Source organism: Hominiventricola aquisgranensis (assembly GCF_040096225.1).
Classification (GTDB): Bacteria; Bacillota; Clostridia; order Lachnospirales; family Lachnospiraceae; genus Hominiventricola; species Hominiventricola aquisgranensis.
Genome location: NZ_JBBMFC010000004.1, coordinates 57,672 through 115,342 on the forward strand (window position 1 = coordinate 57,672; position 57,671 = coordinate 115,342).

Consider the following 57,671-nt stretch of genomic DNA (forward strand, 5'->3'; position numbering starts at 1 on the left):
TGCTCTGAATACCGCATTGACCTGTTTGTGATTGATCAGACTCCGCCGGAACTTAAAATCTGTGGGGTGAGAGATGGTTCAGCCAATGCCGGTGTGCTGAAACCGGAGATCATTAGTCAGGATCTGAATTACCAGTCAGGTTCTCTGGAAGTTCGGCTGACTGGAAGCCTTCGGGGAATACGTACATTTTCCGGGAAATTTGCAATGATGTCAGATGGAGAACAGTATATTTATGAAAATTTTCCAAACGAACCATCGACGGATGATATTTATGTGCTGGAAGCAGTAGCGAGAGATCTGGCAGGAAATGAGAGCCGTCAGACTTGCAGCTTTTCGGTGAACCGGTTTGGATCGGTATATACCTTTGATCAACTGACGGAGCAGTTGCTGGATGGTAATCGGTATCTGAAACAGGGGGCACAGATGACGATCACGGAGACTAATGTGGATGGTCTGCATTTGCAGAATATTTTGTACAGTCATAATGGAAAAAGCCGGACACTTAAGAAGGATCAGGATTACATCATTTCTGAAAAGAAGACATTGGGTGACTGGAAGCAGTATATTTATCAGATCCGGAAAGAAGTATTTTCGCAGAATGGTGTCTATGAGATTGCAGTCTGCTCGGAGGATCTGGCATCCAATTATTCCAATACCATTCTGAAAGACAGAACGATTCGTTTTATGGTAGATCATACACCGCCGCGGATCCGTGTATCAGGAATCCGCAATCAGGGCATCTATCGGGAACAGGAGCGGGTCGTCAACCTGTATCTGGAAGATAATCTTTGTCTGGAGCAGGCAGAGGTGACATTCGGTGGAGATACCACCAGCTATGATGCCGAGACTTTGCGCATCTCAGACAATGGAATTGTGTTACATTTTGGAAAGGAAGAACAGTGGCAGAATCTTCGGGTAAGGGCGATAGATGCAGCTGGAAATGAGACGGAAGAGAATCTGAATTTTCTGATCTGGCCGGAGAATGATGCGGGTAGAAACTGGCTGTGGTCGTTGAGTATTTTAGTGGCTTTAGTTATTATCGTTGCTTGTAAAATAGGTAAAAAACCGCTATACTGTATGTATAGAAAGGCGGTGGATAAGGATGGAAGAGATGACAGATAAAGAATTACTGCAGAAGAATGTGGAGGAATTTTCAAGACTGCAAAGTTATATGAAGCTGTGCGAAAAAGATTCGGAAGTATATCAGGCAATGCGGATCAGATACGTGGAATTGAAAGTCATTCTGACAGCATCCGGCGTGAACTTAAATGAACTGGACGTGATTAAGGAATAGCTTTTCACACCATTTTCACAGCTCACCCATATTTTTGCCACAAATTTTCCGTATACTCCTTACTGTAAAGGAAATAAAGCAAATGTAGACTGCAATCAAAAAAGATAATACAGGAGAGTGATGAACACAACAGAGAACAGGTACTGTAATAAAAAATTTTGTTTTAACATAAAATAATAAAATAATTTTAATCAAAAGAGGAGAAACTGCAAAATATACAGCAGCTCCTCTTTTTTTAGTGAATTATTCTCTTTCTGACAAAATTATCTGTAAACTATTGAAAAATGTATACAGTGATACAATAATACAAAAAAATTTAAAGGGGGGTCAGTGTATGGAGCAAATTATTTCGATGATCAACAATCTGGATGCATATGTATGGGGGTGGCCGATGATCGTGCTGCTTCTTGGAACACATCTGATCATGACAGGAGCGACCGGAGGTATCCAGAGGAAAATCGGGACAGCAATTAAACTGTCTGTGACAAAGGATACAGAGGCAGAAGGTGAAGTCAGCCAGTTTGGAGCACTGGCAACTGCACTTGCATCTACTATTGGAACCGGTAACATTATTGGTGTGGGAACTGCCATTTATCTGGGAGGCCCAGGTGCAGTTCTCTGGTGCTGGCTGACTGGTGTATTTGGAATCGCAACGAAATATGCAGAGTCATTGATCGCAGTGAAATACAGAGTAAAGACTCCCGATGGACGGATGCAGGGTGGTGCCATGTATGCGTTGGAGAGAGGACTCAACATGAGATGGCTGGGACTGATCTTCGCTTTCTTTGCATCATTTGCATCTTTTGGAATCGGCTGCGCTACACAGGTCAATGCAATCGCAACGGTATGCAGTGAGAATCTCGGCATTCCGTCATGGATCGTGGGAGGAGCCGTTGCATTCTTTACCGCACTGGTTATCTTTGGTGGAATTAAATCTATTTCCAGTGTCTGTGAGAAGCTGGTTCCGTTCATGGCCTTGTTCTACGTGATCGGATGTATTGTGATTCTGGGAATCAATATTGATTTTCTGCTTCCGGCACTGAAAACGATTGTAACGCTGGCATTCCAGCCGGGCGCAGCAGCAGGTGGGCTTACGGGCGGCGGCATTATGCTGGCATTGCATTATGGAGTTGCAAGAGGTCTGTTCTCCAATGAATCCGGAATGGGTTCTGCTCCGATCGCAGCAGCAGCTGCACAGACAAGGAATCCGGTGCGTCAGGCACTGGTATCTGCAACCGGCACCTTCTGGGATACCGTCGTTGTATGTGCCATGACAGGTCTGGTTCTGGTAACCAGCATTATGACGAATCCATCTATAGATATTGGAAATGTGTCCAACGGCGGCGTGCTGACCACATTGGCATTTGATCAGATCCCGTACATTGGACCGATGATCCTGGTATTTGGTATCATCCTGTTTGCTTATTCTACTGTGCTTGGATGGGCATATTATGGAGAACGCTGCGTAGAATATTGTTTTGGTAAAAATGCACTGATTCCTTATCGTGTACTTTATGTTCTTGTGGCAGCAATCGCACCGGTCGTTGCACTTGACCTGGTATGGACGATTGCAGATATTCTGAACGCATTGATGGCAATCCCGAATCTCATCGCCATATTGCTTCTGACGTCGGTAATCGTCAAGGAAACAAAGAAGTACATAAACAACCTGGATGCTCACAGTGACGAACAAGTACCTGTGGTGGACAGAAAAGAAAACTGAAAATAAAATAATCGAATAGTTGTGGAAGAAAATACCCGCAGTCGGATAAGACAACCGGCTGCGGGTATTGCTTTTTAGTTTTGGTTCGTATTATAATGGAATGAAAATGAAAAATAAAGGAGAAGACATCATCTATGATGAATATACTGTTTGTATCCCTGGGCTGTGACAAGAACCTGGTGGATTCAGAAGTGATGCTGGGACTTCTGGCAGAAAAGGGATATGGTTTTACAGATGACGAGATGGAAGCAGATGTGATCGTTGTGAACACCTGCTGTTTTATTGGTGATGCTAAGGAAGAGAGTGTTAACACGATCCTGGAGATGGCAGAGCACAAAAAAGATGCAAAATGTAAGGCTCTGATCGTGACCGGATGTATGGCACAGCGTTATAAGCAGGAAATCATTGACGAGATTCCGGAAGTGGATGCAGTGCTGGGAACCACTACCTACGACAGCATTATCGAGGCGGTGGAAGAAGCACTTGGCGGCGAGCATATGCTGAAATGTGAGGATATTGACCGGCTGGTACTGACCAATGCCAAGCGTATGCTGACTACTGGCGGACATTATGCACATCTGAAGATCGCGGAGGGCTGCGATAAGCACTGTACCTATTGTATCATTCCGAAGCTTCGCGGCAATTACCGCAGTTTCCCCATGGAGAAACTGGTAAAAGAGGCAGAAGAGCTGGCAGCACAGGGCGTGAAGGAGCTGATCCTGGTAGCACAGGAGACCACTCTTTACGGAACGGATATCTATGGAAAGAAGAGCCTTCATCTGTTGCTGAAGGAACTTTGCAAGATCAAAGGTATCCGCTGGATCCGTGTGCAGTACTGCTACCCGGAGGAGATCTACGATGAACTGATCCAGACCATGAAGGAAGAGCCGAAGGTCTGTAATTATCTGGATCTTCCGATCCAGCATGCATCTGACCGGATCTTAAAGAGAATGGGACGCCGTACCAGCCAGGCTGATCTGCGTGCAATCATTGGAAAGCTCCGTCAGGAGATTCCGGATATTTGTCTGCGTACCACATTGATCAGTGGATTCCCGGGAGAGACGGAAGAAGATCACGAAGAGCTGATGAATTTTGTGGACGAGATGGAGTTTGACCGCCTTGGAGTATTCACCTATTCAGCAGAGGAAGATACACCGGCAGCAACCATGCCGGATCAGATTCCGGAGGAACTGAAAGAAGAGCGCAGGGACGAGATCATGGAACTTCAGCAGGAGATTTCCTTTGAAAAAGCAGAAGAGATGGTGGGCAAGAGCCTGTGGTGCATGGTAGAGGGAAAAGTCGCTGATGAGTACGCATATGTGGCAAGAACCTACAAGGATGCTCCCGGCGTGGATGGCTATCTGTTCATTCAGACCATCGAAGAACTCATGTCCGGTGATTTTGTAAAAGTGCGCGTGACCGGAGCGGACGAATATGATTTGATAGGAGAGATCGACGATGAATTTACCGAATAAATTAACTGTGTTCAGAGTGATTCTGATTGTACCATTCGTAGTGTTACTCTTAGGCGGATTTCAACAGTGGGGCTGGTTTACGACTCTGTTCAGTGGAATCCTTCCTTATACAGATTACATTGCAGTAGGAATCTTCATTGTAGCCAGCCTGACAGACCTTCTGGATGGAAAGATTGCCAGAAAATACAATCTGGTCACTGACTTTGGAAAATTCATGGATCCGCTGGCAGATAAGCTGTTGGTATGTTCTGCCATGATCTGTCTCATTGAGATGGGACGGCTGTCAGCATGGATCGTGATTGTGATCATCAGCCGTGAATTTATCATCAGTGGATTCCGTCTGGTGGCATCTGATAACGGTGTGGTTATCGCGGCCAGCTATTGGGGAAAATTCAAGACCACTTTCCAGATGCTTATGATCATCGTACTGCTGCTGAACTTTGGTGGTGTATTTGTACTGATCGGACAGATCCTGACCTGGATTGCCCTGATCCTGACTGTGGTATCCCTGGTGGATTATATTGTGAAGAATAAAGATGTGATCCTCAAGGGAGATATTTAAGGAAAGAAGCGAACAGATATGAGATATCATAATATTACCAAAGATGATATGTTAAATGGAGATGGGCTGCGTGTTGTATTATGGCTGGCAGGATGTGAACACCATTGCAAGAACTGTCAGAATCCGGTGACCTGGGATCCGGATGGAGGTCTGCCTTTTGATGAAGCTGCCAAAGCAGAGATCTATGAGGAACTGGATAAGGAATATGTATCGGGCATTACTTTCAGCGGCGGCGATCCATTGCTTTTAAGAAACAGGGAAGAACTGACAGAATTTTTAAAAGAGATCAAGAAGAACTATCCAGAGAAGACAATCTGGCTTTACACCGGATATCTCTGGGATGATGTTCAGGATCTGGAACTGATCCAGTATCTGGATGTATTGGTGGACGGCCGGTTTGTGGAAGAACTAAAAGATAACAGCCTTCCGTGGAAGGGCAGTGCCAATCAGAGAGTCATTGACGTACAGAAAACAAGAGAGCTGGGACAGATCGTCCTCTATGCTTAAACAGGAGAACAAGATGGAAAAGATCAGAATCAAGTATTTTTCAGATAAGATTGAAAAACTGACCTATATCGGAGGAAAATCTGACTGGATCGACCTTCGGGCATCAGCAGATGTAACATTGAAGGCGGGAGAATTCAAGCTGATCCCGCTGGGAATCGCCATGGAGCTTCCCAAAGGCTATGAAGCTCACGTGATCCCCAGAAGCAGTACTTACAAGAATTTTGGCATTCTGCAGGCTAACAGTATGGGATTGATTGATGAAAGCTATTGCGGCGACAACGATCAGTGGTATTTTCCGGCACTGGCCATGAGAGACACGGAGATTCATGTCAACGACAGAATCTGTCAGTTCCGTATTATGGAGCATCAGCCGGAACTGGTATTTGAAGAGACAGAAGTACTGACGGGTAAAGACAGAGGCGGATTTGGGACAACTGGACGACAGTAGTAGATAGTAAGATAAGGGTGCGGACGGAAAGGAGCTATCTATGACATATAGGATATTTGGAGCAATTGATGTCGGAAGTTATGAAGTAAATCTGAAGATCTATGAGCTTTCGATGAAGAATGGAATTCGTCTGCTGAACCATGTGCGACATCGGCTGGATCTTGGAAGTGACACCTATGCAACAGGAAAGATCGGGACAGAGCTGGTGGACGAGCTTTGTCAGGTGCTGCTGGATTTTAAGCGGATCATGAAGGACTATGGAGTACAGGAGTATCGTGCCTGTGCGACCTCTGCGATTCGTGAAACCCATAATACATTGATCCTTCTGGACCGTATTTATCTGAAGACCGGTATTCATATTGAAGTACTTGCCAATTCAGAACAGCGGTATCTGGGTTACAAATCCATTGCTTCCAATGAAAATGCGTTTCAGAACATCATTGAAAAAGGTACAGCTATTGTGGATGTTGGCGGCGGAAGCGTACAGATTTCCTTGTTTGATAAGGACAATCTTGTGACGACTCAGAACATTCGCATGGGAAGTCTGCGTCTGCGGGAGCGCCTGGCAGATGTGGCAGAACGTACGGTCCGCTATGCTGCAGTAGTGGAGGAGCTTCTGGACAATGAACTTCGCACCTATAAAAAACTGTATCTGAAAGATCGGAATATTCAATATGTATTGCTGGTAGGAAGTTATGTGCATGATCTTGAGCAGTACATGCAGAAAAATGGGATCGGAAGAGAGATCGACCGTGAGACCTTTCTGAAGTTTTATGAAAATCATGTCCGTAAAGGGGAACGCGAATTAGCCCAGGAGCTGGGAGTCAGTAATGAAAACGGAGCACTTTTAATCCCGGCTATGGTGATCTATAAGCGGTTTCTGGAGGAGACCGGAGCAGAGAAAGTCATTATCCTTGGCACTGATTTGAGTGATGGCATGGCTTATGACCATGGAGTGAAGAAGGGCATCTTAAAGCCAGAACATAATTTTGAAAATGATATTATTGAGGCTGCAAGAAATATTGCCAAGCGGTATCATACCAACCGGAATCATACCATCGTTATGGAGCAGCTTGCCCTGACAATTTTTGATAAGCTGAAAAATGTTCATGGTCTTGGCAGACGGGAGCGGCTGCTTCTGCAGATTGCAGTGCTTCTTCATGACTGTGGAAAATATATCAATATGTCCCGGTCATCGGAGTGTTCCTATAACATCATTATGGCGACGGAGATGATCGGTCTTTCTCATCTGGAGAGAGAACTTGTGGCGAATGTAGTGCGGTTCAACAGTGGGGAGATTCTGTCTTACGAAGAACTGGCGGCCAGCTCGCTGCTTGGAAAAGAAGAGTACATGAAGATCGCCAAGCTGACAGCGATCCTCCGTGTGGCAAATGCACTGGATCGAAGCCACCGGCAGAAGATCCGTGAGATCAAAGTAACATTAAAAGATAATCATACGATGCAGATCCTGGTGGACACCACAGAAGACCTGACACTGGAACAGGCACTGTTTGGAGAAAAAGCAGAATTTTTTGAAGAAGTGTATAGTATTCGTCCGGTTCTGAAGGCGAAGAGAATGTAGTCAGGGAGGAAAAAGCCATGGAAAAAGATTATAAAAAAGCAGAGTATTATGAGAACCGGGAGCTGAGCTGGCTGGGATTTGATGAGCGGATCTTAGGAGAAGCCAGAGACAAGACCACTCCTTTGTTTGAACGGTTGAAATTCTTAAGCATTACGGCTTCCAACCTGGATGAGTTCTTTATGGTCCGGGTAGCATCATTGAAAGATATGGTCAACGCAGGTTATACCAAGAAGGATTTGTCTGGTATGACACCGGAACAGCAGCTGGATGCGATCCATGACCGGGTGCACAGTCTGGTGAACATGCAGTATTCCACCTGGCAGCGTTCGCTGCTTCCAGGTCTTCGGCAGGCTGGACTTTGTGTGATCTCTGACAGCAAGGAACTGTCTGAAGAGCAGAAGACTTACGTGGATCACTATTTTATGGAAAATGTGTATCCGGTGCTGACACCGATGGCAGTGGATTCTTCCCGCCCCTTCCCGTTGATCGTCAATAAGACATTGAATCTGGGAGCTCTTCTGAAGAAAAAGGGAGAGAAGGACGCAGAGCTTGAGTTTGCCACTGTACAGGTTCCTTCAGTGCTTCCGCGGATCATCTCCATTCCGGCAGGAAAAGATGGCGGAAAGGCAGTGATCCTTCTGGAAGATGTGATCGCCGGAAACATGGACAAGCTGTTCTTGAGTTATGATATACTCTGTGTACATCCGTATCGGATCATGCGAAATGCGGATCTGACCATTGACGAAGATGAGGCATCTGATCTGCTGGAGGAGATCCAGAAGCAGCTGAAGAAGCGTCAGTGGGGCGAAGTTATCCGTCTGGAGGTAGATGAAAAGGTCGACAAGCGTCTGTTGAAGATCCTGAAAAAAGAGTTTGCAATCAAAGAGGATGGCATATACCGGATTGGCGGACCGCTGGATCTGACTTTCCTGATGAAGATGTACGGACTGGATGGATTTGATGCTTATAAGACACCGAAATATACTCCGCAGCCAGTGCCGGAACTTAATGGGTGTGCAGATATTTTCGAGGCGATCCGTAAAGGGGATATCCTGATGCATCATCCATACCAGACCTTTGATCCGGTGGTGGATTTTGTGCGCCAGGCAGCAAAAGATAAGGATGTGCTGGCTATTAAGCAGACCCTCTATCGTGTCAGCGGTAATTCTCCGATCATCGCGGCTCTGGCTCAGGCAGCAGAAAATGGAAAACAGGTATCGGTTCTGGTAGAATTGAAGGCCCGTTTTGATGAGGAAAATAATATTGCCTGGGCAAAAATGCTGGAGCGGGCAGGCTGTCATGTAATCTATGGTCTGGTGGGATTGAAGACCCACAGCAAGATCACGCTGGTGGTACGAAGAGAAGAGGATGGCATCCGCAGATATGTGCATCTGGGAACCGGTAACTATAACGATTCCACTGCAAAATTATATACGGATATGGGACTTCTGACTTGTTCAGAGGCGATTGGAGAGGATGCAACGGCTGTATTCAACATGTTGTCCGGTTATTCCGAACCGGCAGTGTGGAATAAACTGTCTCTGGCACCGCTGTGGCTTCGTGACCGTTTTCTGTTCATGATCCGCCGGGAGACAAAACATGCGAAAAACGGAGAACCGGCACATATTATGGCGAAGATGAATTCTCTGTGTGATCAGGAACTGATCGCCGCTCTTTATGAGGCCAGTGCAGCGGGAGTAAAGATTGAACTGGTGGTACGGGGAATCTGCTGTCTGAAGGTAGGGATTCCAGGGATCAGTGAGAATATTGAAGTCCGCTCTCTGGTTGGTAATTTTCTGGAGCACAGCCGGATCTATTATTTCCTGAACGGTGGTCAGGAGGAGGTCTATCTGTCCAGTGCGGACTGGATGCCGCGGAATCTGGACCGGCGTGTGGAGATTCTGTTTCCGGTGGAAAATGGACATCTGAAACAAGAGGTGATCCATGTGCTGGAGATCCAGCTGCGGGACACCTTGAAAGCGCAGATCAAGCAGTCTGACGGAACCTACAGTAAAGTAGACCGCAGAGGAAAAGAAGCGCTGTGTGCACAGGATTATTTTATGGAATATGCAAAAAAGCTGGCAAAACCAGAAGAAGAGACTGCAAATAACAGAGTCTTCATTCCGGCGGAACCATTGCAGGACTGAGGAGCAAGAATGGAAAAGAAGGCATTATTTTTAGATATGGATGGAACCACCCTGAACGATCAGGTGGAGATTCCGAAAGAAAATCTGGAGGCAATGAAAGCAGCTCTGAAAGCCGGACATGAGATCGTAGTTACCACGGGACGGCCTACGGCAAGCACACGAAAGCTGCTGGAACAGTGGGGACTGGATAAGATCGGCTGCCGTTATGTGATCTCATTTAATGGTGGAATGGTGCTGGATGCTATTTCCGGCGACATTATTTATGAGAAAACTATTCCGGTAGAGTGGATGAAACTGGTTGCCCATGAAGCAAAGCAGCGTGGTGTCTATGTACACACCTATGAAGGAAACCATGTGCTGTCCGGTCAGGACTGTGAGGAATATCGTTCTTATGTAAAAAGGCTTCGGATGGAAGGCAGACTGGTGTCGGATCTGGAAGAAAGTATTGAGAAAGAAGCATGTAAACTGCTGGCTGTTGATCTGAAGGATCATGAGAAGCTGGAAGATTTCCGGAAAGCTATGCAGGATAAGTTTGAAGGAAAGCTGGATCTGTTTTTCAGTAACCGTCAATATCTGGAGATCGTGCCGTGTGGGGTATCCAAAGGTTCTGCTCTGGAAGCATTCTGTGCAAAAATAGGAATTCCCATTGCCAATTCTCTTTCTGCAGGGGATGAGAACAACGATATTTCTATGATCAAAAGTGCTGGCATTGGCTGCGCGGTGGCGAACGCCAGACCGGAAGTGAAGGCGGCAGCAGATTATGTGACAGAACGTGATAACAATCAGGCAGCCATCGCTGAGATCATTAAAAAGTTTATGATGGTTGACATGTGAAAACCTGTGGTTGTAGAATAGGTATATGGAGAATGTGATATGCCTAAGAAATTTCCTTTGTTTATTGATCTGACAGAAAAAAAAGTAGTGGTGTATGGAGCCGGCGTGATTGCCTCCCGACGAGTGGAGACATTGCTGGCTTTTACGTCGTCTTTGACTGTTTTTGCACCGGAGGCATCGGAACGGGTGCAAAGAGCGGCGGAAGAAGGATATCTTGTCTGGAAACGCGAAGCTTACCAGGAGGGAACGATTCCTGCAGATGCCTTTATGGTGCTGGCGGCTACCAATGATGCGTGGGTAAATACACAGATCTGGAAAGAATGCAAAGAGAAGCACATTCTGGTCAATGTGTGCAGTGACCGGGACCTATGTGATTTTCAGTTTCCGGGAATTGCAAGCAGAGGGGATCTGGTGATCGGTATCAATGCCGGAGGGCAGGATCACAGACTTGCAAAGACATGGACCGATAAGATAAAGAAAGAGGTAACAGAAGATGGATTTAACAATCAGACCAAGACGTCTTCGGACATCAGCAAAGCTTAGAAAAATGGTAAGAGAGACGAGAATGGACAAAAGCTCTCTTGTATATCCCATGTTTGTAATGGATGGGGAGAATAAAAAGGAAGAGATCCCGACCATGCCGGGACAGTTCCGTTATACGCTGGATCGGATGCCGGAGATTCTGCAGGAGATGGCAGATGCAGGTGTTGGCAGTGTTATGCTGTTCGGTATTCCGGATCACAAAGATGAAGTGGGAAGCGGAGCCTATGCCTGTGATGGTATTATTCAGAGAGCACTGGAGAAGGCAAAGAAAGAAGTGCCGGATCTTTACTACATCGGTGATGTCTGTATGTGTGAGTACACCAGTCATGGCCACTGCGGAATCCTGAAAGGAGACTATGTGGACAATGACCTGACTCTGGACAAACTGGCTCAGATCGCAGTTTCCCAGGTACAGGCAGGTGCAGATATGGTGGCTCCATCTGATATGATGGACGGACATATTGCAGCGATCCGGGAAGGTCTTGACAAGAATGGATTTGTAACCACACCGATCATGTCCTATGCAGTCAAATATGCATCCGCATTTTATGGCCCGTTCCGTGATGCTGCAGGAAGTGCACCGGCATTTGGCGACAGAAAGAGCTACCAGATGGATTACCATAACAGAAGAGAAGGTATCAAGGAAGCTATGCTGGATATTGAGGAAGGCGCAGATATCATCATGGTAAAACCAGCCATGTCTTACCTTGATATGGTACGTGAGATCAAAGATCTGACAGATGTACCAATGGCAGCTTACAGTGTCAGCGGCGAATATGCCATGGTAAAAGCAGCAGCAAAGCTTGGTTATGTGGATGAGGCAGCGATCCTCTGTGAGATGGCAGCCAGCGCATATCGTGCAGGAGTGGATATTTACATGTCTTATTATGCAAAAGAGATCGCGCATTTTATGGATGAAGGGAGAATCGGATAGTCATGGAAACTACCAGATCAGAGCAGTTATTTAAGAAAGCAGTGGACCTGATACCGGGAGGTGTGAACTCTCCGGTCAGAGCCTTTGGAAATGTGGGAATGACGCCCCGGTTTATTGCATCTGCAAGTGGAGTATATCTTACGGATGCAGATGGCAACAAATATCTGGATTATGTAGGATCCTGGGGACCTATGATCCTGGGCCACACCAGAGAAGATGTGTTGGAAAAAGTATTTGAGGCATGCAAAAAAGGTTTAAGCTTTGGCGCAGCTACTGAGGCAGAAGTGGAGATGGCAGAACTGATCTGCTCCATGGTGCCGTCCATTGAGATGGTCCGTATGGTCAACTCCGGTACAGAGGCTGTTATGAGTGCGATCCGTGCAGCCAGAGGTTATACAGGAAGAAACAAAATTATCAAGTTTGAAGGCTGTTATCATGGACATAGTGATGCGCTGCTGGTGAAAGCAGGATCCGGTGTGATGACGGCAGGCGTTCCGGACAGCTCCGGTGTCCCGGCGGGAGCAACCGAAGATACTTTGCTGGCTCCTTATAATGATCTGGAAGCAGTAGAAAGATTATTTGATACATGGGGAAGCGGGATCGCAGCGGTGATCGTCGAGCCGGTAGGTGCGAATATGGGTGTGGTTCCGCCGAAGAAAGATTTCCTGGAGGGACTGCGCAGACTCTGTACAGAGAATGGTTCACTGTTGATCTTCGATGAAGTGATCACAGGCTTCCGGCTGGCAAGAGGAGGAGCACAGGAATATTTTGGTATCCAGGCAGATCTGACAACCTATGGTAAGATCATTGGCGGAGGTATGCCAGTGGGCGCTTATGGCGGACGCAGAGACATTATGGAAGTGGTATCCCCGGTTGGTCAGGTGTATCAGGCAGGAACCTTAAGCGGTAATCCGGTGGCTATGGCAGCCGGTCTTACACAGCTTCGGTATCTCAATGCCCATCCGGAAGTTTACACACACCTGGAAGCACTGGGAGAGCGTCTGTACGGGGGCATGGAGAAGCTGTGTCAGGAATTGAAGCTTCCGTATCAGATCAACCATGTGGGATCTCTGGGATGTATGTTCTTTACTGAACAGCCTGTAGTGGATTACACCAGTGCCAAAAGCTCTGATACAAAGGCATTTGCCGCATATTTCCGCTATATGCTGGACCATGGCATTTATCTTGCTTCTTCCCAGTTTGAAGCGATGTTCCTGTCCGATGCACATACAGATGAACAGGTGGATGAGACACTGTCGATCATGAGAAATTATTTTGAAAAAACAGTGCAAAATGCTTAACAAACATCGAAAACTATGTTAAAATTTTTATAATTGCGAACAGGAAAAAGCCAATGGAGGAAAGTCTCGGTGAAAGAGAAGAAATATGTGGCATATGTGGGCACCTATACCCATGGCAATAGCAAAGGAATTTACATTTACGACCTGGATGTGGAGAATGGACGCGCGATAGAGCGTAAGGTTGTTCCTATCAACAACCCTTCCTACATCAAAAAATCTCATAATGGAAAGTACCTGTATTCTATCTCAGATGAAGGTGTACGGTCTTTTAAGATCCTGCCAGATGGCGATCTGGAACCTATGAACAGTGCTTCTATCTGTGGAATGAGAGGATGTTATCTGTCCACGGACAAGCTGGACCGCTATTTGTTTGTGGGCGGCTGGCATGATGGAAAAGTGACAGTCATGCGTCTGAACGAAGATGGAACCATCGGAGAGATGACGGATGAGGTCTTCCACAAGGGAATCGGAAGTGTGGCAGAGCGTAATTTCCGTCCGCATGTAAACTGTGTCAATATCACACCGGATCAGAAGTATCTGTGTGCGGTAGATCTTGGTGTTGATCAGGTAAAAATTTACAAGTTTAATGATGAAACAGGTAAGATCACACTGGTGGATATGCTTCGCTGTGAGCTGGAGAGCGCGCCGCGGATCATCAAATTCAGTCCGGATGGACGGTTCGCATACCTGATCTGTGAGTTGAAGAACTACATCAGTGTATATACTTATAAAGATGGTCCGAGGGGACCGGTTTTTGAACTGGTACAGACGATTTCAACTTTGAATGAATACCATTCCAAGGGAAGTGCAGCCTGCGTACTGAGATTTTCCAGAGACTGGAATTATGTGCTCTGCTCCAATGCAGGGGACAACAGCGTTGGTATCTTTAAGATTGACCGGGAGACCGGTATGCTGGAGAAGATCTGTATCCTGCCGGTCAGCGGAGATTATCCGAAAGCGGCAGATTTCTTCCCGGATAACCGTCATATCATGGCATTGAACCATGAATCCAATACCATGACGATCTTCCGCATCAATTATGAGAAGAAATATTTCAGCCTGTGGGGTAAGCCTCTGAAGGTGGAGACCCCTAACTGCATCCTTGTATCGGAGATCGAGGAAGCACCAAAACAGTGAGTAAAGCTGCCAGAGACAGCGTTACAAATTATATACCATATAAGAAAAGGAGAATAATAAATCATGAAATTTATTGTTGAAACATCCGCACGTCACGTACATGTAACTCAGGAGGATCTGGAGGTTCTCTTCGGAAAAGGCTATGAGCTGACCAAGAAAAAAGATCTTTCCCAGCCGGGACAGTTTGCAAGTAACGAGAAAGTAACCATCGTTGGACCGAAGAAAGAGATGACCGCATCTATCCTTGGACCGGTACGTTCTGCAAGCCAGGTTGAGATCTCTCTGACAGATGCACGTACTCTTGGAATCGCAGCTCCGGTTCGTGAGTCTGGTGATATCGCTGGAAGCGGTGCCTGTAAACTGGTTGGACCTTGTGGTGAGGTTGAGCTGAAAGAGGGCGTGATCGCTGCAAAACGTCACATCCATGCAACTCCGGAAGATGCTGAGAAGCTTGGTGTTCAGGACAAAGATGTTGTATCCGTGAAGATCGATACTGACGGAAGAAGTCTTGTATTTGGTGATGTAGTTGTTCGTGTAAGCCCGAAATTTGCTTTGGCAATGCACATTGACACTGACGAGTCCAACGCAGCTGGATGCGGCAGAGAAGTATACGGCGAGATCGTTAAATAAGAATCCGCCCCAATTGTCGTAAATAATTAGAGTATAGGAGAATACATACCCATGAAAATTTTAGTTATCAACTGCGGAAGCTCTTCCCTGAAATATCAGCTGATCGATATGACTGATGAGAGCGTACTGGCAAAAGGACTTTGCGAAAGAATCGGAATCGATGGTTCCAAACTGACTCATCAGGTACCGGGAAAAGACAAATACATTGTTGAGAAAGCTATGCCGGATCACAAAGTAGCAATCGGTCTGGTTCTGGAAGCACTGCAGGATGCAGAGCATGGTGTTGTTAAGAGCACCGATGAGATCGCAGCTGTTGGTCACCGTGTACTGCATGCAGGAACCAAATACTGCGAGTCTATCGTAGTAAACGATGACGTTAAGAAAGTAATCCGCGAGTGCTTCGACCTTGGACCGCTGCACAACCCGGCAAACCTGATGGGAATCGAAGCTTGTGAGGCAGTTATGCCAGGTAAAGCAAACGTAGCTGTATGGGATACCGCTTTTGGTATGGCTATGCCGGAGAAAGCATATCTGTATGCAATCCCGCATGAGTATTATGAGAAATACAGCATCCGTCGTTATGGCTTCCACGGAACCAGCCATATGTTCGTATCCGGTGAGGCTATCAAATTCGGCAACCTGGATCCGGAGAATGCAAAAGTCATCGTATGCCATCTGGGCAACGGAGCAAGTATTTCCGCTTCCATCGGTGGAAAATGTGTAGATACCAGTATGGGACTGACTCCTCTGGAAGGTCTGATCATGGGAACCAGAAGTGGTGATATTGATCCGGCTGTTTGCCAGTTCATCTGCAACAAAGAGGGTATCGACATCAATGAGATGCTGAACATCCTGAACAAGAAATCCGGTATTCTCGGTATGAGCGGTGGAATCTCCAGCGACTTCCGTGATATTGAGAAAGCAAAAGAAGAAGGCAATCATCTGGCAGATGTAGCTCTTCAGGCATTTGTATATCGTGTAGCTAAATACATCGGTGCTTACACTGCAGCTATGAATGGTGTTGATGCAATCGCATTTACCGCTGGTGTTGGTGAGAACGATAAGGCTACCAGAAAGGCAGTTTGCGAGTATCTTGGATACCTTGGCGTTAAGATCGACGATGAGGCAAATGATATCCGTGGTGAGAGAAGAGTGATCTCCGCAGCAGATTCCAAAGTGAAAGTAATGCTGATTCCGACCAACGAGGAGCTGGCAATCGCAAGAGAGACTCTGAGACTGACCAAATAAGTTTTCAAAATATAGCTTGACATTTAGTACAATGACGTGTATACTCAATAAAGTGTGAGTGAGACGGACCTCCTGTGCAGGTTCGACGAACGATGAACTGAATCGAGAAAGCATAGAGGAGGTGTAACCTGTGTCTATTTGTCCGAAGAATAAATCTTCCAAAGGAAGAAGAGATAAGAGAAGAGCAAACTGGAAAATGAGTGCTCCGAACTTGGTAAAATGCAGCAAATGTGGTGCTCTTATGATGCCGCACAGAGTATGCAAAGCTTGTGGATCTTATAACAAAAAAGAGATCGTTTCTGTAGATTAATCAGAAGCATTAAAAATCAAGGGTATTATATATGCCCTTGATTTTTTTAACTCATGAACGATATAAAATGAGCACGGTATGACTGAATGACTGGTCATACCGTGCTCATTTGTACTTTTCTGTGAAATTATTGCGGATTCTTAGATGCCCGATATTCAGAAGGTGTCAGACCTGAATACCGCTTAAACAGGCGGCTGAAATAGAGCTGATCTTCGAATCCGACAGCCACAGCCACTTCTTTGATATAGCTGTTCTTGTCGGAGAGGAGCTCTCCTGCTTTGTTCATACGCAGGTTATTGATGTAGGTGTTGATGCTTCCGCCGGTCTCATCCTTGAAGATCCGGCACAGATAACCGGAACTTAAACCCACATGTTCTGCCACAGATGCAAGACTGATCTTGCGCATATAATTTTCTTTAATATAGGCAATGGACTGTTCCACCTCCAGGCTGTATTGATCTGTAGTTGCCTGAGTGCTGGATTCCGGGGAAAACATGACCTGGAGAGCATGGAACAGATGCTGTTCCAGTTCTTCCTGGCTGATGGCATTTCGCATAAAATCTGCACATTCCACAAGCTGGTCGTGGGCGGAAGCTGGAATCTCAGAAAGCTGATATTCCAGTTCTACCAACAGGTGGACAGAATACTGAATGACTTTGTCCGGAACTACATGCTGTTGTCTGCAAGTGTTCAACAGTTCTTTGATATGTTCTTCGGAACGGGAGAGACGTTCTGCGGTCGGCAGTGCCAGGATTCTGGTGGCCAGCTCTCGATAAGTCAGTTCCGGGATGGAAGTGGTAACGGAGACATTATGGGCATTCATGGTTCCTAGTTCGCCGTAGAAACTTAATTCCAGCAATTCCTGGAAACGGTGATATACTTTACGGGCCTGCAGAAGATCCGTTACATGATCCTGATAAATGATCGTTGGAGACAAGGGCATATAATACCGGAACAACTGCTCTATACGGGCGGCCAGTCCCTCAATGGTATTATTCTGTTTTTTTAATTCTTCTTCCTGTATCAGCAGGAGTGTGCTGCTGGAACTGAAGAAAATGATGCGTCTCCGGTCAAAATGCTCCAGCGCATTTTTCAAGGTGCTGCGGATCAGATCCGGGGCTGGAAGAGTCTCCAGTTGTTGGGCATACCAGTCGAAAGAAATCTCACACAGGGCGAGAGAACCCAGATGTTCGGTATCGATATCGGTAATCGAGACCAGATCTTCCAGGGCATAGCTTTTGTGAGTGAAATATTCCCGCCAGGCAGCATGCTGTTCCTGATGGTGAAAAGATTGTTCTGCACTGTTTTCTTCGTGCTGATGATGAGTTTGTTTCTGATCCAGCTTTTCTTTGATCTTCTGGAGCTGGGTGGTCAGTTCTTCGGGACTGATGCTGACCTTCAAAATATAGTCAGAGGCTCCAAGAACCAGAGCAGTTCGTACATAATTAAAATCTTCATAGTTGCTGATAACCAGAAATTCACAGTTCATACTGCTGTCTTTGGCTGTGCGGATCAGATCAATCCCGTCCATGACAGGCATCTTCAGATCACAGATGATGAGATCCGGATGCATGCGCTCAGCCATTTCTAAGGCCTCCTGTCCATTGGAGGCCGTTCCGCAGATATGGAAACCAAGCGAACCCCAGTCCAGCATGGAGCGAAGTGCAATTTTTACAATAGGTTCGTCATCGACGATCAGTACCTGGTACATAAGTTTCTCCCTCTTTTGTGTTGACAATTTTTGTATTGATAGATGGAATGCGGATCCGGCACAGCGTTCCTTTTCCGGGAGCACTGGATACGGTCATTCCATAGTCGTCTGAAAAGTAAAGATGGATGCGGTCATTAACATTTCGACTGCCGATACCACCCAGTCCTTTTGGAACAGAACTTTTATCATTCATATCAAATCCTTTTCCGTGATCTTCCACTTCCAATATAATATCCGCTGATTCCTGGTAGCAGCGCACATAAATCTCCATGACAGTTCCATCATTATAAGAACCGTGCAGAACACTGTTTTCTGCCAGGGGCTGCAGGATCAGCTTGGGAAGCATAAAGTCTGTCAGATCTTCTGGAATCTCATAATTCACATGGAAGCTTCCGGCGTATCGAATGGTCTGAATGGAAAAATAGTGTTTCAGATTGGCAATCTCCTCGCCGATAGTAATAAATTCATGGTCATTGATCAGCGTGTTTTTCAGCAGTTCACTTAAAGAGCGGATACCATCGGCAACAACTTTGTCCTGATTCATCTGTGCAACCAGCATCAGTGTGTTCAGTGTGTTGAACAGAAAATGTGGATTGATCTGGTACTGAAGCATCTTTAATTCCAGTTCCCTCTTGCGGGCATCACTTTCCTGCCGCTGTTCCAGAAGAAGCTGAATCTCTGTCACCATGCTGTCAATGTTATCGGACAGATATGCCAGTTCATCATTTCCTTTATCCTGAATCCTTACATCCAGATTTCCGTCAGAGATATTCTGACAGGTCTCGATCATATGCTGAATCGGACTGGAAATACTGAGGTAAGTGTAGGTGGTCATGGTCAGTGCAATACCTGCGATCAGGATCGACAGGACCAGCAGTTGACCGGTGACAACGGAGCTTCCATATAAATAGTAGGAATACAGATATACGAACAGAAGTGGGAAGATCGTGGATATTATATAGGAAATGATCAACCGGTTCTGGATATTCAGATTCCGCAGGCCGACAAGCGCAAAATGGCGAAGTGTCTGAAAAGCTTCATCCTCGTAATTGTCATCATAGTTCATAAAGAAATCCTTTCATAGTTTGTAATTTACTCCTATTTTACCATAGAATATAGATGATTTTCACCTGTTTTGTTTATTTCTACCGAAAAAGAGAAAATGTTCCATATCAAGAATAAGAAAATCCATATTACAAAAAATTTAGGGTTTTTAGAAAAATTTTATAGTTTAAGAATCATTCAAATTGTCCATAGGATGGATAAAATCGTAACTATACAGATGCAAAAAAAATGATTACAATAAGACCATAAAAACTTGATTGAAAAATCAAATAAAGGAGGAAATGTAGATATGATGAAATATTTACAGAAACTTGGTAAGTCACTGATGCTTCCTGTAGCGTGTCTTCCGGTATGTGGTATCCTGATGGGTATTGGATATGCACTTTGCCCGAGTACCATGCAGGGTGGTGACATCAGCGGAGCAGCTCAGATCATTGGATTTTTCCTTGTAAAAGCTGGTGGCGCTCTGATCGACAACATGTCCTGGCTGTTCGCTATTGGTGTAGCAGTTGGTATGGCAGATGACAATGATGGTACTGCAGGTCTTGCAGGTCTGGTATCTTGGTTAATGATCACCAACCTTCTTGCAACCGGTACTGTAGCAACCCTGACTGGTGTTGGAGCAGATGTTGTTAACCCGGCATTCGCAAAAATCGGCAACCAGTTCATCGGTATCCTTGCAGGTCTGATTGGATCTACCTGCTACAACAAATTCAAAGGAACCAAACTTCCGGATGCACTTTCATTCTTCTCCGGAAAACGTTGCGTAGCAATCGTAACTGCAGTTGTTTCTATCGTAGTATCCGCAATCCTGTTCTTCGTATGGCCGATCGTTTATACCGCACTGGTAACAGTTGGTGAGAGCATCGTAGGACTTGGCGCAGTTGGTGTAGGTATCTATGCATTCCTGAACCGTCTTCTGATCCCGTTTGGTCTGCATCACGCACTGAACTCTGTATTCTGGTTTGACGCAGCAGGTATCAATGACCTTGGTTCCTACTGGGCAGGCGAGCTTCTCAATGGAGCAGGCGGAACCGCTGGTATGTACATGGCTGGATTCTTCCCGAGTATGATGTTCGGTCTTCCGGCAGCAGCAATGGCAATTATTCACTGTGCAAAACCGGAGAAAAAGAAAGCAGCAGCTTCCCTGATGGGCGCAGCAGCTATCTGTGCATTCATCTGTGGTGTTACTGAGCCGTTTGAGTTTGCATTCATGTTCCTTGCTCCGGCACTGTATCTTGTATATGCAATCCTTTACGGAGTATTCGCAGCAGTTACTGTAGCACTTGGCTTCAGAGCAGGTTTCTCTTTCTCTGCAGGACTTACCGACCTTGTATTCAGTGCTTCCCTGCCGGCACATGCTAAGACATGGATGATCCTTCCGCTTGGTATTGCAGCAGCAATCGTATTCTACCTTGTATTCCGTTTCGCGATCACCAAGTTTGATCTGAAGACTCCGGGACGTGAGGATGACGATATCGATGAAACCAAGATCGAGCTTGCAAACAATGATTTCACTGCTATGGCAGCAATCATTCTGGAAGGTCTTGGCGGAAAAGAGAACGTAACAAGTGTTGACAACTGTATCACCAGACTTCGTCTGGAAATCAAAGATTACACCGCAGTAGATGAGAAGAAGATCAAATCTGCAGGTATCAGCGGTGTGATCCGTCCGAGCAAGACTTCCATCCAGGTAATCATCGGACCGAAGGTACAGTTCGTAGCTGATGAGTTCAAGAAACTCTTGTAATCAAACCAATCCACTATCCTAACATATATCAGAGAAAAGCTCCGGTTTTCCGGAGCTTTTTCTCTGTCTTCTGAGTGTACCAGAGGGTGTTTTCAAAGGTGCATTCGTTGACACCAGAGTGCAAATTTGGTATGATAAATAGATAAATTCCGGATGAAAAAGATAAGGGAGAATACGGAAGAATGAAATATGCATATCGTTTGGGAAAGGCAGTGATGCTGCCGGTTGCGTGCCTTCCTGTAGCCGGACTTCTGATGGGAGTCGGATTCTGGTTGGATCCGGTGGGACAGGGAGAGAATCTTCTGCTGGCACATGTGATGATCCTTGCCGGAAGTGTTCTGATCGACAATATGAGTCTTCTGTTTACATTGGGGGTAGCAGTAGGCCTGGCGGATGAACAGGATGGAACGGCAGCTCTGGCAGGTGTGATCAGCTGGCTGATGATCCAGAAGATTCTTTCACCGGATAATGTGGTGATATTGACTGGTAACCGGGTAGATGCATCTTCGTTTTCCTATATTAATAATCAGTTTGTAGGAATCTTAAGTGGATGGATCGGTGCATACTGTTGTAATAAGTATCGCTTTAAAGTGTTCCACGGACCGCTTCAGATCTATGGCGGTCGTGTTTATGCACTGATGATGGCAACGGTTTATGCAGCACTGGCATCAGTTGCGCTTTTGTTTGCTTGGCCATATTTTCATTCTGCCTGCCTGTATGTGGGAGAGTCACTGATCGGAACTGGCGCGTTGGGAGCAGGAGTTTATGGATTCTTGAACCGGTTATTGATCCCTACCGGATTTCATCATGTGCTGAATTCTGTATTCTGGTTTGATCTCGCAGGAATTGCGGATCTGAACAGCTTCTGGAATGGAACAGGTGTCTATGGACAGACAGGAATGTATATGACAGGATATTTTCCGGTCATGATCTTTGGACTTCCGGGAGCGGCACTGGCCATGTACCATACGGCATATCCGGCGCAAAAGAAGATGGCAGCAGGACTTCTTCTGACTGCATCTTTGTGCTCTGTTCTGACCGGAGTGACGGAGCCGCTGGAATTTGCGTTTATGTTTCTGGCGCCAGGTCTGTTTTTGCTCCATGCGATCCTTATGGGCATCTCTATGTATATCTGCGCAGCGTTGCCTTTTCGGATCGGATTTAACTTCAGTGCCGGACTGATGGATTATTTTATGTGCCTGAATGCACCTATGACACAGAATCCGGGACTGCTCTTGCCGGTGGGGCTTTTGTTTGGTCTGCTTTATTATATTGTATTCCGATTCTGTATTTTACGTTTCCATCTGAAGACACCTGGAAGAGAAGCATCTGAGAAAGAAAACGAAAAGAAGTAACGATTTTCCATATAGAAAGGAAAATTGTGAATAGACGAAGCGAGGCTGACCTGTTATTCTATAGAAAGAGTCAGCGGAGGTCAGGAGGATTATTATGTTTGGACTTTTTAAAAAGAAAAAAGTAACGTATGAAATGAAAGCAGTGGTAGATGGAGCAGTTGTACCGATGACGGAAGCAACCGATCCAGTATTTTCTTCCTGCGCACTGGGAAATGGAGTCGTGATCCGTCCCACGTCTGATGTGATCGTGGCACCGGCAGATGGAACAGTAACTGTGACCATGGACGGGAGCAACCATGCGATCGGTCTGGAACTGACTGGCGGACTGGAAGTGCTGATCCATATTGGTGTGGATACAGTGAACCTGAAGGGGGAAGGGTTCGAAGCACTTGCAAAGACCGGAGATAAGGTAAAAGCAGGAGATGAGCTGATTCGATTTGAACGGGAGGCACTGGAAGCAAAAGGCTATTGCATGGAGATCATGCAGATCGTGATGGAAGGCGAGCATTCCGGTGATGTTCAGTATACCACAGGGGTAACTGCAAAAGCGGGAGAGACGATCGTGGGAATCTGGCAGTAAAAGCCAGAGCAAAAGGAGACAGGAGAAAAGTGCCTGTCTCTTTTTTGATGGAAAGTATTGACTTAAAGAATCTGTTTTCGTATTATGATATAGATAGCGTGAACCTGTGTGTATCATATGGTGAGCGCCGGCAAGGAGGAGTAAGATGCAGGAACTGATAAGAGTGGCAGTAGATGCCATGGGAGGAGACAATGCGCCGGCAGAGATCGTCAAAGGCGCCGTGGAGGCACTAAAAGCCAGCACTGATCTGAAGGTGATTCTGGTAGGGCAGAAAGAAGCTGTGCAGCAGGAACTTTCAAAATATCAGTATGATGCTTCCAGAATGGAAGTTGTCAATGCAACCGAGATCATCGAGATGGCTGAACCGCCGGTTCAGGCAATCCGTTCGAAGAAGGATTCTTCAATCGTTGTTGCCATGAAGCTGGTAAAAAATGGAGAAGCAGATGCATTTGTGGGAGCAGGCAGTACAGGAGCAGTACTGGTTGGAGGACAGCTCATTGTTGGAAGACTTAAAGGAGTGGAGCGTCCACCGCTTGCGCCTCTTCTGCCGACAGAAAAAGGAGCTTCACTGCTGATCGACTGCGGTGCCAATGTGGATGCCAGACCGTCTCATCTGGTACAGTTTGCAAAGATGGGTTCCATTTATATGGAAAATGTTATGGGTGTGAAGAACCCAAGAGTGGCCATCGTCAATATTGGTGCAGAGGAAGAGAAGGGAAATGCACTGGTCAAAGAGACTTTCCCGCTTCTGAAAGCATGTCAGGATATTAATTTTATTGGAAGCATTGAAGCGCGCGACATCCCGTCAGGTTATGCGGATGTGATCGTCTGTGAGGCCTTTGCAGGAAATATCATTCTGAAACTGTATGAAGGAGTTGGAGCCACCCTGATTTCCATGGTGAAAAAAGGGATGATGTCTACGCTGAGAAGCAAGATTGGAGCACTTCTGGTCAAACCAGCACTGAAGACAACACTGAAAAAGTTTGATACCAGCCAGTATGGCGGAGCACCGCTGTTAGGACTGAAAGGTCTGGTAGTGAAGACCCATGGAAGCTCCAAAGCTGTTGAGATCAAGAATTCCATCCTTCAGTGTGTTACATTTGTGGAACAGGGAATGAATGATAAGATTAAGGCCGGAATTCAGGCAGAAGAAATGAAGTAAGAAAAACAGGAAGGAATGAATTATCATGGAATTTGAAAAATTGCAGGAAATCATCGCAGAAGTACTGAATGTTGACCCGGAGGAGATCACAATGGATACCACCTTTGTGGATGATCTCGGAGCAGATTCCCTGGATGTATTCCAGATTATTATGGGCATCGAAGAAGAGTTTGATATTGAGATCTCAAACGAAGATGCGGAGAAGATTGTAACCGTCGGCGATGCTGTTGAGCAGATTAAGAATGCAGTAAACTAAAACGTGGAGGTGTTGCAGAATCCGCCCTGTAAGACTGGGTTTTGCAACACCTTTTCTTAAATATGGAGAAAGATAATGGAAAACGAATTACTGACGGAGCTGGAGCAGAAGATTGGTTATCAGTTCAAGGATAAAGGACTTCTGAAACATGCCATGAGCCACAGCTCTTATGCGAATGAACGGCACATGGGAAAATTAAAAAGCAATGAACGGCTGGAGTTTCTGGGAGATGCGGTACTGGAGCTGGTGACCAGCGAGTATCTGTTCCATACATATCCAACCATGCCCGAAGGTGATGCTACAAAAATGCGTGCCAGCATTGTATGCGAGCAGACTCTGGCATTCTGTGCAAAAGCGATCCCGTTGGGGGACTATATTCTGCTGGGCAGAGGCGAAGAGATCAGCGGAGGACGTACCAGAGCATCTATTACGTCTGATGCCTGTGAGGCATTGATCGGAGCAATCTACTTGGATGGTGGTTTTACTAGCGCAAAAGAATTTATCTGCAAGTTCATTCTCAATGATCTGGAGCACAAGAAACTCTTTTTTGATAGTAAGACCATTTTACAGGAGCGCGTGCAGGCGCATCATGACAAAGTCCTGCATTATGAACTGGTGGGAGAGGAAGGCCCGGATCATCAGAAGCTGTTCGTGGTAGAGGCCAGACTGGGAGAGAAGGTGATCGGCCGCGGAAAAGGCCGGACAAAGAAAGCCGCTGAACAGGAAGCAGCCTACCATGCGCTGACAGGGCGGGAAAACTAGAACAGGAAAAGAATGCATGTATTTAAAAAGTATTGAAGTACAGGGATTTAAGTCCTTTGCAAATAAGATCGTATTTGAATTTCACAATGGAATCACCGGTATTGTAGGACCGAACGGCTCTGGAAAAAGTAATGTGGCAGATGCAGTCCGCTGGGTACTGGGTGAACAGCGGGTCAAGCAGCTTCGTGGAGGAACCATGCAGGATGTCATTTTCTCCGGTACAGAGAACCGGAAGCCTTTGAGCTTTGCGTCGGTAGCTATCACCATGGATAATGCAGATCACAAATTGCCGGTTGCCTATGAGGAAGTAACGGTCACGAGACGGTTATATCGGTCCGGGGAGAGTGAATATCTATTAAATGGAACTACCTGCAGGCTGAAGGATATTCAGGAGATGTTCTATGACACCGGTATTGGTAAAGAGGGATATTCTATCATCGGACAGGGGCAGATCGACCGGATCTTAAGTACCAGACCGGAGGAGGCCCGTGAGCTTTTTGATGAAGCTACCGGAATTGTAAAATTCAAGAAGCGTAAGAAGACGGCGGAGAAGAAGCTGGATGACGAGAAGCAGAATCTGCTTCGTGTCAATGATATTCTGACAGAGCTGGAGAAGCAGGTAGGACCTCTGGAACGCCAGGCAGAGAAGGCAAAAGAATATCTAAAGAAAAAAGAGACCTTAAAAGAGTTCGAGATCCATATTTTCCTGATGGAGATGGAAAATATTAAGAAGCAGTTGAAGGAACTGGAAGAAACCAGAAAGATCACTCAGGATCAGCTGGATGAGACAAAGGCCTCTTTTGAAAATACAAAGCTGGAATATGAACGGATCGAGAAAGAGCTGGAGGAGATCGAGCAGAAGATCGATGCAGCCAAAGAAGAAGCCACCTCTGCCAGAGTAGAGAAGCAGCAGATGAAGGGGCAGGCGGCAGTTCTCAAAGAACAGGTACGTTCTGCACAGGCAAATGCAAAGCATTATGCCGAACGTCTGCAGAATATAGAGCGGGATCTGACAGAGAGGCAACAGGAAAAAGAGACTGTTCTGGAAGAAAAGCAGGAGCAGGATCTTGCACTGGCGCAGGCAGAAAAAGTGCAGACGGATGCAGAGCAGAAAGTATCCGATATTCAGCAGCGGATCGCCGACAGCCAGACAAATATGGAAAACAGCAAGAATGAGATCATTTCTCTTCTGAACCAGCGGTCTTCCATTAAAGGAAAGCTGCAGCGCTATGATGCCATGACAGAACAGATCAATATCCGTATGTCAGAACTTAATCAGAAGCTGATCCAGATCCGCAGCGATGAGATGGGACAGGAAGAGCTGCTGGAACAGCGTAAGAAGGAGCTTCAGGAAGTAAGTGAGGAACTGAAGGCAAAGCTTTCTGAACGGGCAGAGATCGAGCAGAAGATCCAGGAGCTGCAGCAGCAGATCACATTGGGACGAAAGCGTCTGGAAGCGGGACAGAGCGCATATCACAGAGAAGCATCCAGACTGGAATCACTGCAGAACCTGGCAGAGCGCTATGACGGTTATGGCAACAGCATCCGTCGTGTTATGGAGCGAAAAGGACAGGAAGCAGGAATCTGCGGTGTGGTTGCAGATCTGATCCAGACGGATAAGAGATATGAGACAGCCATAGAGACAGCTCTTGGCGGAAGTATCCAGAATGTAGTCACAGAGGATGAGGAGACTGCAAAACGCCTGATCCAGTATCTGAAGCAGAACCGGTATGGTCGTGTGACATTTCTGCCATTGACGGCAGTGAGAAATCTGCAGGAATTTCGTCAGCCCCAGGTATTAAAAGAGCCTGGAGTTTTGGGTCTGGCACACACGCTGGTACAGGCAGATGCCCGTTATGCGGATATCTGTGCGCAGCTACTGGGAAGGACTGTTGTGGTGGATCATATCGACCATGCAGTGGCATTACAACGAAAATATAAATATACACTCCGTATCGTCACACTGGAAGGAGAGTCCCTGAATCCGGGAGGTTCCCTGACAGGAGGTGCTTTCAAGAACAGCAGCAGTCTCTTGAGCAGAAAACGAGAGATCGATGAATTACGAGAGCGGGTAGACAGACTTAAAAAAGAGCTGGAAGCTACACAGACTACGTTGGTGGAGCTTCAGAATGAGAGGAGTCGCTGTTATTCCATTCTGGATGAAGGAGCAGCAGTCCTTCAGGAGATCAAAGTCCGGGAAAATACAGCCCGCATGAACGTGGAGCAGTTGAAAGTGCAACGTAAAGCAGCCGGTACCGGAAGAGAAGCACTGGAAAAGGAAAGTGCAGAGCTGAAAAAACAGACGGCCGAGATCGAAGAGTTCCGAAAGGCCAATCAGACGGAGCTGAAAGATTCTGAGGCAATGGAAAAGGCACATACCTTTGCAGTGGAGACTTATCAGCAGCGCCTGGAGGAAGATAAGGCACTGGAGGCTGATGCAGCCAGAGAACTGGAGGATATCCATCTGGATACGGCATCCATCCGCCAGAAAGCAGAATTCTCATCTGCAAACCTCAGGCGAATCGAGGGAGAGATCCACAAGCTTTCCGAGGAAAAGGAGCAGATTCTGCAGGAACAGGTTCAGGCAGAGTCCGATACCCACAGCAGGCAGGAAGGCATTGAGACCCTGAATGCGCAGATGGAAGCGGCAGCCAGACGGATGGAAGAGCTGGAGCAGAAGACCCAGGAGTTGCAGAACCAGAAGGAAGCGCAATCCTCTTCCCACAAAGCATTCTTCGGACGAAGGGAAGAGCTGTCCGGCAGAATGAATGAGCTGGATAAGGAGCTGTTCCGCCTGGACAGCCAGAAGGAGAAGCTGGATGAGAATTCAGAGTCACTCATGAACCATATGTGGTCAGAATATGAGCTGACTTACAATGCGGCGATCCCGCTTCGCAAGGAAGAATATACCAGTCTTCCGGCATTGAAAAAAGACTGCGGCACGGTAAAAGAAGAGATCCGTGCTCTGGGCAATGTCAATGTGAATGCCATTGAAGATTATAAAGAGATATCGGAACGTTACACGTTCATGAATGGACAGCGCAATGACCTTCAGGAGGCAGAAGAAGCCTTGAAGCAGGTTATAAAGGAACTGGATACTGGTATGAAGAAACAGTTCATGGAACAGTTTGTGCTGATCCAGAGGGAGTTTGATAAAGCATTCAAGGAACTGTTTGGCGGCGGTAAAGGAACGCTGGAGTTGATTGATGAGGAGGATATTCTGGAGACAGGTATCCGGATCATCTCGCAGCCGCCGGGAAAGAAGCTGCAGAATATGATGCAGCTTTCCGGTGGTGAGAAGGCTCTGACAGCCATCTCTCTTCTGTTTGCCATTCAGAACTTAAAGCCGTCCCCCTTCTGTCTTCTGGATGAGATCGAGGCGGCACTGGACGACTCCAACGTGGTACGTTTTGCAAAATACCTTCACAAGCTGACCAGCGATACACAGTTTATCGTGATCACGCACCGAAGAGGTACCATGAATGCAGCTGACCGTCTGTATGGTATTACTATGCAGGAGAAGGGTGTATCTACTCTGGTGTCAGTGAATCTGATCGAAAATGATCTGGATAAATAGGAGGTGGCCTTATGGCTGAGGAGAAAAAAGGATTTTTCAGACGTCTGGCAGATGGCCTGGCAAAGACGAGAAACAATATTGTATCCGGAATGGATGCTATTTTCAACGGTTTCTCGGACATTGACGATGATTTCTATGATGAGATCGAAGAGACACTGGTAATGGGAGATATTGGTATCAATGCGACCACTGCCATTATTGATAATCTGAAACAGAAAGTAAAAGAACAGCATATTAAAGATCCCCATGAGTGCAAGGAGCTGCTGATTAACAGTATCAAGGAGCAGATGCAGGTAGGGGAGACCGCATATGAGTTTGAACACAGAACCTCTGTGGTACTGGTGATCGGTGTCAACGGAGTCGGTAAGACTACATCTGTAGGTAAACTGGCAGGAAAGCTCAAGGAACAGGGAAGAAAAGTGATCCTGGCAGCAGCAGATACGTTCCGTGCAGCAGCAGGAGAGCAGCTGACAGAATGGGCCAACCGTGCCGGAGTGGAGATCATCGGAGGATCGGAAGGCGCAGATCCGGCATCTGTTGTCTTCGACGCAGTAAGTGCTGCCAAGGCAAGAAAAGCAGACGTTCTGCTCATTGATACGGCAGGAAGACTTCACAACAAGAAGAATCTGATGGAAGAGCTGAAGAAGATCAACCGGATCATCGAAAGAGAATATCCGGATGCATATCGGGAAACTCTGGTGGTTCTGGATGGAACGACTGGACAGAATGCACTGGAGCAGGCAAGACAGTTTGGTGAGGTAGCAGATCTGACAGGTATCATCCTGACAAAACTGGATGGAACCGCAAAGGGCGGAATTGCAGTGGCAATTCAGTCTGAACTTAACGTTCCGGTTAAGTATATCGGAGTGGGAGAACATATTGATGATTTACAGAAATTTGACGCAGACACATTTGTAAATGCTTTGTTCTTACCAAGTTCCGAGAACTAACATATATCGCAAAACACAACATACAACAAAGGAGACACAAAAACCATGATGACAGCAATGACTTTGGAAAAATTTGAAGAAGCATGTGAGATTGTCGGCCGTGTGACCAACAAGACCGGCCTGGTATACAGCCAGTGCTTCAGCGACCAGTGCGGCAACAAAGTATATCTCAAACCAGAGAATATGCAGAAGACCGGCGCATTCAAGATCAGAGGTGCTTACTATAAGATCAGCACTCTGTCTGATGAGGACAGAAAGAAGGGACTGATCACTGCATCTGCAGGAAATCATGCTCAGGGTGTGGCATATGCGGCAAAAGAATATGGCTGTAAGGCAGTGATCGTTATGCCGACAGCAACTCCGCTGATCAAAGTCAACCATACCAAGGAGTACGGCGCAGAAGTCGTTCTCTATGGAAATGATTATGACGAGGCATGTGCGCATGCCATTGAGCTTGCAAAAGAAAAAGGATATACTTTCATCCATCCGTTTGATGATCTGGATGTGGCAACCGGTCAGGGAACGATCTCCATGGAGATCATCAAGGAGCTTCCGCTGGTTGATTACATTCTGGTACCTATCGGAGGAGGCGGACTGGCATCTGGTGTAGCCACTCTGGCTAAAATGCTGAATCCAAAGATCAAAGTCATCGGTGTGGAGCCGGAGGGAGCCAACTGTATGGAGCAGTCCCTGAAGAAGGGCGAGGTGATCTGTCTGGATCACAGTGCGACCATCGCAGACGGTACTGCAGTCCGTCAGCCTGGAAAGCTGATCTTTCCGTACATTCAGAAAAATATTGATCGCGTGATCTCTGTTCCGGATGACGAGCTGATCGTCGCATTTCTGGATATGGTAGAGAATCATAAGATGATCGTGGAGAACTCAGGACTCTTAAGTGTGGCAGCACTGAAGCATCTGAATGTAAAAGACAAGAAGATTGTCTGTATTTTAAGCGGCGGTAACATGGATATCATCACCATGTCTTCCGTGGTACAGCATGGACTGATCCAGAGAGACCGTATCTTCTCACTGTCTGTACTGCTGCCGGATAAGCCGGGTGAACTGGTACATGTAGCTTCTGTCATTGCAAAAGAGAATGGAAATGTCATCCGACTGGATCACAATCAGTTTGTCAGCACCAACAGAAGTGCAGCAGTAGAACTGAAGATCACGCTGGAAGCATTTGGAACAGAACATAAACAAAAGATCATCAAAGCACTGGAGAAGGCTGGTTATACACCGAAGCTTATCAGTGTCAACATTTAAGGAGAATATGTACGTATGGAGAGCCGTGTAAAAGAAACGATCGTAAGGCATGATAAAGGATACAACTGTGCGCAGGCAGTGGCGTGTACTTATTGTGACCTGTTTGGCTATAAGGAGGAAGATGTTTTCCGCATGACAGAAGGATTCGGGCTTGGCATGGGTTGTATGGCAGGTACCTGTGGCGCACTGTCAGGAGCAGTGCTTCTCGCAGGTCTTAAAAACAGTGATGGACAGATCAATGCTCCGAAGACCAAAGGAAAAACATATAAGCTGTCCAGACAGCTGCTGGAGCGTTTTCAGGAGCGCTGCGGTTCTACCATCTGTGCAGAGCTGAAGGGCGTGACCACCGGAACACCGGTGCATTCCTGTGCAGACTGCATCAAAGATGCGGCTGCTATTGTAGAGGAAGTGTTACTTGGAGGAGAAAATGAGTAAATATAACGAGATCAAAGCGGCACTGTTAGGTGCCGGAACAGTTGGCGGCGGTGTCTACAAGCTGATCGAAAAACGGAAAAGTGAGATGCCAAGCAAGGTACAGGCAGAGCTTACGATCACCAAAGTTCTGGTAAAAAATCTGAATAAAAAAAGAGAAGGAATTCCGGATGAGGTTCTGACCGATGACTGGCAGGAAATCCTGGATGACCCAAAGATCAGTATTGTGATCGAACTGATGGGAGGCATTGAACCGGCAAGAACTTATATTCTGGAAGCTTTGAAAGCTGGCAAGAATGTAGTTACAGCCAACAAGGATCTGTTGGCTGAACATGGAAAAGAGCTGATGGATGCAGCAGAAGAGTATCACAAAGATCTGTACTTTGAGGCTGCAGTAGGCGGCGGTATTCCCATCATCCGCCCATTAAAGGAGTGTCTGGCAGGAAACAATATTACAGAAGTTATGGGTATTGTCAATGGTACAACCAACTATATTCTGACTAAGATGACACAGGAAGGCATGGATTTTGGAGAAGCACTGAAGCAGGCTCAGGAGCTTGGATTTGCAGAGGCAGATCCTACTGCCGATGTGGAAGGACTGGACGCAGGTCGCAAGATGGCGATCCTGGCATCCATTGCATTCCATTCCAGAGTAACCTTTGATGATGTGGAGATCAAAGGAATCTCCGATATCACAGCCAGAGATATCAAATATGCAGGGGAGTTCGGCTACGTGCTGAAGCTTCTTGGTGTGGCAAGAAATGTCAATGACAAGATTGAAGTCAGTGTATCTCCGGTGATGATCCCGGAGCAGCACCCACTGGCGAAAGTCAATGATTCCTTCAATGCGGTATTCGTACATGGTGATGCAGTGGACGATGCCATGTTCCAGGGACGTGGAGCAGGTGAGTTCCCGACCGCAAGTGCTGTTGTTGGCGATGTGATCGCTACTGCCAGAAATATGCAGTATGACTGCTGCGGACGGATCGGATGCAGCTGTTATAAAAATCTGCCCATGCAGCCGGTGGGAGATTCCAGACATCGCTATTTCCTGCGCTTCTTAGTAGAAGACAGAACTGGCATTCTGGCAGGCGTGGCAGGCGTTCTTGGCAACAATGGTGTGAGCATCAGTCAGGTGATCCAGAAGCCGGCTGTAGATGGCGTGGCAGAGCTGGTAGTCATCACAGATAAAGTAGAGACCAGACATCTGCAGGATGCGCTTGTGATCTTTGGCGAGATGTCCATGATCCGTGAAGTGGCTTCCGTGATCCGCGTATACTCTCAAAAATAAAATTTCCGCAAATCGGGAACACTATAGACTGTGCAATTCAGAAAGGAGTGTGTCGATTGGAAATCAAAGAGATTACCGGGGACAATTTTCAGACTGAAGTAACAAAAGCTGCACAGCCAGTCCTGCTGGAATTCTATGCAGACGGGTGCAGCTTCTGCAAAGCACAGCTTTCCGTTCTTGAAGAAGCGGCAGAAGAAGCCTGTGATGTGAAGTTTGTCCGCGTCAATGGGGACAAGGAGCGTACACTGGCTGGTCAGTTCGGAGTGACTGTACTGCCGACCATGCTGATCATGAATGGAGAACAGATATTCCGGAGGATCACAGGATATCAGTCTTTGGAAGCGATCCTGTCTTATCTGGAAATGTAAAATGCGAAAAGGCCGGAGAAAGATGCGTTCTGTCCGGTCTTTCGTTATGTATAAAAACAGTCAGGAGAAAATCTATGAAAGTTCAAAAGCTGTTAAGCCTGATCCGTCAGTCCTGTGAACGGTACGAGATGATCGAAGAAGGGGACAAGATTGCTGTCGGCGTCTCCGGCGGCAAGGACAGTCTGACGCTGCTCTATGGATTAAAAGAACTGTCACGTTTCTATTCGAAGCATTTTACGGTGACGGCCATCTGTGTGGATCTGGGCTATGCCAATACAGATTTTACAGGAATTGAAGCTTATTGTGAAAAGCTTGGTGTGGAACTTACGATCATTCATACCCAGATCGGAAAGATCGTCATGGAAGAGCGAAAGGAACACAATCCCTGTTCCCTGTGTGCAAAGCTTCGGAAAGGGGCGCTGGTAGATGAAGCGGTCCGTCAGGGCTGCAATGTGATCGCTTATGCCCATCATAAAGATGATTTTGTGGAGACTATGCTTATGTCCATGATCTATCAGGGACAGTTCTATGCATTTCCACCGGTTACCTGGTTTGAAGATAAAGGAATCCGTGTGATCCGTCCGCTGATGTATGTGGAAGAAGGGCAGGTCAGAGGATTTATCAGAAGGCAGGAGATCAGAATCTTAAAAAGCCCATGCCCGGTGGACGGAACCACCAGGAGGGCTTATGTAAAAGACCTGCTTATGAAGCTTGATCGGGAGACGCCGGGAGCAAAAGAGCGTATGTTTCATGCCATTGTCACCGGCAATATTTACGACTGGGTGGATCCTAAGATCACAGATACCCGGAAAAACTGATCGGTCTTACCTATGTACGGCATGTGCTGAGTGAGGATGGATACCGGACCTATATCAGGGCAGGAGTGAACAGTCTATGAATGGAATTACAGATCTATTTCACAGTGAAAATGAATATTATGACAATCAGAGGGTGACTGGGTTCGTACAGGGAACTGTGGTGGAAAATAACAATGCGGATTTCAAAGGAATGGTCAAGGTGGAATTCACGGTCTGGGAACGCGGGAAGAACCTGTGTGAATGGGTGCGGCTGTTGTCTCCTTACGGAGGTGCAGACTATGGTCTGTATTGTGTGCCGGAGATCAATGAGACGGTGCTGGTGGGATTTATCGGAGGCAGTCTGAAGCGGCCATTCCTGCTTGGAAGTCTGTATCCGGGTGGAGCATCCATGGTATCCGAGAATTTTGATGATAAGAATCTGAAAAAACATCTGAAGACCAAGGGAGGCATGGACCTTCTGATCCTTGAGGAGAATGGAAAACAGAGCGTTACACTGACTACACCAAAAGGAAATGTGCTGACAGTCAGCGATGAGACAGAAAGCTGTAAGATTTCTGATAAAGATGGAAAAAATCAGATCAGCATGGATTATAAAAATGGAAAAGTAACCGTTCAGGCGGAGAAGACGATAGAACTGAAGGCAGGAAGTGTGGAGCTTACCATGGATGGAAATGGCGGAGCTATCAGTCTGAAAGCAAAGAAGATCGGAGTGACAGCGGATAATGAGATCGCACTGAAAGCCAACTCCGCACTGAAAGCAGAAGGCGCGCAGGTGGATGTAAAGGCGCAGGCCAAGATGAATCTGCAGGCATCTGGTCCACTGGCAGCCAAGGGAGCAGTGGTACAGATCAACTAGAAGGAAAGAGGAGACGGGCATGGAAGATTCAAGAGCATTTTTAGGAAGAGGCTTCGCATTTCCGCCGGAAGTCGATCCGGTGACAGGAAAATTCCGCATGGCAGAGGGGGAAGAAGATATCCGGCAGGCCATCTATATTATTCTGATGACCAGACTCAAGGAGAGGGCCATGCTGCCGGACTTTGGATGTAATCTTCAGGAATATATATATGATCTTCCAGATGCAGCATTTGAGTCCCGTCTGATCCGGGAAGCGGAGGATGCGCTGACCCGGTATGAGCCGCGGATCCGGCAGGTCAGTATATCGGTAGATCGTAATGATCATCTGCGGGGAGTCATATATCTGAACATTGACTATTATGTGAGGGCGACAAATAATCCGAACAATCTGGTATTCCCGTATTATCTGGAAGAAGGAATCGGAGAACTGTAATGATCCGGGAAGGAGATAAGAGCATGGAAAAACTGAAAAAGCTGATGAACTCTTACGTACCGGAATTTGCCTATGAACCGGGAGCGTCAGATCCAGGTTCAGTGCTGACAGATCTTTGCGCAGAGATGATCGGAACCTGTGAGGAGCGTTATAGCCGGGTGCTGTCCAAGCATAGGATCCAGTATCTGAACCTGTTTGATCCATTGATCCAGGAACCGGTCAGTGCATCCAGAGGTTATGTACAGTTTCAGCCGGTGAAAGGATATGAAGGAATGGTTCCGATTCCGGCAGGAACCAGTGTGATCGCATCTCATCCGGACGCAGGAGAGCTCCTCTTTGAGACGGAGCATGGAATTACTGCGGTGGATACGGTACCGGAGCTTATGGTTGTCACCGACCGGAGTCAGGACCGGATCGTGAGAAAGCAGTATGAGCCGGGAGAACCCTTGAGCTTTACTGCATTTGGCGTGGAAGGAGAGAACCTTACAGAGCATAAACTGTATCTGTGCTTTGATAATCTTCTGGAAGAACTGACAGGGCTTGATCTGTATGTGTATCCGCAGGCATCTGCAGAACAGCAGCAGGAGGAATTGCTTCATAGTCTTGCCGGAAGTGATATGTGCTGGTCTGTCTTAGAAGCAGATGGAAAAGAGACGGTAGTTCCTTCTGTAGCAGAGGAACAGGGAGCCATTCATCTGAGCCTGCCTGATTATGTGCCTCAGAAAGCTGTGGTGAGACAGAAGGAAGGCTATTACCTGATCCTCACCTGTCTGGGAGAACTTCCGGAATGGTACGTAAAAGAGGTGTCGGTAAGCATGAAGCGCACGCACCTGATCCCGTCAGAACTATATCTGAACGGAACAAGTGAAAGTGCCGGTATGGTCTATCCATTTGGAAAACCCATGGGACTTTACAATGAAATGACGCTGGATGACAGAGAAGTGCTGAGCCGCCGGGGTGCGAAGATCAGTCTGTCGTTCCATCTGGGTTATCAGATCCGGGAAGAGCGGGCTGAAGTTCCGGAAATGGATCTGGAATATAAGGCGATCATGAAAAAGCCAAGAAAGCCGTTAAGTATCCGTGCTGTGGAAGTGTGTGCAGATGATGTATGCTGGGAGTATCTGAGTTGGACAGGCTGGAAGCGCCTGTTTCAGGAAGAACATCTGCGGTCCATGTTCAATGGTTCCACAGAAGGAGATGTGACCTTACAGTTTATCTGTCCGCAGGATATGGCGGATTATGAAGAAAATGCCGGAGGCAGGATCCGGGTACGTCTTCTTCAGGCGGAAAATATTTATCAGATGCCGGCCATCTATCGTTGTCCGGTGCTGACAGGAATCAATTTTTCATATTCTTATGAAGAACAGAAACAGATGCCATCCTTTATCATGGCGAAAAATAATTTTGATGAGAAGGAAATGACCGGTATCTGGAAGCCGTTTTATCAGACAGAAAACAGCCGCAGGACTATGTATCTGGGGTTTGCCGGTTCCATGGCAGGTATGCCCTTAAGTCTCTATTTTGATATTGAAAATTACAGTGACAGACCTGCGGATTATCAGGTGGAGTATCTGTCACCCAGAGGTTTTCAGCCGGTGAGGATCACGGATCAGACCGGTGGTTTCTGTGGATCAGGAACGATCCTCTTTATGGTTCCTCAGGACGCAGTGCAGAAGAATCTCTATGGATATGAGGGATATTTCCTGCGATTTGTCAATTATAACCGGGAGAACCCAGAATATGTTCTGCCCCAGGTCAAAGGGATCTATCCCAATATGGCTCGGGTGGTCAATGTCAATACAGTGACCGAAGAATTTTATCTGGATGATATGGATAATGCCCTTCAGATCCAGCTGTCCCAGCAGAACCTTCTGAAAGTAAGGGTAGAAGTACAGGAAGAGACGCATCAGGGGCTTCAGTGGATAGAGTGGAAACAGGGCAGACACAGCTACGAAGGCGGGAGAACCTATCAGATCGATATGGAGGCAGGACTTCTGTCCTTCCGGAAACATGCATTTGCAGAATATCATCTGCCGGAGGATGGTCCGCAGATCAGGGTATCGCACAGCAATTACAATGGAAGTGCGGCAAATGTACCGGCGGACAGTATTACGACTCCGGGAACAGCAATCCGCTATCTGTCAGCCGTGACCAATCCATTTCCGACTTATGGAGGATATGACGGATATACAGAGCAGACCACCGGCCAGCTGGTGGCAGGACTTTTAAGAACCAGAGGGCGCGCAGTGACAGAGTCGGATCTGATGGATCTGATCTCCCAGGAGTCTTATGGAATTCGGAAAGTGCGGTATTGCAATCATACGGATGCCTATGGAAATACAGATGTAGATCAGGTGACCATTGCTGTTCTGGTGGAGGAATATGAAAAAGGTGCCCATGTATTTTCACAGGTTAAGAAAAAGATCAAGGATCGTCTGCTGAGCGATGGAATCTTCCAGCCTGCCGGCAGAACGCTCAATCTGATCCAACCTCATTTTGTACGGTTGAATGTGCGGGTTTGGCTGGAGAAAGATTCCATGGAGCAAGCCTATGATATGCAGCAGCAGGCACTGGAACTGATCCGGAGATTTATTGATCCGATGGAAGGCGGCATGTCGGGACAGGGATGGCAGATCGGAGAACTGCCGTCACCGCTGCAGCTTACCGCATTTTTAAGAACCGGTATGGATGGTGTGAGTATTTCCAGAATGCTGGTCACCGCGTGGGAAAACGGACAGGAACGTCCGGTGGACAGTGAGTTTTATGAGAAGCATAAGAATCCGTTCCGTATGGCGGTAAATGGGGAACACATGGTATATATCGAGGTGAGAGAATGTTAAAGGTACCACAGCTTAATGACATGACATATGAGCAGATCATACAGAGGGCCGTGAGCCGTATCCCGTCTCTGACAGATCAATGGACAGACTTTAACAGTCATGATCCGGGAATCACGGTTCTCCAGACCTATGCGTGGCTTGTGGATATGCTGAATTATTATATGGATGCCACAGGGGATGTGCATGTGAAGAAATACCTGAAACTTCTGGGCATTCAGCAGCAAAAGCGCCGGGCAGCAGCTGGTTATGTAGTGATCCACGGGGACGTACAGCAGGAGATCCCAAAAGGAACCAGACTCTTCGCAGGTGATATCTCTTTTGAGACAGCGGAAGAATGGAAAGGTTCAGAAAACAGATTCTGTTCCTTCCTGCGGCAGATAGAAGATCAGTACCTGGATCTGACTGCATTTGCAGGTACCGACGGAGAATATGCCGATATTTTTCAGCCGGAAGAACAGGCAGCACAGGCTGTGTGTCTTGGATTTTCAAAGCCGCTGCAGGCGGAAGACAGGATCTATATCTGTGTGGAATATCAGGAGAGGAGAAATCCTTTTGATCAGACCTTCCGTCTGGGAACACTGGAATGGCAGGTGTTTACTGAAGAAGGCTGGAAGACAGTGGAAGTGGAAGACGAGACTTGCGGATTTTTAAGAAGCGGATTTGTGACGCTTAAAGATATGGCGCCTATGGCAGTATGGAGTCCTATGTTCGGCAATGGACGGGCATACTATCTGAAAGCCAATCTGCAGGAAAATACATATGACAGTTGTCCGCGGATAGGCATGGTGTATGTGAATCCTCTGAAGGTCATCCAGCAGCACACAGTCTGTAAAGAGGGAGAACTGCTGCCAGAGCTTCTGATCGGAACCACTGATGGATGTGCAGGGCAGAGCCTTCTGTTTGATTATCCCTATGCATATAAGTTTTCCCTGGCGGTTGTGGGAGAGGATGGAGAGGTAGAAACCTATCATTATGCAGAAGATCTGGAGGAAGCAGGCTACAAGGATCGGGTATTCACATATGAGGAAGAGACTCAGAGCATCCGCTTTGGTGATGGGATTCATGGAGTGATCCCGAGACAGAATAAAGATATTTATGTGACAGGGTTGATCTGTTCTCTGTGCGGCAATGGAAATGTGCAGGCAGGAGAACTGAACCGGTTTGAAGATCCGACCATCAGAGCAGCTGTCAGCAATCCACTGCCAGTGGATGGAGGACAGGATGCAGAGACCATCCGTGATATGAAAAAGCGGATGCAGAAGGAATTGTTCATTCAGAACCGGATGGCCTCACAGACAGATTATGAGACCATCGTAAAGCAGACACCGGGCCTTATGATCGATCTGGTGCAGGTGATCCCTGGAAAAGAATATGGCGTCATGCATCGCCAGAACCGGAGTGAAAATGAAGTGGTTGTAGTGGTCAAGCCGTGGAGCGATGAAAAAAAACCAGTTTTGAAAGAACAGTACCGAAAAGCCATTGAGGACTATATCGAACCATATCGGCTGATCAATACCAAGGTGACGGTGGAATCTGCCAGATATGCAGGTATCTGCGTACATGGAAAGATCGCATTGGAGCAGGATTCTCCAAAGACCAGAAAAGCGGTACTGGAACGGATCAGCAGGGAGCTTTCTTATACAGAACGAAAGCATCCTTTTGGAACGGTGATTTCTTATGGACAGTTGTTTACAGCACTGGAAAATACCGAAGGGGTAAAAAAGGTACTGGAACTGAATCTGGAGAGAACTGGAAATGCAGCCAGAAAGAATGACAGAGGAGATGTGCTTCTGGATGCAGATGCGCTGGGGATCCTGGAGGAGACAGATCTGGAATTTTGCTAGGAAGGAGGAACACCGGCTATGATGGAAGAAGGAAAAAAGATTAATTTTTACCGGCTGGGTCTGGAAAATGGAAGACGGTACCGGATGGAGCTGACAGATGAATACAGACTTACCGGAACAGGCGGCGGTGTGTTCCTGTATCTGGCGCCAGTTTATGACTCCAGAGATCGGGATGGATCCTGGCATAGACTGGTTCTGGAGGGCGATTTTTATCGTTGCAAATATGAAGTATTGGTCATGGCGACCAATGAGAATCTGACAGAGCAGACAGAAAAAGCATGGGAAGAGGGCAGTTCACCGGATCTGTTCTGGCCGGAGGGCTCTTATGTACGGAAAGTAAATACAGATGATTTTCTGCTCCATGAACTGAAAGGCCGGTATCTGTGGGTACTGATCCGAATATCGGGAGCTGCCGTTGACAGTCATTTCTGTATGGAAGGATTTCGTGTGGAATTTCCGTGGACCAGTTTTTCTGGTTATCTTCCGGAGATCTATCAGGAAGCCGGACAGAATTCATTTTTTGAGCGTTATATGGCGGTCTTCCAGAGCATGTACGAAGATCTGGAGCAGCAGGTAGATCATCTGCCCCGGATCCTGGACTATGAGAGCACACCGGACGAAAATCTTGGAACGCTTCTTACGTGGACAGGAAAGCCTTATGGAGGCGCAGAACCTGGAGCGGAGAAGATCCGTATGCTAATCCGGGATTTAAGCAAGATCCAGACCGGAAAAGGTACGGTACGGGTGATGAAGCAGATGATCCAGTTTGTTACCGGTCGGGACGCGGTAATCATGGAGTATTTTAAGTGGCATGACTGGATGCGCAGAGGAGCCAGCCAGTTAGAGCGGTATGAGAAGCTGTTTGGAAAAAATGAAGATCAGTTCTGTGTGATCCTGGATCTGACAAGGGAAGGTCAGCCAGTGGTGCCGGAGGAGCTTCAGAAACTTCTGCAGGAATACACGCCTCTTGGTATGAACAGTAATCTGATTTTTCTTGACTGGTCCAGCCAGATGGATACGCACTGTTATCTTGATAAAAACAGCCGGCTGGCAATTCCGGAGCGTGCGGATACCAGTGGATTCTCGCTGGATGGAAATTATGTACTTGGATGATTTTGATGCTTGCAAATTAAGCGTCAGCCGTGTATAATGGTCAGAAATAGGGAGCTCAAATAGATGGGCTGAGAGTAGACTTTTTAGTCTTGACCTGGAACCTGATTTGGATAATGCCAACGTAGGGAAATACATGTCGCAAAGAAATGCACTTATGTGTCGTTGCTCTCTGTTTTGTGTGAACTGGGGGCACCACTTTTCACAGAGTATGACAGGCGCCGAATGATATGCTATGCGTATCATTCGGTGCCTTTTTGCTTTTTCAGGGTGTCAGAACGGTGAAAGGAGAGCTTGTCATGGTAAAGATCAATGGAGAAGACAAAGAGATTGCCGGAAGAAATCTTCTGGAATATCTCAATGAAGCCGGATTTGAAACAGAACGGGTGGTTGTAGAGAAAAACCTTGAGATCATCCCAAAAGATCAGTTCGGACAGGTGGTCATCCAGGATGAAGATGTGATTGAAGTTGTGAGATTTGTCGGTGGAGGTTGAGAGATGACAAGGATGCAGAAGGAAATGCAGGAGCGGATCTCCAGGGAACAGCTGGATCAGGCATTTGATGCCAGATTTCCAGAAGAGATGCGGACAAAACTGCGCAATGCCAGAGTGGCTGTGGCAGGACTTGGAGGATTGGGATCCAATATTGCAGTGATGCTTGCCAGAAGTGGAGTCGGTGAGCTTCTGCTGGTGGATTTTGATACGGTGGATGTGACCAATCTGAATCGGCAGATGTATTTGATCCCTCAGCTTGGCAAGCCAAAAGCAGAAGCATTGCCGGAGATTCTGTATCAGATCAATCCATATCTGACATATCGCTCCGTGTGTATAAAAGTTACACCGGATAATGTAAAGGAACTGTTTTCAGAATATCCGATCGTATGTGAAGCATTTGATAAGCCGGATCAGAAAGCCATGCTTGTCCGGGAACTGCTTATGCAGTGTCCTAAGACAATCGTGGTGTCGGGAAATGGTATGGCGGGGTATGCAGATGCCAATGAGATCCGTACCTGTCAGGTGATGAAACGATTATATGTGTGCGGAGATCAAAGTACGGATGTTGGAAATGGAATCGGACTGATCGCACCAAGAGTGGCAGTCTGTGCTGCACATGAAGCGAACAAAGTGCTGCAGTTGATTATGCAGACAGAATCATAGTTTACGAAAAGGGGAAGAAACATGGAAGATAAATTTATATTAGGTGGTAAAGAATTTCACAGTCGTTTTATTCTGGGTTCAGGAAAATATAATCTGAACCTGATCAAGGCAGCAGTAGAGCAGGGAGGAGCAGAGATCATCACGCTTGCTCTGCGCCGTGCCAACACACAGGAAAGTGAAAATATTCTGGACTTTATTCCGAAGGGAGTGACACTTCTTCCGAACACCTCAGGTGCAAGAACTGCAGAGGAGGCAGTCCGGATCGCACGTCTGAGCAGAGCTATGGGATGTGGAGATTTTGTAAAAGTGGAGATCATGCGGGATGCAAAATATCTGTTCCCGGATAATTATGAGACAGTAAAAGCAACGGAAATCCTTGCAAAAGAGGGATTTGTAGTGCTTCCGTATATGAATCCGGATCTGAATGTGGCAAGAGATCTGCAGAATGCAGGCGCAGCAGCTGTCATGCCGCTGGCAGCGCCGATCGGAAGCAACAAAGGTCTTGCAACGAAAGCGATGATCCGGGTTCTGATCGATGAGATCGATCTGCCGATCATTGTGGACGCAGGAATTGGAAAACCATCTCAGGCATGTGAAGCCATGGAAATGGGAGCAGCAGCCATCATGGCAAATACAGCCATTGCTACAGCTGGAAATGTACCGGAGATGGCAGCCGCATTCAAGCTTGCTATTGAAGCCGGAAGAAAAGCATATCTGACAGGAATGGGAAGAGTCCTTGCCAGAGGTGGAAGTGCATCAGATCCACTGACAGGATTTCTGCATTAGGGAGGAATGGTCATGAATGAAGAAAATCAGGTATATTTTGTAGACAGTGATACACTGCCTCCGGCTGCTCTTGAGAGAAAGCACCGTCTGGAACAGGATCCGTCCTTCCGTACCAATCATATGGAATACATGAAAGGAATGGAGATCATACAGTCCGATATCAAGGATAAAGTGCTCAAAGCCATGGATGAATTTGACTATGATGCTTACACTGCAGCGGACGTGGAGAGGGCTCTTTCTCATGAGACCTGTTCCGTAGAGGATTTTAAGGCACTGATCTCTCCGGCAGCAGCTCCTTACCTGGAACAGATGGCTAGGAAGGCAGAAGAAGTCACGAAGAATCATTTTGGAAATACTGTCTATATTTTTACACCTCTTTATATTGCCAACTACTGTCAGAATTACTGCATATACTGCGGATTCAACTGTTACAACAACATTCGCAGAAAGAAGCTGACTTTTGAAGAAATCGAGCATGAGATGCAGGTGATCGCAAAGACCGGTATGGAGGAGATCCTGATCCTGACAGGTGAGAGCAGGACCTATTCAGATGTGACGTATATCGGAAAAGCAGTGAAGATCGCGCGGAAATATTTTAAAAATATCGGCATTGAGATCTATCCGGTCAATGTGGATGAATACCGGTATCTGCACGAATGTGGGGTAGATTATGTGACGGTATTTCAGGAGACATACAACACGGATAAATACGAGACGCTGCATCTGATGGGGCACAAGAGGGTGTGGCCTTATCGATTTGATGCGCAGGAACGAGCATTGATGGGAGGTATGCGCGGAGCCGGATTTTCAGCACTTTTAGGGCTGGATGATTTCCGAAAGGATGCGCTGGCAACGGCACTTCACGTCTACTATATCAACCGGAAATATCCACACGCTGAACTTTCTCTGAGTTGTCCGCGCCTCCGTCCGATCGTAAATAATGATAAGATCAATCCGCGGGATGTGGGAGAGAAGGAACTCTGTCAGGTGTTGTGTGCATATCGGTTGTTCCTGCCCTTTGCAGGAATCACGGTGTCCAGCCGGGAGAGCGAAAGCTTCCGAAATGGAATTACGAAGATCTGTGCTACGAAAGTCTCCGCAGGCGTTTCTACCGGAATTGGTGATCACGAAGAAAAATACGAAGGAAAAGAAGATGCAGATGTGGGAGACGAGCAGTTTGAGATTAATGACGACCGCTCCTTTGATAAAATGTATCAGGATATGGAGCGGGGCGGTCTGCAGCCGGTCCTGAATGACTATATCTATGTATAATCCATATGAGCATGCGATTGTGATCACCAATCGGACACTGGTTCAGGGATCATTTCTGGAACAGATGGAGAAAGTGGTCTGTCTGCATCCTCAAGGGGTGATCCTCAGGGAAAGAGATCTTTCAGATGAAGAGTATGAAGCTCTGGCCGAAAAAGTGCTTGGTATCTGTGCAAGAGAGAAGGTATCGTGTTTCCTTCACTCCCGGATCTCGATTGCAAGGAGGCTTGGCTGTACAGATATCCATCTGTCGATTCCGTATGTGCAGTCAATGTCGGAGACAGAGAGGGAAGAACTTCGGAGGAGCTTTGCACAAGTCAGCATTTCCTGTCATAGTATGGAAGATATGGAACTGGCGGTACAGGCTGGTGCTTCTCAGATCATTCTTGGCACCATCTTTGAGACAGACTGCAAGAAAGGTCTGCAAGGAAAAGGTGTGGAATTTGTAAGACAGATCTGTGCCAGGTGTCCGGTCCCGGTCTATGCGATCGGTGGTATGAATCTGGAACGGATCTCACTTGTGCGGCAGGCTGGAGCAGCAGGCGGATGTATGATGTCCGGATTTATGAAGTTATAAAATGATTTGTAAATGGTTATGAGCGGTTATATAATGAAAATAACGACTCATAACCATTTTTTTGATAAAGGAGAATATACATGAGATTTTTGCATCTGGGAGATCTGCATCTGGGCAAATCCCTGGGAGATTTTGACCTGATCGGAGATCAGAAATATATATTGGATCAGATGCTTGCAGTGATCCGGGAAAGGACGGTAGATGCGGTACTGATTGCCGGGGATGTGTATGATAAAGCCATTCCCAGTGAGGCTGCCACTAATCTGCTGGATTATTTTCTGTGTCGCCTGGCAGAAACAGGAGTGAAGACCTTCCTGATCAGCGGTAATCATGATTCTGATGACCGGCTGAACTACGGCAGCCGGTTATTCCAGGATAATCAGATCTTTATTTCTTCTGTTTTCAGAGGAGAATTGGAGAAATATACCGTAGAAGATGAGCAGGGGGAAGTGGATGTGTATTTGCTTCCATTTGTGAAAGCATCTCAGGTGCGGCATTATTTTCCAGATGCAAAGATTGACTCCTATGATGATGCAGTGCGTGTGATCATTGAGCATGCTCATCTGGATCGCCAGAAGAGAAATGTGATCGTGGCACACCAGTTTGTGGCAGGAAGGTCAGAAGATCCGGTACTGGCAGGTTCGGAGAGCATCGGAACACAGAGTGTGGGACTGGTGGAGAAGATCAGTTATGACTGCTTTGATCCGTTTGATTATGTGGCGCTGGGGCATATTCATTCGCCTCAGAAAGTAGGAAGAGAAGAAGTTCGATATGCAGGATCACCGCTTAAATATTCTTTGAGTGAGGTGAATCATATAAAATCTGTGCCATTGGTGACCCTCGGAGAGAAGGGAAAGGTGTCGGTGGAACTGATCCCGCTGTCACCTATGAGAGATCTGCGCCATATAAAAGGCTCCATACGAGAATTACTGGATAAGAAACATGTGCAGTCGCCGGAGGACTTTATCTATGCAACTCTTACGGATGAAGAAATCATAGGTGATGCCATGGGAATCTTTCAACAGGTCTATCCCAATACAGTGAAGATCGACTATGACAATTCCCACACCAGGGAGATCGAGCAGGTGGATCTTTCCCATATTGTTGAAAATAAATCATTTTCGGAACTGATCAGTGATTTTTATCAGCTCATGTATCAGTGTGAGATCAGTGAAGAAGAGATGGACTATATGAAAATGGCAGCGCGGGAGGCAGGAGTGATCCATGAAACCGAGTAAACTGATCATAAGCGCATTTGGACCCTATGCGGGACGGGTGCCCGAAATAGATTTTACAAAATTTGAAGAAAAGGGGTTGTTTCTGATCTCCGGAGATACGGGTGCGGGTAAGACGACGATCTTTGATGCCATCTGTTTTGCGCTGTATGGAACGACCAGCGGCTCTTACCGGGATACGAAAAACTTAAGAAGCGAATATGCCAGCGATACAGCAGAAAGTTATGTAGATTTCTACTTTTCTCACCAGGGAAAAAATTACCACATCTGGCGGCAGCCTTCTTATGAGAGAAAAAAGCAGCGGGGAACCGGTGTGATCACGGAGAAGGAAAAAGCAGTATTTTACGAAGAAGGGAAGGCTCCTGTTGAGGGGCTTACCCAGGTGAATCTTGCGGTGAAGGACCTGCTCCATATTGATGAAAAACAGTTCAAGCAGATCGCCATGATCGCTCAGGGGGAATTTCGGGATTTGCTCAATGCGAAGACGGAACAGCGGACGGAGATCCTGCGGACCATTTTCCTGACCGATGGCTATAAGAATATCGAGTACAGGTTAAAAGACCGGATGGATGCAAGCTATGCGATCAGGCGGAAGACAGAGGACAGCATTGTTCAGTACTTTGGGGATGTGTCAGCATCTAAGACAGATGTGTTGTCAGAAGAACTGACAGAACTTAAGGACAGAGCCAGAGAGTCTGGCAGTGCGTGGAATCTGGAAGAACTGCTGGAATTGCTTGGGCGTCTGATACAGTCTGATCAGGAGAAGCTGGAAGTGGAAAAGGAGCGGCTGGAGCAAGCGGAGTGTATTCTTCGCTCTAAGCAGGAAGCACTGGCAACAGCGCAGACCAATAACGAGTTTATTGACCGGTTGCTGTATCTTCAGAAGGAAAGAGCAGAACTTGCGACCAGAGGGCAGAAGATCAAAGATGCCACAGATCTGCTGGACAGGCAGAAAACAGCCACCCGGGAAGTGCATCCAGTATATCTTGCATGGAAATCAAAAGCAGATGCTGTGATCTATACGGAAAAAGAGATTGAAAATAAGCAGAAGAGCTTTCTGGCTGCGGAGAAGACGGCAAAAGAGGCAGCGGAGCAGTCTGCACTGGCAGAAGAAAAAAGAGGCAGAGCAGAGGAACTGCAGAAAAAAATCGATAAAATCAATGCAGAGGAACAGAAATATCAGCAGAGGGAACAGTTAAAAGAAAAAGTTGCCGCATTGACAAACGATCAAAAGATACTTGCAGAAAAAGAAACAAGTTATGATACAGCGGAAAAAAAGCTGGAAGAAACCATACAGAATCTGAAGGAAACTGTGGCAGAGTTGAAAAACAGGCCGACAGAGATGCAGGAGATCAGAAACCAGGGAGAGAAGTTGGAAGAGCTGGCAGAGAATATTCGCGTGATCCTGGAAGAGCGGGTATCGGACAGAACTGCGGGGAAAAGAAAGCTCGCTGAAAAACAGCAGGTATTTCTGAAAGCCCGGGAAAAGTATGAAGCTATCCGGGAAATGCGTATGGAAGCAGAACGAATTCTGGAAAATTGTCGGGCGGGAATTCTGGCAAAAGACCTGGAGGAAGGTCAGAAGTGCCCGGTCTGTGGTTCTGTGCATCATCCGGAACTGGCATCTCTTCCAGAACGATTCATTACAGAAGAAGAGCTTGAAAAATATGAGAGCCGGGAGTCCACGCTTCAGGAGCAGAAGGATCAGGCAAATACGGAGGCAGAAAAAGCGAAGACTGCTCTGGAAGTGCTGGAAAAGCAGTTGCAAGTGGATGGCATGACCTGCCTGAGACGGGCAGGGACAGAACATCATCCAGAAATAGAATCTCTGGACGAACTGTTGGTGTGTCTGCAAGAGGCATATAAGACGCTTCTCTATGAGAAAAAAGCAAATCAGGAACGACTGCTTATTCTGCAGGCAGACTGTATGGCATTGAAAAAGGCGGAGAAGGATCTTGCAAAGGCAGAAGAGGAGAGCAAAAGACTGGCAGATGACAAGAAAACGCTTACGATCAGAAAACAGGAAACAGAAAGCAGTCTGATTGAAGCGAAGACCATGTTCAGTTCCTTAAATGAGCTGAGCTTTGATACCTGGAAAGAAGCGGAAAAGGTCTGCACAGACTCTGCAGATGAGGTACAGCAGATAGTTACTCATATTCAGCAGGCACTGCAGGCGCAGAAAGATGCGGATGAGAAAGTAACTGCCCTGCAGGCATCACTGGAGACTCTTGCCAGAACTTTGGGTGCACAAAAAGAAGATGAAGTGAAAGCAAAGGCTGCCCTTGAAGGTGTACTGGAAAAACAGAAGTTTCAGTCTGTGGAGGAACTGCTTCCGTTTGTGGTAACAGAAGCAGCCCTTAAGAAGACGGAAGATCAGATCACAGATTACAGACAGGCAGTGGCTACCAATCAAACACAGCTTTCCCAGGCGGAAAAGGATGCAGAGGGAAGACAGCCGGTGGATGCACAGGCTCTGAGTGAAATGTGTACGTTACAGGAGCAGACGGTAAAGACATGTCGGGAAGCAGTCAATATGATCCGTAACCGGATCGCCAATAATTCTGAAAAACAGACCAATATTCTTTCTCAGAGAAGCACCTTTGAGAAAGCATCAAAGGAATATAGCATATCCCGGAGATTGTATACCCTTGTAAAAGGAACTACAGGCAACGGCAAGATCACGCTGGAGCAGTATATACAGGCGGCAGGTTTTGACGGAATCATTGCGGCGGCAAACCGGCGGCTCCTTCCTATGAGTGGTGGGCAGTATGAACTGTACAGACAGAGGGATTCTATCGGAAAGAAGATCAACAGCTTTCTGGATCTGGAAGTACTGGATAACTATACCGGACACCGGCGGCCAGTGGGGAATCTCTCCGGTGGCGAGAGCTTTAAGGCTTCTTTAAGTCTGGCACTGGGGCTGTCAGATACGGTCTCTTCTAATCTGGGCGGTATTCAGATGGATGCTCTGTTTGTGGATGAAGGATTCGGAACACTGGATCGAAAGTCCATGGAAGATGCCATGGATGCACTGATCAATCTGTCCGGAACCAATAAGCTGGTGGGAATCATCAGTCACCGGGAAGAACTGAAAGAAAATATTCCACAGCAGATCAAAGTGAAAAAGCTCCGGGATGGAAGTCAGATCACCATTGAGACTGATGTGTAAATAATCATTTTAGTAGCATAAATTATGCGTGTATTCTGCCTGATTTCAAAATATGCAGAAATAATGCATAATTGACAAATATGCAGAAAAAGCGCATAATTTAAGCGAGGTGATGGGGTATGCAGTATTATGCGATTATAGGAGATATCAAAAGATCTAAAAAAATTGAAAATCGTTGTGAGATACAGGAAAAATTAAAAAAGATTCTGGATAACGTGAATTCCATTTATAATAACGATATTTCTGCCAAATTTTTGATAACGTTGGGAGATGAGTTTCAGGGGTTACTTGAGATAACGGCTCCCATATTAGAAATAATCAAATATATTCAAAGAGAAATATATCCAATTAAACTTCGGTTTGGTGTTGGAATAGGGAATGTATCTACGTTGATTAATCACGAAGCAGCGATTGGCGCGGATGGACCAGCTTTTTATGCAGCACGTGAGATGATAGAATTTCTGCGTGAACAGGAAAAAAAGTTGAAGAAGCAGGCGGCAGATATTCAGATTTCTGTGTATGAAAAAAAATGTTTTGAAACAGAAGAAATAAATGCGATGTTTTCACTTTTGAAAATAATTGAAGATAGCTGGACAGAGAAACAACGTTATACAATATGGGATATGATGATTCACCAAGGAAGTCAGGAAATGTGCGCTGAAAGAATGGATATAACTCAGTCAACGGTTGCAAGGAGACTGGCGGATGGAAAGTATATCATTTACCAAAGAACAATGGAAGTCATTGATGAAGCAATACGAAGATTAGGAAATAAGAAATGGTAATCAGATATTTGTTATTATTGGCCTTGGGGCATGTGTTGTTTTTTGTAATATAATTATTTTAAACTAAAATATATATTAAATGAAGGGACAGGAGGATACAGTATGTTATTTTTAGAATATCCAAAATGCAGTACTTGTCAGAAAGCGAAAAAATGGCTGGATGATCACGGAATCGCTTATGAAGACCGTCATATTAAAGAGCAGAATCCCAGTGAGGAGGAATTGAAAGCCTGGCATGAGGAAAGTGGATTTCCGCTGAAAAAATTTTTTAATACCAGCGGAATGCTCTACAAAGAAATGCAGTTAAAGGACAAACTGCCGCAAATGTCAGAAGAAGAGCAGTATGCATTGCTGGCAACGGACGGTATGCTGGTGAAACGACCGGTTCTGGTGGGGGATGGTTTTGTGCTGACCGGATTTAAGGAGAGCACCTGGGCGGAGGCACTTGGCATCAAATAAAGGAGGCGAAAATTTATGGGAATTGCAGAGATGTTGGATGAATTAAAGCAGAAGGCGCACAATGATTCCGCACTTCGTGAAGAACTGCTTGCCACCAGGAAGGAAGCACAGCCCTATGCCGCGTTCTGTAAGAAATGCCGGGAGCTTGGATATGAAATCTATGAGATGGATCTGCTCACCGCAGGAGAAGAAGCCTATGCGGCCATGCGCCGGAGCACCAACGGCGGCGGAGAGAATTCTCCCATGCTGGAAGGTGAAGATGATTATTATGAGCTGTTTTTTGCGGGTCTGTAAGTAAAGGAGAGAAGACCGATGAAGAAACCACGGATAGATGAACAGGCAGTGGTGGCAGACGGAGCTGTTGTACTTGGCGATGTGACGATTAAGAAGGATGTAAGTATCTGGTACAATGCAGTGATCCGAGGGGATGTTAATTCAATCAGTATTGGTGAAGGAACGAATATTCAGGATCTGGCAGTGCTGCATGTGGATGCAGATGCGTCCCTGGCTATTGGGAAAAATGTGACGATAGGCCATGGAGCAATCCTTCATGGATGTACGATCAAGGATCAGGCTTTGATTGGCATGGGAGCCATTGTGCTGAACGGTTCTGTGATCGGAAAGGGAAGTATGATCGCAGCGGGCGCACTTGTGCCCCAGAATACGGTAGTGCCGGACGGAGCTCTCTATATGGGAAATCCTGCCAAATTTAGAAGGATGCTGACGGAAGAAGAACTGACAGCAAACCTGAAAAATGCAGCAAATTATATAAAAGAGAGTAAAGATCTGAATAATTAGTCAAATACCTATTGCCCTTATAGGTATTTCGTGATAGGATAGCAAAGAAATAAATGTAAAAATGATAGAGGCGCAGGCTTCATGAGTAGATGTCAGTATACGGTCGGAAACGGCTGGCATGGAAAGGGGAGACTGCCGAAGGAATCTGGATATTCCGAGAGAAGGGTTCCTGGGCTGCCGCAGAATATGCGTCAGACTGTCACAGGGCTGTGGAGCGCTATCATTGGTCGGACATAATAAGAAGAGACCATGGATGCAACCAGTCGTTGTGTTCATGGTTTTTTTATGCTATAAACCGTTTGGTCCGGGCTCTATCGTATTTGCAAAAGAAGGGAGATTTTTATCATGGAATATGTACCTGCTATGTATGCCACATTCTGGGCGCTGATACCGCCAGTTGTGGCAATTGTTCTTGCGTTGATCACGAAAGAGGTGTATTCTTCGCTGTTTGTTGGAATTCTGGTTGGAGGTCTGTTCTATTCAGGATTCAGTTTTGAGGGAACCATCGTTCATATCTTTGAGGATGGAATCATTGGAGTATTGTCCGACAGCTACAATGTGGGTATCCTTGTGTTCTTGATCATTCTGGGAGCCATTGTATGTCTTATGAACAAGGCTGGTGGATCAGCAGCATTTGGCCGCTGGGCAAGTGACCATATCAAAACACGCACAGGTGCACAGCTTACAACCGTTGCGCTTGGTGTTCTGATCTTTATTGATGATTATTTTAACTGCCTGACCGTTGGAAGTGTTATGCGTCCGGTGACAGACAAGCATAATATTTCCCGTGCAAAGCTGGCATATCTGATCGATGCGACTGCAGCACCGATCTGTATCATTGCACCGATCTCCTCCTGGGCAGCTGCCGTTACTGGTTTTGTCGAGGGAGAGGATGGACTGTCACTGTTCATCAGTGCGATCCCGTATAACTTCTATGCACTGCTCACCATCGTGATGATGCTCACCATTGCAGTGTTGAATATTGATTTTGGCTCCATGAAGATTCATGAGGACAATGCGAAAAAAGGCGATCTGTTCACCACACCGGACCGTCCTTATGGAGAAGCAACCGAGTTGGAAGACACTGGAAAAGGAACAGTCAAGGATCTGTTGATTCCGATCATTGCACTGATCATCTGCTGCGTCATCGGTATGATCTATACCGGTGGATTCTTTGAGGGTGCGGATTTTGTAACTGCATTCTCCAACAGTGATGCATCTGTAGGTCTTGCCATCGGAAGTGCATTTGCACTGGTGATCACCATTCTTCTGTATGTAAGCCGCAGAGTACTTGGATTCAAAGAGTGTATGGATTGTATTCCGGAGGGCTTCAAAGCTATGGTACCGGCTATCATGATCCTGACTTTTGCATGGACTCTGAAATCCATGACCGACAGCCTGGGAGCTGCAGAGTTCGTAGCTGCTCTGATCAAAGGAAGCGCATCAGGTATTGTAAATCTGCTTCCGGCTATTATCTTTGTAGTTGGATGCCTGCTGGCATTTGCAACCGGAACTTCCTGGGGAACTTTCGGAATCCTGATCCCGATCGTTGTAGACGCATTCCAGGCAACCAACCCGACACTGATGACCATTGCAATCTCTGCCTGCATGGCAGGAGCTGTCTGCGGAGACCACTGTTCACCAATCTCTGATACGACCATTATGGCATCTGCAGGAGCGCAGTGTAATCATGTAAATCATGTATCTACACAACTGCCGTATGCAGTCAGTGTGGCAGCCATTTCCTTTATCACCTACATCGTGGCAGGATTTGTGCAGTCCGCATGGATCTCACTGCCGGTTGGTGTGGTGCTCACACTGGGATATCTGTTGTTCATGAAAAAACGTACAGAGGCATAAGAATTACATAATTGAGAAACAGAGGGGCTGTCGCGAAAAGCGGCAGTCCTTTTTGCATTTTGCGTTCAAATGAAAAAGCGGGTTTCAAAGAATCTGTTATTCATGGTATAATAAATAGTATATTAATCTAAGAGAGAAAATAATGATAAGAATGATGTGAAAGCGAGGCGATAAGTGTGCTGATGAATACACAGGAGTATCTCTCCATTATTGAAAATATTAAAAGTGAAATTACTGCGGCACAATATCGTGCGGCAGTTCATGCGAACACAGATATGTTGCTCTTATATCACGATATAGGTCGCGTAATTAATGAGCATAAATCATGGGGCAATAAGTTTATAGATAACCTTGCAGCAGATATTCGAATTGCTTTTCCAGAAAGCAAAGGCTATTCTGTTCGGAATTTGAAGTATATGGCAAAGTTCGCTGAGATTTATTCAGATCGAAAATTTGTGCAACAGGTTGTTGCACAAATTCCGTGGGGCCACAATATTGTTCTCATGGATAAGATTTCTAATATGGATGAACGTAACTGGTATATCAAAAAATCAGCAGAAAACGGCTGGTCTCGAAATGTTCTTGTTCATCAGATTGAAAGTGGCTTATACCAGCGGCAGGTTCTGGCAGATAAAGTTACAAATTTTGAGCACCGCTTACCGTCTCCGCAAAGTGAATTGGCGGTGCAGACCATGAAAGACCCATATGTATTTGATTTCATTCCTTTCCGGGAAGATATGCTCGAACGGGATATTGAGCAGGCACTGGTTCGGGATGTCACGAAGCTTCTTCTGGAGCTTGGAACAGGATTTGCATTTCTTGGAAATCAGTATCATCTGAATGTAGGTGGGGATGATTTTTATATTGATTTATTGTTCTATAACCTGAACCTTCGCTGTTATGTAGTTATCGAATTGAAAACCGGTGATTTCAAGCCGGAATATGCTGGTCAGTTAAACTTCTATCTGTCAGCCGTAGATGGTATTTTGAAAAAAGAACAGGACAATCCATCCATTGGCTTACTTCTATGCAAAAGTAAGAATAATGTGGTTGCAGAATATTCACTCAAGGATATTTCAAAGCCGATTGGTGTGAGTGAGTATAAAATAACCAGCAGTCTGCCGGATGATCTGGAAAAACAGTTGCCGTCAGTTGAGGATATTCAGAAACGGATTAAATAAAAAGTTATTCAAGAAAAATTTGTAATATTTCCGAAAATTTTATGTGATATTTTTATATGAGAAGACTGTGAACACATGTAGCGGTATTTTTTGTACGGAATAGAGGTGGATATGATCAATTTAGAAAAACTTAAACCCATATTGGAAGGTTACAAGAAGTACTTTCCAAGCCATTGGGATGATGAAAAGTATAAGTGGGAAGCAGTTAAGCATTTTCAGAATCACTGGGATATTGATGCTAAGAATTTTGGCGATATGTTTAAAATTGCCACAGACAAGACCTTCAATTTGCTTGCGTCTGGCTATGCATATCCAAGAGGAATGATTACTAACTTTGCGAAAGCCGATGATGAAGCGACCAGAGAAATGTTTAAAAATCTCTTTGATGAGAATCAGGATCTGGCTACGAGAGTAGATGCGTTTCAGACTGCTTCCGAAGAGTTGAGAGCAAAGTATGATGATGGTACATGGAGAAATCATTATCAAAATACAAATGCTATCAGCACATACCTGTGGTTAAGGTACCCTGATAAATATTATATCTACAAATATGAGTTGTATCGTGCTGCTGCACAGGAATTGGAAACTGATTATATGCCAAAAAGGAATGGGTCAGTTGATAGCTTGATTGGCGGTTACCAGATGTATGACGAAATATGCGAAGCAATTAAGGCAGATACTGATCTGAAAGTTATGCTTCAACAGGCGATGGTTCCTTCTTGTTATCCAGATCCGGAGCTAAGGATATTGACTATCGATGTGGGATTCTATTTGACACGTTTTTATCTGGAAGAACGCAAGACGGAGCAGGAAGAAGGGGAATGGTTCCCGAAAGATTATTCTCCGAAGCTTAGTGTAGAAGAATGGATCGAGCTTTTGAATGATAGATCTGTTTTCACGGTTGGAAGCCTTCAGATCATGAAGCGTATGAAAGATTACGGTGGACAGGCAACATGCACACAGCTTTCTGTAAAATACGGTGAGAATAAAAACTTCTATAACAGCGGTTCTTCCTCTCTTGCCAAACGTGTTGCGGAGAAGACAGGATGTGAGGTACCACCGGACAGAGATAGTGGAAATGCCAGATGGTGGCCGATCCTATACGTTGGAAAAGATGCTGGAAAAGATGAAGAGGGCAGTTATATTTGGAGACTTAGAAGTGAACTGGCCGATGCTTTGGATCATGTTGATTTGTCGGAGGCTTCTTTGTACGTTGATGATGCTCCTTCAATCTGGAAAATCAGTCACGGAGCCATTCCGGAACACAATAGGATTAAGTTTGAGAATAGAAAAGTGGCTGTTGTTCATAGCGAAACTGGCGCAAAGGCTACATCAAAGATTACCCAAGGTCAGAGTTTTATGGAGCAGATCCGTAAAGGGGATTATTTCTATCTCTGCTATGGCAACAGTATCAGATTGTTGGGGCAGTTTACCGGCGAAAACGCTGTTCTGAATCCTGAAATGTCGGATGGTTGGTATGAGCGAGAATATAAGATCATAGAAATATCAAAGGCCTTTTCAGCATATAACGGTGTCCATAAGTGGTGGGCACCAAACGACAATTCGACCTGCATTAAGGTTGAAATCGGTGATAAGCCGTTGTTCGAGACCGAAATTCTTAAGCCTTATTTTGGAATGACGCTGAATGAATTGTATGGCAAAGATGCTGACGCTCATGGATACTGGTGGCTTACTGCTAATCCTAAGATATGGAGTTTTGCTGATATTAAGATCGGCGAAGAGCAGAATTACACGCTCTATAACGAGAACGGAAATAAGCGACGTGTATTCCAGAATTTCCTTGATGCAAAGGTTGGAGATATCGTAATTGGTTACGAAGCAAATCCGGTAAAGAAGATTGTTGCGCTCGCAAGGATTACTCAGGCAAATGATGGAAACGCTATCTATTTTGAGAAGATTGAAGGACTTGCGACTCCGATTGAATATTTGGCATTAAAAGAATGTCCGGAACTTAAAAAGATGGAATTTTTTGTTCAGCCGAATGGAAGTCTCTTCAAGCTGACAAAGGGAGAGTTTGATTTCATCATGGATATTATCCGTGATGAGAACCCATTGCAGAAGTCTGATGCCACTAATCAGAAATACAGTAAAGACGATTTTCTCAGTAAGGTTTATATGACTGAGGAAAGATACGATGTTCTGGAAGCATTGCTCAGGAATAAGATGAATGTGATTTTGCAGGGTGCTCCTGGCGTTGGAAAGACATTTACCGCAAAGAAGCTTGCTTATGCCATGATGGGGGAGGTAGATGATTCCAGAATTGAAATGATTCAATTCCATCAAAACTACTCATACGAAGATTTTATCATGGGATATCGTCCGGACGGCGCAGACTTCAAGCTGACAGATGGCATTTTCTATCGTTTCTGTCAGACTGCAGCCAACTGTCCGGACAAGGAATTCTTCTTTATTATTGATGAAATCAATCGCGGAAACATGAGTAAGATATTCGGTGAACTTCTGATGCTGATCGAGAAGGATTACCGTGGTACAAAGGCAACACTGGCTTACAGTGGAATGCCGTTTTCTGTACCGGAAAATCTGTATATTATCGGTATGATGAATACTGCGGATCGAAGCCTTGCTATGATCGATTATGCACTTCGTAGAAGATTCAGCTTTTTTGAGATGGAGCCAGGTTTCAATTCCGAAGGATTTACGAATTATCAGAAAGCCTTTGGAAATGAATCATTCAACGCTCTGATTGACCAGATTAAGGTCTTGAATAAAGAGATAACAGAAGACAAGTCACTGGGACGTGGATTCCAGATTGGACACAGCTATTTTTGCGGAAGAGAAGAAAAAGGTGTGGATGATGAATGGATGCGGTCTGTAGTGGAGTTTGATATCCTGCCGATGCTTGGTGAATACTGGTTTGATGAACCGACGAAGCTGCAACGATGGGAGAAGAATTTGCGCGGAGTATTTGATGATTAAAGATAAGAGCATATACATCAAGAATATATACTATATGCTTTCCTATGCATTTCAGATTCTGAAGCAATCTAATTATGATGAGGTTGCTTCAGAAAAGTTTGATAATGCACAGGATCTTTTTGCTGCGATTCTGAGTAAAGGGATTGGGCAACAGCTGAAGCAGGGATTGTACAGGGAATATGTTACAAAGAATGAAAACTTGTCGGTTATGCGTGGAAAGCTGGATATGCCGAACACGATCAGGAACAGGATTCAAAGAAAACAAAAGCTGGCTTGTGAATTTGACGAATTATCCGAAAACAATTTATTCAATCAGATTCTGAAAACAGCGATTCG

At 46.1% G+C, this 57,671-nt stretch carries 52 protein-coding genes and 2 riboswitches (2 of these 54 cut by a window edge); of the genes, 50 read left to right on the plus strand and 2 right to left on the minus strand.

Annotation, left to right across the window (positions count from 1 at the left end):
• From WMO62_RS03120 to rpmF, 17 genes are all read left to right on the plus strand, one after another.
• Positions 1-1,122, plus strand: the final stretch of a protein-coding gene (locus tag WMO62_RS03120) for a hypothetical protein (RefSeq protein WP_349143772.1). The gene continues 2,010 nt to the left of window position 1, outside the view; 1,122 of the gene's 3,132 nt are visible here — the last part of the coding sequence; the start codon falls outside the window, past its left edge; it ends in the stop codon at positions 1,120-1,122.
• Entirely contained in the window at positions 1,103-1,294 is a 192-nt protein-coding gene (locus tag WMO62_RS03125) for a hypothetical protein (protein WP_349143773.1), read from the plus strand. The genes WMO62_RS03120 and WMO62_RS03125 overlap by 20 nt, the downstream gene beginning before the upstream one ends.
• A gap of 334 nt (positions 1,295-1,628) precedes the next feature.
• On the plus strand, positions 1,629-3,017 hold the full coding sequence (locus WMO62_RS03130) for an alanine/glycine:cation symporter family protein (RefSeq protein ID WP_349143774.1): 1,389 nt from the start codon (positions 1,629-1,631) through the stop codon (positions 3,015-3,017).
• A gap of 137 nt (positions 3,018-3,154) precedes the next feature.
• Positions 3,155-4,492 (plus strand): 30S ribosomal protein S12 methylthiotransferase RimO, encoded by a 1,338-nt coding sequence (gene rimO, locus WMO62_RS03135; protein ID WP_117496409.1) that lies wholly within the window; start codon positions 3,155-3,157, stop codon positions 4,490-4,492.
• On the plus strand, positions 4,476-5,054 hold the full coding sequence (gene pgsA / locus WMO62_RS03140) for a CDP-diacylglycerol--glycerol-3-phosphate 3-phosphatidyltransferase (protein WP_147600781.1): 579 nt from the start codon (positions 4,476-4,478) through the stop codon (positions 5,052-5,054). The genes rimO and pgsA overlap by 17 nt, the downstream gene beginning before the upstream one ends.
• An 18-nt stretch (positions 5,055-5,072) precedes the next feature.
• Positions 5,073-5,561, plus strand: coding sequence for an anaerobic ribonucleoside-triphosphate reductase activating protein (nrdG, locus tag WMO62_RS03145; RefSeq protein ID WP_117496270.1), 489 nt, complete (start codon positions 5,073-5,075; stop codon positions 5,559-5,561).
• 13 nt (positions 5,562-5,574) lie between these two features.
• Positions 5,575-6,009 carry a dUTP diphosphatase gene (locus WMO62_RS03150; RefSeq protein WP_117496269.1) on the plus strand — a complete coding sequence of 145 codons (435 nt, stop codon included), beginning with the start codon at positions 5,575-5,577 and terminating at the stop codon, positions 6,007-6,009.
• Between the two features lie 40 nt (positions 6,010-6,049).
• Positions 6,050-7,591: a Ppx/GppA phosphatase family protein gene (locus WMO62_RS03155; RefSeq protein WP_147600779.1), complete on the plus strand. Its 1,542-nt coding sequence runs from the start codon at positions 6,050-6,052 to the stop codon at positions 7,589-7,591.
• A 17-nt stretch (positions 7,592-7,608) separates the two neighbouring features.
• Positions 7,609-9,738, plus strand: coding sequence for an RNA degradosome polyphosphate kinase (locus WMO62_RS03160; RefSeq protein WP_349143775.1), 2,130 nt, complete (start codon positions 7,609-7,611; stop codon positions 9,736-9,738).
• Positions 9,739-9,747: 9 nt separating this feature from the next.
• Positions 9,748-10,572 carry a Cof-type HAD-IIB family hydrolase gene (locus tag WMO62_RS03165; RefSeq protein WP_349143776.1) on the plus strand — a complete coding sequence of 275 codons (825 nt, stop codon included), beginning with the start codon at positions 9,748-9,750 and terminating at the stop codon, positions 10,570-10,572.
• 39 nt (positions 10,573-10,611) lie between these two features.
• Positions 10,612-11,115, plus strand: a complete 504-nt coding sequence (locus WMO62_RS03170; protein WP_118596500.1) for a precorrin-2 dehydrogenase/sirohydrochlorin ferrochelatase family protein — start codon at positions 10,612-10,614, stop codon at positions 11,113-11,115.
• The gene (gene hemB / locus WMO62_RS03175) at positions 11,066-12,049 is read left to right on the plus strand and encodes a porphobilinogen synthase (RefSeq protein ID WP_118510522.1); all 984 of its coding nucleotides are present in this window, start codon (positions 11,066-11,068) and stop codon (positions 12,047-12,049) included. The genes WMO62_RS03170 and hemB overlap by 50 nt, the downstream gene beginning before the upstream one ends.
• 2 nt (positions 12,050-12,051) lie before the next feature.
• A complete protein-coding gene (gene hemL / locus WMO62_RS03180; RefSeq protein WP_117496263.1) occupies positions 12,052-13,350 on the plus strand; it encodes a glutamate-1-semialdehyde 2,1-aminomutase in 1,299 nt (432 codons plus the stop codon).
• Positions 13,351-13,419: 69 nt separating this feature from the next.
• On the plus strand, positions 13,420-14,487 hold the full coding sequence (locus WMO62_RS03185; RefSeq protein WP_349143777.1) for a lactonase family protein: 1,068 nt from the start codon (positions 13,420-13,422) through the stop codon (positions 14,485-14,487).
• 63 nt (positions 14,488-14,550) lie between these two features.
• Entirely contained in the window at positions 14,551-15,117 is a 567-nt protein-coding gene (gene pduL / locus WMO62_RS03190; RefSeq protein ID WP_117496261.1) for a phosphate propanoyltransferase, read from the plus strand.
• A gap of 51 nt (positions 15,118-15,168) precedes the next feature.
• Positions 15,169-16,365, plus strand: a complete 1,197-nt coding sequence (locus WMO62_RS03195) for an acetate/propionate family kinase (protein ID WP_118440722.1) — start codon at positions 15,169-15,171, stop codon at positions 16,363-16,365.
• 130 nt (positions 16,366-16,495) lie between these two features.
• Positions 16,496-16,675 (plus strand): 50S ribosomal protein L32, encoded by a 180-nt coding sequence (gene rpmF, locus WMO62_RS03200; RefSeq protein ID WP_021953116.1) that lies wholly within the window; start codon positions 16,496-16,498, stop codon positions 16,673-16,675.
• A 127-nt stretch (positions 16,676-16,802) separates the two neighbouring features.
• Here rpmF and WMO62_RS03205 read toward each other — a convergent pair whose 3' ends face one another.
• Complete coding sequence (locus WMO62_RS03205) at positions 16,803-18,386, minus strand: response regulator (RefSeq protein WP_349143778.1); 1,584 nt, start codon at positions 18,384-18,386, stop codon at positions 16,803-16,805.
• Entirely contained in the window at positions 18,361-19,452 is a 1,092-nt protein-coding gene (locus WMO62_RS03210) for a sensor histidine kinase (protein WP_349143779.1), read from the minus strand. Before WMO62_RS03210 ends, WMO62_RS03205 begins: the two co-directional genes overlap by 26 nt.
• A 291-nt stretch (positions 19,453-19,743) precedes the next feature.
• Here WMO62_RS03210 and nagE point away from each other — a divergent pair, with 291 nt between their 5' ends.
• The 33 genes from nagE to mcrC all read left to right on the plus strand — a co-directional run.
• Positions 19,744-21,201: an N-acetylglucosamine-specific PTS transporter subunit IIBC gene (gene nagE, locus WMO62_RS03215; RefSeq protein ID WP_349143831.1), complete on the plus strand. Its 1,458-nt coding sequence runs from the start codon at positions 19,744-19,746 to the stop codon at positions 21,199-21,201.
• 182 nt (positions 21,202-21,383) lie between these two features.
• A complete protein-coding gene (locus tag WMO62_RS03220; RefSeq protein ID WP_349143780.1) occupies positions 21,384-22,556 on the plus strand; it encodes a PTS transporter subunit EIIC in 1,173 nt (390 codons plus the stop codon).
• Between the two features lie 94 nt (positions 22,557-22,650).
• Positions 22,651-23,136 (plus strand): PTS sugar transporter subunit IIA, encoded by a 486-nt coding sequence (locus WMO62_RS03225; RefSeq protein ID WP_117496255.1) that lies wholly within the window; start codon positions 22,651-22,653, stop codon positions 23,134-23,136.
• Between the two features lie 145 nt (positions 23,137-23,281).
• Positions 23,282-24,298: a phosphate acyltransferase PlsX gene (gene plsX / locus WMO62_RS03230; RefSeq protein WP_349143781.1), complete on the plus strand. Its 1,017-nt coding sequence runs from the start codon at positions 23,282-23,284 to the stop codon at positions 24,296-24,298.
• A 25-nt stretch (positions 24,299-24,323) separates the two neighbouring features.
• Positions 24,324-24,554, plus strand: a complete 231-nt coding sequence (acpP, locus tag WMO62_RS03235) for an acyl carrier protein (RefSeq protein WP_117496253.1) — start codon at positions 24,324-24,326, stop codon at positions 24,552-24,554.
• Positions 24,555-24,629: 75 nt separating this feature from the next.
• A complete protein-coding gene (rnc, locus tag WMO62_RS03240; protein WP_118438474.1) occupies positions 24,630-25,316 on the plus strand; it encodes a ribonuclease III in 687 nt (228 codons plus the stop codon).
• 16 nt (positions 25,317-25,332) lie between these two features.
• Positions 25,333-28,893: a chromosome segregation protein SMC gene (smc, locus tag WMO62_RS03245; RefSeq protein ID WP_349143782.1), complete on the plus strand. Its 3,561-nt coding sequence runs from the start codon at positions 25,333-25,335 to the stop codon at positions 28,891-28,893.
• Positions 28,894-28,904: 11 nt separating this feature from the next.
• Complete coding sequence (gene ftsY, locus WMO62_RS03250) at positions 28,905-29,843, plus strand: signal recognition particle-docking protein FtsY (protein WP_117496250.1); 939 nt, start codon at positions 28,905-28,907, stop codon at positions 29,841-29,843.
• Between the two features lie 48 nt (positions 29,844-29,891).
• Positions 29,892-31,109: a threonine ammonia-lyase gene (gene ilvA, locus WMO62_RS03255; RefSeq protein ID WP_118510578.1), complete on the plus strand. Its 1,218-nt coding sequence runs from the start codon at positions 29,892-29,894 to the stop codon at positions 31,107-31,109.
• 15 nt (positions 31,110-31,124) lie between these two features.
• Positions 31,125-31,544: a C-GCAxxG-C-C family (seleno)protein gene (locus WMO62_RS03260; RefSeq protein ID WP_147600768.1), complete on the plus strand. Its 420-nt coding sequence runs from the start codon at positions 31,125-31,127 to the stop codon at positions 31,542-31,544.
• Positions 31,537-32,832, plus strand: coding sequence for a homoserine dehydrogenase (locus WMO62_RS03265; protein ID WP_349143783.1), 1,296 nt, complete (start codon positions 31,537-31,539; stop codon positions 32,830-32,832). The genes WMO62_RS03260 and WMO62_RS03265 overlap by 8 nt, the downstream gene beginning before the upstream one ends.
• Positions 32,833-32,888: 56 nt before the next feature.
• Complete coding sequence (locus tag WMO62_RS03270; RefSeq protein ID WP_178753766.1) at positions 32,889-33,200, plus strand: thioredoxin domain-containing protein; 312 nt, start codon at positions 32,889-32,891, stop codon at positions 33,198-33,200.
• A 74-nt stretch (positions 33,201-33,274) separates the two neighbouring features.
• A complete protein-coding gene (locus WMO62_RS03275) occupies positions 33,275-34,018 on the plus strand; it encodes a tRNA lysidine(34) synthetase (RefSeq protein ID WP_349143784.1) in 744 nt (247 codons plus the stop codon).
• A gap of 76 nt (positions 34,019-34,094) precedes the next feature.
• The gene (locus WMO62_RS03280) at positions 34,095-34,874 is read left to right on the plus strand and encodes a phage baseplate assembly protein V (RefSeq protein ID WP_349143785.1); all 780 of its coding nucleotides are present in this window, start codon (positions 34,095-34,097) and stop codon (positions 34,872-34,874) included.
• Positions 34,875-34,893: 19 nt separating this feature from the next.
• The gene (locus WMO62_RS03285; RefSeq protein ID WP_118438451.1) at positions 34,894-35,307 is read left to right on the plus strand and encodes a GPW/gp25 family protein; all 414 of its coding nucleotides are present in this window, start codon (positions 34,894-34,896) and stop codon (positions 35,305-35,307) included.
• A gap of 23 nt (positions 35,308-35,330) precedes the next feature.
• A complete protein-coding gene (locus WMO62_RS03290; RefSeq protein WP_349143786.1) occupies positions 35,331-38,147 on the plus strand; it encodes a baseplate J/gp47 family protein in 2,817 nt (938 codons plus the stop codon).
• Complete coding sequence (locus WMO62_RS03295) at positions 38,141-39,991, plus strand: baseplate J/gp47 family protein (RefSeq protein ID WP_349143787.1); 1,851 nt, start codon at positions 38,141-38,143, stop codon at positions 39,989-39,991. Before WMO62_RS03290 ends, WMO62_RS03295 begins: the two co-directional genes overlap by 7 nt.
• Before the next feature lie 18 nt (positions 39,992-40,009).
• Positions 40,010-41,104 carry a hypothetical protein gene (locus tag WMO62_RS03300; RefSeq protein WP_118759817.1) on the plus strand — a complete coding sequence of 365 codons (1,095 nt, stop codon included), beginning with the start codon at positions 40,010-40,012 and terminating at the stop codon, positions 41,102-41,104.
• A 38-nt stretch (positions 41,105-41,142) separates the two neighbouring features.
• A riboswitch (TPP riboswitch) is annotated at positions 41,143-41,249 on the plus strand.
• A 151-nt stretch (positions 41,250-41,400) separates the two neighbouring features.
• Positions 41,401-41,595 carry a sulfur carrier protein ThiS gene (thiS, locus tag WMO62_RS03305; RefSeq protein WP_118438446.1) on the plus strand — a complete coding sequence of 65 codons (195 nt, stop codon included), beginning with the start codon at positions 41,401-41,403 and terminating at the stop codon, positions 41,593-41,595.
• A 3-nt stretch (positions 41,596-41,598) separates the two neighbouring features.
• A complete protein-coding gene (thiF, locus tag WMO62_RS03310; protein WP_349143788.1) occupies positions 41,599-42,258 on the plus strand; it encodes a sulfur carrier protein ThiS adenylyltransferase ThiF in 660 nt (219 codons plus the stop codon).
• Positions 42,259-42,279: 21 nt separating this feature from the next.
• Positions 42,280-43,044 (plus strand): thiazole synthase, encoded by a 765-nt coding sequence (locus tag WMO62_RS03315; protein WP_349143789.1) that lies wholly within the window; start codon positions 42,280-42,282, stop codon positions 43,042-43,044.
• Between the two features lie 12 nt (positions 43,045-43,056).
• Positions 43,057-44,316, plus strand: coding sequence for a 2-iminoacetate synthase ThiH (thiH, locus tag WMO62_RS03320; protein ID WP_349143790.1), 1,260 nt, complete (start codon positions 43,057-43,059; stop codon positions 44,314-44,316).
• On the plus strand, positions 44,297-44,890 hold the full coding sequence (locus WMO62_RS03325) for a thiamine phosphate synthase (RefSeq protein ID WP_349143791.1): 594 nt from the start codon (positions 44,297-44,299) through the stop codon (positions 44,888-44,890). Before thiH ends, WMO62_RS03325 begins: the two co-directional genes overlap by 20 nt.
• A gap of 80 nt (positions 44,891-44,970) precedes the next feature.
• Positions 44,971-46,128, plus strand: a complete 1,158-nt coding sequence (locus tag WMO62_RS03330; RefSeq protein WP_349143792.1) for an exonuclease SbcCD subunit D — start codon at positions 44,971-44,973, stop codon at positions 46,126-46,128.
• Positions 46,115-49,294: an AAA family ATPase gene (locus WMO62_RS03335; protein ID WP_349143793.1), complete on the plus strand. Its 3,180-nt coding sequence runs from the start codon at positions 46,115-46,117 to the stop codon at positions 49,292-49,294. Before WMO62_RS03330 ends, WMO62_RS03335 begins: the two co-directional genes overlap by 14 nt.
• Before the next feature lie 119 nt (positions 49,295-49,413).
• On the plus strand, positions 49,414-50,079 hold the full coding sequence (locus WMO62_RS03340; protein ID WP_118438377.1) for a SatD family protein: 666 nt from the start codon (positions 49,414-49,416) through the stop codon (positions 50,077-50,079).
• Between the two features lie 102 nt (positions 50,080-50,181).
• The gene (locus tag WMO62_RS03345) at positions 50,182-50,538 is read left to right on the plus strand and encodes an arsenate reductase family protein (protein WP_349143794.1); all 357 of its coding nucleotides are present in this window, start codon (positions 50,182-50,184) and stop codon (positions 50,536-50,538) included.
• A gap of 15 nt (positions 50,539-50,553) precedes the next feature.
• On the plus strand, positions 50,554-50,832 hold the full coding sequence (locus WMO62_RS03350) for a hypothetical protein (protein WP_349143795.1): 279 nt from the start codon (positions 50,554-50,556) through the stop codon (positions 50,830-50,832).
• A gap of 18 nt (positions 50,833-50,850) precedes the next feature.
• Complete coding sequence (locus tag WMO62_RS03355; protein ID WP_349143796.1) at positions 50,851-51,336, plus strand: gamma carbonic anhydrase family protein; 486 nt, start codon at positions 50,851-50,853, stop codon at positions 51,334-51,336.
• A gap of 57 nt (positions 51,337-51,393) precedes the next feature.
• A riboswitch (Lysine riboswitch) is annotated at positions 51,394-51,564 on the plus strand.
• Positions 51,565-51,681: 117 nt separating this feature from the next.
• A complete protein-coding gene (locus tag WMO62_RS03360) occupies positions 51,682-53,196 on the plus strand; it encodes a Na+/H+ antiporter NhaC family protein (protein ID WP_349143797.1) in 1,515 nt (504 codons plus the stop codon).
• A gap of 182 nt (positions 53,197-53,378) precedes the next feature.
• A complete protein-coding gene (locus WMO62_RS03365; protein WP_349143832.1) occupies positions 53,379-54,377 on the plus strand; it encodes a PDDEXK nuclease domain-containing protein in 999 nt (332 codons plus the stop codon).
• A 111-nt stretch (positions 54,378-54,488) separates the two neighbouring features.
• Positions 54,489-57,335 carry an AAA family ATPase gene (locus WMO62_RS03370; RefSeq protein ID WP_349143798.1) on the plus strand — a complete coding sequence of 949 codons (2,847 nt, stop codon included), beginning with the start codon at positions 54,489-54,491 and terminating at the stop codon, positions 57,333-57,335.
• Positions 57,328-57,671: the start of a 5-methylcytosine-specific restriction endonuclease system specificity protein McrC gene (mcrC, locus tag WMO62_RS03375; protein WP_349143799.1), read on the plus strand. The gene runs 724 nt beyond the window's last position; 344 of the gene's 1,068 nt are visible here — the first part of the coding sequence; its start codon is at positions 57,328-57,330; its stop codon lies off the right edge, out of view. The genes WMO62_RS03370 and mcrC overlap by 8 nt, the downstream gene beginning before the upstream one ends.

Coding starts and splice junctions, on each gene's coding strand:
- hemL (WP_117496263.1), top strand. CDS start 12,052: ATGGAAACTACCAGATCAGAGCAGTTATTTAAGAAAGCAGTGGACCTG.
- WMO62_RS03195 (WP_118440722.1), top strand. CDS start 15,169: ATGAAAATTTTAGTTATCAACTGCGGAAGCTCTTCCCTGAAATATCAG.
- WMO62_RS03295 (WP_349143787.1), top strand. CDS start 38,141: ATGTTAAAGGTACCACAGCTTAATGACATGACATATGAGCAGATCATA.
- WMO62_RS03285 (WP_118438451.1), top strand. CDS start 34,894: ATGGAAGATTCAAGAGCATTTTTAGGAAGAGGCTTCGCATTTCCGCCG.
- pduL (WP_117496261.1), top strand. CDS start 14,551: ATGAAATTTATTGTTGAAACATCCGCACGTCACGTACATGTAACTCAG.
- rimO (WP_117496409.1), top strand. CDS start 3,155: ATGAATATACTGTTTGTATCCCTGGGCTGTGACAAGAACCTGGTGGAT.
- WMO62_RS03150 (WP_117496269.1), top strand. CDS start 5,575: ATGGAAAAGATCAGAATCAAGTATTTTTCAGATAAGATTGAAAAACTG.
- acpP (WP_117496253.1), top strand. CDS start 24,324: ATGGAATTTGAAAAATTGCAGGAAATCATCGCAGAAGTACTGAATGTT.
- WMO62_RS03340 (WP_118438377.1), top strand. CDS start 49,414: ATGCAGTATTATGCGATTATAGGAGATATCAAAAGATCTAAAAAAATT.
- WMO62_RS03280 (WP_349143785.1), top strand. CDS start 34,095: ATGAATGGAATTACAGATCTATTTCACAGTGAAAATGAATATTATGAC.
- WMO62_RS03360 (WP_349143797.1), top strand. CDS start 51,682: ATGGAATATGTACCTGCTATGTATGCCACATTCTGGGCGCTGATACCG.
- WMO62_RS03170 (WP_118596500.1), top strand. CDS start 10,612: ATGCCTAAGAAATTTCCTTTGTTTATTGATCTGACAGAAAAAAAAGTA.
- WMO62_RS03260 (WP_147600768.1), top strand. CDS start 31,125: ATGGAGAGCCGTGTAAAAGAAACGATCGTAAGGCATGATAAAGGATAC.
- WMO62_RS03205 (WP_349143778.1), bottom strand. CDS start 18,386: ATGTACCAGGTACTGATCGTCGATGACGAACCTATTGTAAAAATTGCA.
- rnc (WP_118438474.1), top strand. CDS start 24,630: ATGGAAAACGAATTACTGACGGAGCTGGAGCAGAAGATTGGTTATCAG.
- WMO62_RS03265 (WP_349143783.1), top strand. CDS start 31,537: ATGAGTAAATATAACGAGATCAAAGCGGCACTGTTAGGTGCCGGAACA.
- WMO62_RS03130 (WP_349143774.1), top strand. CDS start 1,629: ATGGAGCAAATTATTTCGATGATCAACAATCTGGATGCATATGTATGG.
- ilvA (WP_118510578.1), top strand. CDS start 29,892: ATGACAGCAATGACTTTGGAAAAATTTGAAGAAGCATGTGAGATTGTC.
- WMO62_RS03350 (WP_349143795.1), top strand. CDS start 50,554: ATGGGAATTGCAGAGATGTTGGATGAATTAAAGCAGAAGGCGCACAAT.
- ftsY (WP_117496250.1), top strand. CDS start 28,905: ATGGCTGAGGAGAAAAAAGGATTTTTCAGACGTCTGGCAGATGGCCTG.
- WMO62_RS03330 (WP_349143792.1), top strand. CDS start 44,971: ATGAGATTTTTGCATCTGGGAGATCTGCATCTGGGCAAATCCCTGGGA.
- WMO62_RS03365 (WP_349143832.1), top strand. CDS start 53,379: ATGAATACACAGGAGTATCTCTCCATTATTGAAAATATTAAAAGTGAA.
- WMO62_RS03335 (WP_349143793.1), top strand. CDS start 46,115: ATGAAACCGAGTAAACTGATCATAAGCGCATTTGGACCCTATGCGGGA.
- hemB (WP_118510522.1), top strand. CDS start 11,066: ATGGATTTAACAATCAGACCAAGACGTCTTCGGACATCAGCAAAGCTT.
- thiF (WP_349143788.1), top strand. CDS start 41,599: ATGACAAGGATGCAGAAGGAAATGCAGGAGCGGATCTCCAGGGAACAG.
- WMO62_RS03165 (WP_349143776.1), top strand. CDS start 9,748: ATGGAAAAGAAGGCATTATTTTTAGATATGGATGGAACCACCCTGAAC.
- WMO62_RS03355 (WP_349143796.1), top strand. CDS start 50,851: ATGAAGAAACCACGGATAGATGAACAGGCAGTGGTGGCAGACGGAGCT.
- WMO62_RS03325 (WP_349143791.1), top strand. CDS start 44,297: ATGACTATATCTATGTATAATCCATATGAGCATGCGATTGTGATCACC.
- WMO62_RS03155 (WP_147600779.1), top strand. CDS start 6,050: ATGACATATAGGATATTTGGAGCAATTGATGTCGGAAGTTATGAAGTA.
- pgsA (WP_147600781.1), top strand. CDS start 4,476: ATGAATTTACCGAATAAATTAACTGTGTTCAGAGTGATTCTGATTGTA.
- WMO62_RS03345 (WP_349143794.1), top strand. CDS start 50,182: ATGTTATTTTTAGAATATCCAAAATGCAGTACTTGTCAGAAAGCGAAA.
- WMO62_RS03315 (WP_349143789.1), top strand. CDS start 42,280: ATGGAAGATAAATTTATATTAGGTGGTAAAGAATTTCACAGTCGTTTT.
- WMO62_RS03220 (WP_349143780.1), top strand. CDS start 21,384: ATGAAATATGCATATCGTTTGGGAAAGGCAGTGATGCTGCCGGTTGCG.
- plsX (WP_349143781.1), top strand. CDS start 23,282: ATGCAGGAACTGATAAGAGTGGCAGTAGATGCCATGGGAGGAGACAAT.
- WMO62_RS03290 (WP_349143786.1), top strand. CDS start 35,331: ATGGAAAAACTGAAAAAGCTGATGAACTCTTACGTACCGGAATTTGCC.
- thiH (WP_349143790.1), top strand. CDS start 43,057: ATGAATGAAGAAAATCAGGTATATTTTGTAGACAGTGATACACTGCCT.
- thiS (WP_118438446.1), top strand. CDS start 41,401: ATGGTAAAGATCAATGGAGAAGACAAAGAGATTGCCGGAAGAAATCTT.
- WMO62_RS03275 (WP_349143784.1), top strand. CDS start 33,275: ATGAAAGTTCAAAAGCTGTTAAGCCTGATCCGTCAGTCCTGTGAACGG.
- WMO62_RS03210 (WP_349143779.1), bottom strand. CDS start 19,452: ATGAACTATGATGACAATTACGAGGATGAAGCTTTTCAGACACTTCGC.
- WMO62_RS03225 (WP_117496255.1), top strand. CDS start 22,651: ATGTTTGGACTTTTTAAAAAGAAAAAAGTAACGTATGAAATGAAAGCA.
- WMO62_RS03160 (WP_349143775.1), top strand. CDS start 7,609: ATGGAAAAAGATTATAAAAAAGCAGAGTATTATGAGAACCGGGAGCTG.
- nrdG (WP_117496270.1), top strand. CDS start 5,073: ATGAGATATCATAATATTACCAAAGATGATATGTTAAATGGAGATGGG.
- WMO62_RS03370 (WP_349143798.1), top strand. CDS start 54,489: ATGATCAATTTAGAAAAACTTAAACCCATATTGGAAGGTTACAAGAAG.
- smc (WP_349143782.1), top strand. CDS start 25,333: ATGTATTTAAAAAGTATTGAAGTACAGGGATTTAAGTCCTTTGCAAAT.
- WMO62_RS03125 (WP_349143773.1), top strand. CDS start 1,103: ATGGAAGAGATGACAGATAAAGAATTACTGCAGAAGAATGTGGAGGAA.
- WMO62_RS03300 (WP_118759817.1), top strand. CDS start 40,010: ATGATGGAAGAAGGAAAAAAGATTAATTTTTACCGGCTGGGTCTGGAA.
- nagE (WP_349143831.1), top strand. CDS start 19,744: ATGAAATATTTACAGAAACTTGGTAAGTCACTGATGCTTCCTGTAGCG.